We start from the raw sequence: 57,671 nt of genomic DNA on the forward strand, positions 1-57,671 counted from the left end.
GACTGACAGTGAAAAATCACCACATCTTGTTCGCTAACGGCCTGCGGTTTGCCACCTTTCTCAATTTCAGGCAGCGACAGCAAGCTGGCTTGGGCAATATGCTCGTGGGCATACTCATCGACTCCGCGAATATCCAGCAGCCGCGCCCCCTGCATGATTAATGTTTGTGCTTGCTGGGCAGTTATCGTTTCTACGTTCATGGTGTCCTCAGGGGCAATAGATGGCTTTTAGCGTGCCGATGACCTGCTGTACGGCGCTATTTTTAATCGAGTAGTTGATGCGCTGCCGATCGCGGGTGCTTTCAATCAGCCCTTCCTCGCGCATTTTGGCCAGATGCTGTGAGGTGGCTGATGGGCTAAGCCCGGTAGCTAGTGCTAACTCACCGGCACTGGTGCCTGGAGCATCAACCAACATACAAAGGATCAGCAAGCGGCGGGGGTTGCTCATGGCTTTGAGCAACGTCGCGGCGGTATTGGCGCTGGCAAGCAGTGAGGCATTTTCGTCAGTCATTGGTTATTTTAGTTTTTGCTAATTTTAGCTAATGCTAAAGTTTTTGACGAAAAAAAGCACGCGTTTTTTTAGACGGCAAACAAAGCCCCAAACTTGAGCTTATTCACACAATTGGATAAGAGTCGTCAGCTGCACAAAAAATAGGAAGTAAATGAACAATAAATCGTCATCATCGCTGGATTACTTGGTGCTTTAATCAAGGCGGTTGTTACCGTGAATGGAGGCGTGGCTATTGCATAACGTATTCAATAACGATCCGCAGGCGATCAAGGGCTTTAGCGCGATCCAGCAGTCAAGATCGGAATATATTTTCCGCCGGTATTAAGCGTATCGAACAACAATATGGCTCGGTTGATCGCTATCTTGAGCAAGAAGTGGGCGTGACGGCGCAGGACATTGCCAGATTAAAACAGCTATATACCGAATAAGGCATGTCTGGCTGTTATCGGTGGCAGAAAAAGGCCACCGATAACAGGGGAGTCAGTTATAGGGAACAGCGCATTAATGGCGTTGCAGACAAGTTTGCTTACTGAGGTTGCGTGGAAACTCGTCTGAGCTAGTTTGATTAGCCTCTGCAAATAGTGTGATCAGTCTTTCGGTAATAAAGCACCAATCAGTGAGGTAAACACGCCACCAGTGGCAAAGGCATGTGCTGTTTTGTATTCCTCACCCTTGATGTTTTTAAATCTGGCAAGGGCAGCTTGCGGGGAGGTAGCTTGCAACTCTTCAAATTGTTGTGTATACCCTTGGTCCAACAGGTGTTTCTGATTGTCTGCGAAATCAGGCACAGAGTTGTCCAGTACCACAATCTGCTCGCCCTTCACGAAAAAACTGTAAATCACCATAGTATCTTCCTTAGGTTGGTGTCACGACGATCCCAAGATCGGATGAATGCTGTGCGCTGTCAAGGCGGGCTATCAGGAAACCACTTTTCGATTCGGCACCTTTGGTCAAGTTGTTCACGCCTTCGGTCTGTGCTACTGGGGTCACGGATGCCTGAATTTGGCTGGCCGTCCAAGGGCGAGCTGCATTTTTACGCAGAGAAACGTGCGCACCATCCTCTGGATTGTGCGCTTCTTTCTGTTACGTCCTTTGCAGACACCTTCTCGTCTTTGGCACTTCAAAAATGATGCGTGAAGGCCGCATCTAGTATCGAGACTTGCGATCATGAGAAGACGCCCATATCCCTATACTTTCATCAATTTGATCCATGAGATCGCCGTTCGCATCAACATCTGCAACGAGGGCTACGCTGACGAAACCCGGTTCATTCGTAACGGCCGGCAGTCGCCACGCTTCGTACCGCGTAACACCTGCTTTTGTTCCTGGCGGTGGCGTGGGATTAGCCCCCCAAGATGCTGCGAGCTCAGGATTGGTTCTCTGCAATTCGTCGAAATCAATTGTCCAGCGATGATCAGATACCGTGCCGAACTCAGGAATAATGCGGGGAAGAAGATAGTCTCGAACAATATTGTCGAGGTCATGAAGTACAGCCGGTGGTGTCGTCGGATCGGGGCGAATAACAACTTCAAGAGCCACTGCGATGACAAGGGGATTGATGAGCCAATCCCAGCGTTTCTTGAAGGCCTTAATTTCGTTCAACACTTTCTGCTTGAACATGGTTGAACTACCGCTAGTAATCGGCAGTTCTCCGACTTGGAGGCGGAGTTTCGACTTGCCTAAAAGCTCCGCCCATATTTCTTTCCCAAGGCCAGTCGCGGTGGCTTGAGGGCGGCCATACATCGAGCCCAGTACAGGAATTGTGGCGCCGCTGCTCTTGAGCAAGGCGTGTTGTGCGTACCATCTCGTCATCTTCAGGTAGGCATTGTATAGATCATTGCCAAGATTCTGACGTTTGTATGCCTCGTTGTCTTTGAGATCGCGGAATGTCTTGATCCAGTCTGCTTCGTGGTCTTGCTCATAGAGATAATCGATGTTCGTTTCAATTGAGTACCTTGCCTCGGTCGCAAGTTCAAGATCATCAAGCATTGCAGTGAATGGTCGTGCTTCAATTCGGATAGACGGGTAAGGTTCTCCGTGCCGACAAGAAACGGAAAGTGCCTGGATTTGCCGATCGTCTTTATACAAGAGATGCTGGCGTTGCCATGACACACTCGGGCGTCGCGTTCCGAGAAGGTCTAGCAGGTTTTTGGCTATTGTGTGTGCTTGGGGAGCGTTTTTGCTTGTCGTCCCCAGCTCAATTTTTAGAGCAACGCCACCTGTAAAGGTCGATCGTTTCACTAAGGTTAGCTGTTCGGCTATAGCCTGCTGGAATTTATCCCGATCAGCCTCAGGCATTCTTTTCGATTGAGGTTCAATATCATCAATATAAATATGTACGCGTCGTTTCTTCCTCGACTGATAGCGGGCGTGAGCGCCAGCATCACTGCTCATGAAATCCTTGAATCTGCGCATGATACCTCTAATCACGTTTCTTCGTTCAACTTTGCCATGTTCAAATAGTTGTTTCGATGTTCTCTATGGCCGGAAATTGTCACTTTACGATCGGTACGGCAGGGTGGCAAGATGCCTGAGATTTTTGGACTTAATCAGGATATTTCAGACTTCCCAGGGCAATAATTTGACTAGTCCTGGTATCACTGGCGACCTATTTGGTGAAGCTGGGTCTTATCGCCACCCAATCCTAACTGACTGATTGTTTAGGTAACATGACTAGAAGGTATGGCTCACGGTATGGCACAGTGGTTGCAATGGTTTAGGATTTACAGTAACCATGAAGTTTTTTCGGACGACAGTTCAGTTTCCATTTCAGGAGCTGAATTGAAATACCATGATTGGGATGGAGTGTTAAGCTAGCGGTGCGTGCTATAAAAACGTCTCCAGCCGAAACAAAGGGCAACTGCAAGCATGGTTATGCTACCTCGTTTGTATCCGGTGGTGACTCACCGGGACTGTGTGGACTCGTGTGGTAGCGCCCTATTATGTGAATATTTTTCATGATGGCAACAAGGGCTTGTTGTGTGGTGGTGAGCTATAACTGATTGTAAAACAGACAATTTTATCTATTGGCTTATATTGCCCATTATTGCCTTCTATTGACCCACATAGCCAAAATTACTTATTACAAAAATCAGAATAACTATTATCTGATAGATAAAAATGTGATTAACAGCGGGTTAGATGGCTAGCCAGAAAAAGGTCGATTTTGGGCAGGGTGAACAGTAGTGAACAGTGAGTGATGAGTTTTACAGTAACTGTTCACTACTTTACTTATTGATTTAACTCTATTTTTTATTAAAGTGAACAGTAGTGAATAGTTTATATAAAAACTAAAATCTCGGTGGTGGTTTTCTGGGCAATTTCACGGGGTGTTGTCCTGCCGGTGATCCAACGGGGATTGATAGCGATGTTGTGCGGTTATCAACAGAATGGCGACACATTGACGAACACCGGAGACACCACAATGAGTACCACGCTACCCAAGTCCATCACCCAAAAGCTGCAAGCGCTGCGTGATGCCCGCGCCGCCCACGACAAAAACGCCCAGGAGTTAACGGAGGTCGTAACAGGCATCGCCCGTTGCCATCAACAGAAGAAAGACACCGAGGTGGAAAGTCATGAAGCGGAAAGCCAATGGCGTACCCTGTTCCGCAAACTGCGTGGGGAAATGACCCCGGAGTTGCAAGCGCAGCACCACAGCCGGATCTCCAAGCGGGAGCTGACCAAAGAGTTCGACGGCCTGATAGAAGAAATGGAGGTGGATAAAATGTATCTCCACCTCTGTTGTGGAACGACAGCCCCCAAGCTGGTTGACGCGCACCGAGAGGCTTTGAACGCCTTTGCCGGGCACGCAATGAGCCAGGCCGTGGACGCCCTGGGGAAAGCGCTCTTGAGCGCCGATGTTGTCAATGCCTGCTCCCTGGCAAAGAAAGCCTACAGTGTTTACCACGATAACCCGATGAGAGTGATTGAACAGAGTGTATTGGGGGCGCTGACTGCTCATGTTATTACGGCTACGGCGCAAAAGAACATTGAGCACCCGGTGCTGAGTGAAATCGGACTGACACAGCCCGAGGAAACGGGGGTATTACCGGCGCTGCGCGACAGCCCAGTCAAACGCTGGCAGTTGGCAACGGAAATAGCGGAAAAACGCAAGAAATTTAAGGAACGGGGGATTAAATCATGATGCGTTGTCCCTTTTGCCGCAGTGGTTCACATACCCGCACCAGCCGGTATTTAACCGAACAGACCAAAGAGGCGTATTACCAGTGCCAGAATATCGACTGTTCCAGCACCTTTAAAACGCGGGAAAGTATTGAGCATGTTATCCGACGGCCCTCGCCACCGGAAACTATTCCGGCACCGCCCCCACCGGAACGCCGAACGTTAAACCGTTACGGCAACAATAATCACCTGCACTGATTAACCATCCCCGCATCTTTTACCAAGATGCGGTTTTTTGCCTTCCACCGTTCTCCCGAAACCCGCCTTTTCTCTGGCTAGCCTGCCTCAAACTGCGCGTGCATGCATAGAGTGCATGATTTTGCATGAATCCCCTTGTCCTCAAAACAGACGAAACTCCGCGCCACAAGGGCTTACATTGCCTCTACATCATGCATGAAATGTGCATGATAAAGTCAGAGCGCGTAGGCGAGGGAGTATTGCGCGCGCGCAGCATTGGAGGATGTTTTATCATTACTTTTGATCAATAATCGGTCCATAGAGAACATTAACTTTTTGTCAACGAGGATGGAAACTGTGCAAAATCATGTTGAGCCATTTTTAGCAGATATTTTAGATAAGCTTTGGTCAAATCATGCCGCCGTACTTGTCGGGGCTGGATTTAGTAAAAATGCCAAACCAAATAGCGCAAATTGTTTAACGTTCCCTTCTTGGGAGGAATTAGGTGATGTCTTCTACAGGAAAATTCATTGTAATGATAATAATGGAAAGTATTTAAATGTTCTGAAGTTAGCTGATGAAGTTGAAGCTGCATTTGGTCGAGGTAGTCTGGAGCAAATTTTAATTAACAATATACCAGATAAAGATTACGAGCCTTCAGATCTTCATGTTAAATTACTAAACCTTCCATGGGTGGATGTATTTACAACGAATTATGACACTTTACTTGAACGTGCATGTACATCGGTAATATCACATAAGTATGATGTGGTTTTAACTAAAGCTGACCTTATTAACGCCGAACGGCCTAGGATAATTAAGCTTCATGGTAGTTTTCCCTCAGAACGGCCTTTTATCATAACTGAAGAGGATTATAGAAAATACCCATTTGATTTCTCCCCTTTCGTGAATACAGTACAGCAATCTTTAATAGAAAATACGTTGTGTCTAATTGGTTTTTCTGGTGACGACCCTAATTTTCTAAAATGGATTGGTTGGATTAGAGATAATTTAGGTGCTCATAATTCCCCGAAAATATATTTAATAGGTGTTTTTAACTTAAGTAACGCACAAAGTAAATTACTGGAAAAAAGAAATGTCACAGTTATAGATCTAGGAGGATGTGATGGTGTAAACCATAATCATTATTTAGGGATGGAGTTTTTCATCAAGAGTATGATGAAAGGTAAAATGAAAAGAGATAATTTAAGTTGGCCTTCAAGTGAAACTGTTGAGCGTTACTCTATTCGTGATGATAGTTCAATTTCCATTTCAAAAATTTCGAAATTAGATAATGTCTGGAGGGGGTCACGGTTAAGATATCCAGGTTGGTGTATTCTTCCAGAGGAGAATAGGAACACTCTTTGGAGTTTTACAAATGGTTGGGTTAATTTTCTAGCATCACCTATTGAGATTGAGGACGAGTTGGAGTTCTCTATCATATTTGAAGTTCTGTGGCGCTTAGATAAAGCTTTGTGTCCGCTTATAGATGGGTTATCTCTTCGAGTTGAAAATATAATCAATAGAAATTGGGGTTTATTAAGTGGTGAGATGAAATTTATAACTGGAAATAGAATTGGTACATTTAATGAAGCAAGGGAAAAACTGATATTTCTATGTAATATGTTATTGCGATTTTATAGGCAAGAGGATAATCGAGTTGGCTGGGAGCGACTGAGTCAAGATATAACCGTTCATTATGAGTTGCTTTCACCAGAGGAAAAGGCGCTATATAATTACGAGAGATCTCTCTTTTCTTTATTTAAACTTGACATTAAGAGTGTGAATTATTGCTTAAGTAATTGGGAACGAAATGAGGCTCTCCCATTCTATGAGGCAAAAAGGGCTGGTATATTGGCTGAGTTAGGGAAAGTTGATGAGGCCATATCTATTGTTGAAAAATCATTAAACACCATTAGGAAGAGGCTTTCCCTTAAACCTATTACTATTAATTATGCTGATGTGTCGCAAGAGGCATATGTGATGCTTCTTGTTCAATATTTTAAAAGTTCCTCATTACGTGATAAGCCTATTGAAGATACTGAAGTGAATATTAATGAATTCTCTGAGCGGTGGGGGCAATTGGCACAGTATCGAAGTGACCCGTGGAATGAACTTAAAACCTTTAGAATTAGATTGGAAAGAGATGATGAGTATAGTAAAAAGGAATATGGTGACTTCGATCTAGGGGTCAGAAAGAGATCTCGAAGCTTTGATGTTTATCACACTGAGTTGATTAGTTCGGTTAATTTTTTGTTGTTTTGTGAAGCTGCCGGAATTCCGTTTAAAATACCACATGCAAGAATTGCTAGTGAAAGTGCTGTAGGTGCTCTGAAGCGTATTTATGCATTTTGTCCTTATTGGTCTATGGCTTCAATGTTCCGTCTTGGTGATAAAAAATATGTAGAAAGCATTTTGAATAGAGTTACCATAAACTCAATGGATAGAAAAGAAATCGATAAGATTATTGAAAGTAATTTGGAGGTGTTTTATTCTATTTTTGATATCCATAGCGAAAGAATTGATAGTTTGGATGGTCTACCTTCAGGATTGATAAGTGTTATTCCTGAGATTGTTTCTAGGTTGGTCGCCAAATGTTCTTTGGAGGTAAAGTTCAAAGTTATAGAACTCCTTGAAAAAATTTATCGTATTGAGAATAAACCTAAGTTTTTAGGCATCAGTAATCTAACAAAGCGAGTTTTGTCTAGTCTTTCGGTTAAGGATAAAATATCAGTTATACCAGTTTTGCTAAACTTTCCTATAGTGACATCATCTTCACCATATATTTCAAGAGAGTATCAAAATCCATTAGTTGTTATTCTTGATTTAAATAATATAAACCTTAGTAGAAATTATTTAAAGATAAACAAAGAGATAATAGATAAAAATATAAAAATGGTTAGCAGTAGTTCAACAGAGGAAAGGGAGTGGGCATCCACAACTTTAATATTTTTGAATGAGAATGGCTTGTTAACCAGAGGAGAAGAAAAGAGATTAACCAAAGCATTATGGAGTGATGTTTGTGAATTTGGATTCCCTAAAAATATATCATATTATAAATTCATTTTCCTTAATAAGCTTGCACCAGACAGTGTTAATGTGCGTTCATTATTTGTCAAATATATATCAACCTACTCATTTCCAATACAGAGTTTGTTGAAAGAAAAAGGAGTTATGATAACTAATGGAGATGACAATTTTTGTACAGAGATTATTGGTGGCCTACGTTTTATTGAACTTGATGAAAATGATATTGCTGCACTAATCAGTAAACTTGATTTCTGGTTTGAATCGGATATGAGATATTTATCTGAGCAACAGGAACGTATGCAAGGCGAGTTCTTTGCGAGATTCAATAACATTACTAGAATTTTAATCGCTTTGTGTGAAGGTAGCTTTAAAAATATCACTGACAAAAATATTAATAACATTTGTGATCTCGTGAGAAAGATGAAAGAACATGGCTGTATGACTCTGGAGTTAGAATGCGTTTTATTGTACGGAGATACAGCTGAACGTTCTAAAATTGCTAATGATATCGACGAAAATCTATCCTCGATAAATAAATCAAAAGTTCTGAGTGCTCTTAAAGCAGTTCATCATTTGATTAAGAATTATGATATTAAAGAAATGCTACCAATAATTGAATCAATGGCAGGGAAAATAAAATGGAGATCGGAAATATATCTCTACTTTACAGTTGACATTGTAAAGATTATGTATGATGAAAACCCTGAAGGTTTGCCTCAAAACTTTCATGAAGTTGTATTTAGTTTTTTGAATACACTAGCAGATGAAAGTTACAAAAATACAATTTCAGACGATAATGCATTTTTGGAGTATCTAGAGTTGCGGGTTCATATCGCATCTTTAGCATCTAGTATGTACGAATATTTCTCAAGTAAAGATATCCCATCTATCCTTCGTTGGAAGGAAATATGTAGTTCCAATGATGAATTTGATGAGGTTAAGAATGCCTGGAACAGTATGATAGTTTGATGATTTACATGATGGTTTTATTAAATTTAAAGTAATAGAATATAATATTTGGTTTTTATTATTACCTAATAAAAACCAAATTTATTTTTCGTGGTGAATTATTAGTTGGAGTTTTTAATTATATTTAAAGAGTAGACTAAACTTCCCCACCAAACCATCAAATCACGTCGTTGCTCAAGATAAGTAGAGCGATTATATGCCTTCCTTACCTCATTTTTATCACTATGGGCAAGTGCAGCTTCAATCACATCAGCATTAAACTCCGCCTCGTTCATAGCTGTACTAGCGATAGATCGTAACCCATGAGCCACAAGCTTGCCGCCATAGCCAATACGCTTTAAGGCCGCGTTTGCCGTCTGGCTGTTCATCGGCTTGCGTGGATCATTGCGGCTAGGGAATACATGCTCACGCCTGCCACTGATAGGGCGCATGATTTCGAGTATCTCTACTGCCTGGTCTGAGAGCGGAACGATATGATCGCGCTTTGCCTTCATCCGTTCTGCCGGTATGCACCATTCCTTTTTCTCTATATCGATCTCGGCCCAGGCGGTTGCCGAGGCTTCTGCAGGTCTTATCAGCGTCAATAATTGCCATTCCAGCAAACAGCGCGTTGGTATCGATAGATTGCTCATTGCGATAGTGCGCATCAGCTTAGGCAGCTCTTCGGGGCGTATAGTCGGCATATGCTGCTTTTTAGGGCGTTCAAACGCATTACCAATACCAGAGGCAGGGTTAGCCTCAATCAAGCCAGTGTTGACGGCGTAAATCATGATTTCGTTTATGCGCTGCACCAATCGGCGAACTGTCTCCAAAGCTCCACGCGCTTTGATAGGCTCCAGCACCTGGATTAGCAAACGGGCCTTAATTTCCTGAACAGGGACATTCTCCAGGGAAGGCAAAATATCTTTCTCGATAGAACGCCAGATATCTTTCGCGTGATCCGCGCTCACGTGGGCTTGCTTTAATGCGAACCACTGCTTTGCCACGTTAAGGAAAATGCTTTCCTGTGCGATCTGCTTCTGTTCGGTTTCTTCGGCGTCTTTGGCTTGAGGGTCGATGCCGCGAACAAGCAGCGAAAGCTTTTCATCGCGGATCTGTCGGGCATCGGCTAACGAGAGGGCAGGGTAGGCACCTAGGCTCACGTTGGTTCGCTTGTCAGTACCTGGGCGTTGGTAGCGTAACCGCCACAGCTTTTTGCCGCTGGTCTTGACCAGGAGGAACAGACCGTCGCCATCGTGCAGCGTGTAGTCTTTGTCTTGAGGCTTGGCTTTGAGGATTTCATTGTGGGACAGGGGGCGTGTTAGGCGCGCCATAGCTAGCTTTCTTCCATAATTGGTACACGATTATTGGTACACATTATAGCGTGTACCTAAACGTGTACCAATTATCTCTGGATTCAGGCGGATACTCTCGGACTACTACAGACACAAAAAAGCCCGCAAACCTAGGTGGGATGCGGGCTTTCCGTACTTCTCCGGACTTATCTGGTAATACCCGGATCATTATTTGGTGGAGCTGGGGGGATTTGAACCCCCGTCCGAAATTACTACACCGTCGGCACTACATGCTTAGTCCAATCTTTACATTCGCCGGTCAGCTGCGGATGGACACGCCACTAACAAACTAGCCTGATTAGATTTAGCACTTTAGCCCCAGGCAGGACTTCCATGCGATCTCTTTTGGGTTTGACCTCTCTTGATCCCCGTCTTAAGAGCGGAAGCTAGGGAGAGAGGGCTCTAAGCAGGGTATTAAGCTGCTAGTGCGTAGTTTTCGTCGTTTGCGACTATTTTTTTGCGGCTTTTTACGAGGCAAACCGCCCCTCGGCATGCTCCTAGGGCTTCGCAAATCCCGTCGAATCCAGAATCAGCCCCAAGTACTTTGTGCAGTATAACAGAAGATTACCCTGTTAAGCCAGCGGCTTAACGATTGGCATGCTTCATGATACGGGCTTTCGCCGTCTGCCATTCACGATCTTTGATGTCATCGCGCTTATCGTGTTCTTTCTTACCTTTAGCTATGCCGATCTTCACCTTGCTCCAGGCATTTTTCCAATACATGGAGAGAGCGACGACGGTGTAACCATCGCGGGTAACGCGGCCAATCAGTGAGTCTAGCTCACGTTTTTTCAGCAGTAGTTTACGGGAACGTGTTGGATCGCATACCACATGAGTTGAAGCGACGTTCAGTGGCGAAATGGTGGCGCCAAACAGATAGGCTTCACCGTCGCGGAACATCACATAACTGTCGCTGATGTTAGCTTTGCCAGCACGCAGTGATTTTACTTCCCAACCTTGCAGGGCCAAACCCGCCTCGATCTCCTCTTCAATGGAGTATTCGAAACGTGCTCGCTTGTTTTGTGCAATGGTCGCGGAACCGGGTTTGTATGCTTTTTTCTTTGTCATAGTGCGTTCATTATACTGGATGGCGCAGCGAAAGAAATCCTTTCCCACTCAGCACCTGCGCAATTTCTTGCATTTTGGATCGGCACCGCGCGTAGCAGATTTTTTGTTTGACGCCAGATAAATGGTATTATCTGTACGTTTTTTGCCTCTCAGGAAATGATATGCCCCAGATCAGTCGTTCTGCATTAGTGCCATTCAGCGCTGAGCAGATGTATCAGTTGGTTAACGATGTTCATTCTTACCCCGATTTCCTGCCAGGATGCACCGGCAGCCGGGTGATTGCCGCTTCCCCTAATGAAATAACCGCCGCAGTAGAGGTAGCAAAAGCCGGTATCAGCAAAACCTTCACCACGCGCAATACGCTGTTAGACAACCAAAGCATCAATATGCAGTTGGTCGATGGCCCGTTCCGCAAGCTGATGGGCGGCTGGCAGTTCACTGCGTTAAGCCCCGAGGCATGCAAGGTGGAGCTGCACCTGGACTTTGAGTTCACCAACAAGCTGATCGAGCTGGCCTTCGGTAAAGTGTTTAAAGAATTGGCCGGTAGCATGGTGCAAGCGTTCACTCAGCGCGCCAAAGAGGTCTACAGTGTCTGAGATACGCGTTGAGGTGGTCTATGCGTTACCAGAACGCCAGTATGTGCGCCAGGTTAAGTTGGCTGCAGGCAGCAGCGTTGAGCAGGCCATCTTGGCTTCTGGGCTGTTAGAGCTACGTGGCGATATCGATTTGGCCAGCAACAAGGTGGGCATTTACAGCCGACCGGCCAAGTTAGGCGATGTACTCAGCGATGGTGACAGGGTAGAGATTTACCGGCCATTGATTGCCGATCCGAAAGAACTGCGCCGCCAGCGGGCGGAAAAGGCAAAAAAATAAGGCGCTGAATGCGCCTTATCTTCATCAGAACGTTGTCTTCCGAGTTGCAGCCTGCGACTGTCATAAAGGATATCACTCTTCCCTCATGGGCCGGATGACAGCTCCGGCTCGGCTTACTCGGCCAATGCCGGTTTATTCTGCAGATCCGTCAACACGCCTGCGCTGTCGAACGTCAACGTCAGCGTTTGCTGCGTGATCTTCTCATGGCCTGGCTCTTGGCGGAACACGTAGAACCACGTCTGGGTACCAAACGGATCCTGCATCATTGGCGTGCCCAATGTGTAAGCAACCTGTTGTTGCGTCATTCCCTTGTGGATTTTTGCCACGTCGGTTGGTGTCAGGTAGTTACCCTGGTTGATATCAGGCCGGTAAACCACCTTCTCAAAAGTAGAACAGCCTGCGGTCAGCATCACAAGAACCACAGCGGCAGCTGTCAGCATTTTACAGCGCATAATAATCACATTCCTTTAGGGCATAGGATGCCGATGATAATAGACCTTGCAGCAGTTGGGAACCTTTACAGGGCCTCATTATGACCTCAGGAAAGTAAAAAAGTTATGCGGCCAGCAATTCTTTTGCGTTTGCCAGCGTATTTTTAGTGACTTCACTGCCGCCGAGCAGGCGCGCCAACTCTTGCAGACGGGCGCGTTTGTCCAAGGGGGACATCTGGGTTTCGGTTACCGTGCCATCGGTTTGCTTGCTGACAAATAAATGCTGATGACCGCAACCGGCTACCTGCGGCAGGTGGGTCACACACATAACCTGAGTTGATTCACCCAACTGACGCAGCAGGCGGCCAACAATGGCGGCCGTTGGGCCACTGATGCCTACGTCCACCTCATCGAAGATCAGCGCCGGGGTTTCCATTTTACGGGCGGTTATGACCTGGATGGCCAACGCGATGCGGGAAAGCTCACCGCCGGAGGCCACTTTTGCCAACGGTTGCAGCGGTTGCCCCGGGTTGGTGGAGACGCAGAACTCAACGCGGCTGGCCCCCTCACTGCTCAGGTATTCCGGTTCAAAGCGGACGTCGATATTAAATTTGCCGTGCGGCATCGAGAGCGCATTCATGCTCTCGGTGATCAGGGTGGTTAGCTCCGCCGCGTAGTGCTGCCGCTTTTGATGCAATTGCTCAGCCAGCGCCAGCGCCTGTTGATGATGCAGGTTGACTGCTTCGCTCAGGTGTTGCTGATCGCTGGCCTGTTGGGAAAGCAGCTGTTGCTCATCCAGCAGTTGTTGATGCAGGCCGGGTAATTCTTCAGGTGAAACATGGTGCTTACGTGCCAGGCTGATTTGGCGCGACAGGCGCTGTTCCAGCTCATGCAGGCGGTTGGGATCGAGATCCATGCGGTCTGCGTAATGGCGCAGTTCATCGCTGGCTTCGCTGATTTGGATCGAGGCCTCTTCTAGCATATCCAGCAGGCCGCTTAGCTTCTCATCCATGCCAATCAGATCCAGCAGTAAATGCTTGGTGGTGTAGAGCTGGCTGAGCATGTTGTGTTGCTCGTCATCGGCCAGCAATTGCAGCGCCTGCTGGCTAAGGGTCAGCAATTGGCCGCTGTTAGCCAGGCGCTTGTACTCGCTGTCGATCTGCTCAAATTCACCGGTCTGTGGGGCGAACTCGTTCAGCTCTTTCAACTGGTATTGCAGCAGTTGCTTGCGGGCATCGCGTTCGAGAGATTGCTGCTGATGATGCGCCAGCTCGCGGCAGCTTTGATGCCATTGGTGGTAAGCCTGGTGCATGGCTGCCAGCAAAGCAGGTTCGCCAGCATAGGCATCCAGCAACTGTTTTTGGTGTTCGGGCTTTAGCAGCAGCTGGTGAGCATGCTGGCCGTGGATCTGGATCAGGCGCTGGCCAAGCTCCCGTAATTGGGATAGAGGAACGGCGGTGCCGTTAATAAAGCCACGGGAACGGCCATCTGTCCCGATCACGCGGCGTAGCAGGCACTCGTTGCTGTCATCCAGCTGGTTTTGCTCCAGCCATTGGCGGGCGGATGGGGTATCTGCCAGTGAGAAGCGGGCACAGATATCGGCACGGGAGGCCCCCAGACGTACCACGTTGCCGTCGGCGCGGTTGCCGAGGCACAGGCCCAACGCATCAATAGCAATTGACTTACCGGCACCGGTCTCACCGGTGATTGCCGTCATACCCGCTTGAAAGTCGATCTCCAACTCACGAACGATAGCAAAATTGCTGATGGTTAATTGCGCCAACATAGGGACCTTCCTGTGTATAAACACATAACTGTGATTTCATACAGTATAAACTGGTTTTATATACAGTAAAGCGGTTGACGCCATTTTTAGAATAATTTTTTTGACCAGCCCAGTTTGGTACTCAACGTGTTGAAATAGCTGTAATCCTTGGGGTGGATCAGGTTTAAGTGGAAGTCGCTGCGGCGGATCAGTACTTCTTCGCCTTCCTGGATAGGTAGGGCGATCTGGCTGTCGCAGCTGATTTCCAGATCGCTGCCGGTATGGGAAAATTTCAGGCGAATGGTGCTGTCGCCGTTGATCACCAGTGGCCGGGCGGAAAGCGTATGCGGGAACATCGGCACCAGCGCGATGGCTTCCAGTGACGGGGTCAAAATGGGCCCGCCTGCGGAAAGCGAGTAGGCGGTTGAACCGGTTGGCGTGGCGATGATCAGGCCATCGGAACGCTGCGAGAAGGCGAAGCGATCGTCAATGTAGACTTCGAACTCGATCATATGCGCCACCTTGCCAGGGTGTAACACCACCTCGTTAATTGCGGTGCTGACGCGGCATTGCTGGTGCTCTTTATGGACGATGGTTTCCAACAGGAAGCGCTTCTCGTCGATATATTCCCCTTCCAGCACGTCCGATAACTGCTGGAGCGCGTTGTCAGGGTCGAGATCGGTCAGGAAGCCGAGATTGCCACGGTTAACCCCGATCACCTTGATGTCATAACGCGCCAATACGCGTGCCGCGCCCAGCATATTGCCATCACCGCCCACCACGACCGCCAGATCGGCCCGTTGACCAATCTCCGCCAGGCTGCCGGTATCTACGTCTTTCATGCCTAAATCGTGGGCAATCTGGCGTTCAAGGATCACCTTGTAGCCACGGGCAACCAACCATTCAAACAGCATCTCATGAGTAGCCAATGCGGAAGGGTGACGCGGGTGCCCAACAATGCCAATACATGTAAATTTTTTCTTCATCGCTGCCATTTTCCTCACCAGGGACGGTTTATGCCCCACATTGTGACCGGTTGACTTGAAACCCCGGTTTTGATCCCCATAATAAGCCAAGTTGCGAGATTAATGCTAAAACGCGGAGATATTCATGAGTAGTAAAGAACAGAAGACGCCAAACGAGCAAGCCTCGGAAGAAATGGAACAGCAAGCACAGCACGAGGAAGCCATGGCGGCAGGCGCCGATCTGCGCGATGATCGCATTGCCGAGTTGGAAGCCCAACTGGCTGAAGCTCAGCAACGCGAGCGTGATAGTGTGCTGCGTGCCAAAGCCGAAATGGAAAACGTTCGCCGCCGTAGCGAGCTGGATGTCGAGAAGGCTCACAAATTCGCGCTGGAAAAATTCTCCGGTGATTTGCTGCCGGTGATCGACAACCTCGAGCGTGCACTGGATCTGGCGGACAAGAACAACCCTGAACTGGTCGCGATGATCGAAGGGATTGAACTGACGCTGAAATCACTGCTGGACGCGGTACGCAAGTACGGCATCGAAGTGGTAGGCGAGCTCAACGTGCCATTCAACCCGGACGTTCACCAGGCGATGAGCCTAATGGAATCAGCCGACCATCAGCCGAACCATGTGATGATGGTGATGCAGAAAGGCTACACGCTGAATGGCCGCCTGCTGCGCCCTGCGATGGTAGCGGTATCCAAAGCCAAGTCTTAATAAGACCTGCTGAGGATAAAGGCACCCGCGCGGTGCCTTTTTTGTGCCTGGATCATTCCTGCGGCAGGTGCGGCACCCAGTCAATCGGTGCCAGGCCTTGTTGTTCCAGTAACTGATTGGTTTGCGAAAAGTGGTGGCAACCCAGGAAACCGCGATGGGCAGAAAGCGGGGAGGGATGCGGCGCTTTCAACACATGATGGCGCTGGCGATCGATAAAACTCCCTTTCTTTTGTGCGTGTGAACCCCACAGCAGGAACACGACACCCTCGCGATTTTCGTTTAGCGCGGCAATGACCTTGTCGGTAAAGGTTTCCCAGCCCAGATTGGCGTGAGAATGCGCCCGGCCACCTTCAACGGTTAATACGGTATTGAGCAGCAGTACGCCTTGCTCGGCCCAGCTTTGCAGGCAGCCGTGTGTCGGGCGTTCAAAGCCGGGGATATCCGTCACCAGCTCTTTATACATATTGACCAGTGAAGGCGGCGCAGGGATGCCTGGGCGCACGGAAAACGACAGGCCATGGGCCTGGTTCGGGCCGTGATAGGGATCTTGCCCCAGGATCACCACTTTGACGTCCGCCAACTCAGTAAAGCGGAAAGCGTTAAACACATCTTTCTGCGGTGGATAAATGGTCTTACCAGCCTGACGTTCGTTAGCAACAAAGGCGAGTGTATCCAGAAAGTAGGGTTGCTCTTTCTCTTTGCCAATGACGTCGTGCCAGGTGAGGGAGGTAGACATAAGCACTCTCCTTTGTTTTTGTTAGCAATTCATGGTGCATAGCTTACCGTTAACCTCTGCTCGGCGAAACCCGCTTTTTCAATGGGTATGGCGAGCGAGATATACAAATATTTTTGAAAATTTACAAAAATAATTTTAACGAGCAAAAAGGTAAAATTGATATAAAACATAAATTTGCCTCTGCCGCTCATTTCAGCACCCCGTAAAAATTGATTTTAGTCAAAGAATTGACCCGGTTTGACTGGTATACAGAACAACAAGACAACATTGGTTTTACCAAATGGCCGGGAACCACAACCGAGTTTTCGGCGACGTAGAAATTTTTCTCCCTATTACGGAGGCAACAAAATGATTACTGGTATTCAAATCACTAAAGCGAACAATCAAGCACTGGTGAACTCTTTCTGGCTGCTGGATGAAGAGAAATCAGAAGCGCGCTGTGTTTGTGCCAAAGCGGATTATGCGGAAGATCAGATCGTGCCTATTAGCGAACTGGGTCAGATCGAGTACCGCGAAGTGCCGATGGAAATGCAACCTACCGTGCGCGTAGAAGGTGGTCAGCACCTGAACGTGAACGTGCTGCGTCGTGAAACGCTGGAAGATGCGGTTAAGAACCCAGAAAAATACCCGCAGCTGACCATTCGTGTTTCTGGCTATGCGGTGCGTTTCAACTCACTGACGCCTGAACAACAGCGTGACGTTATCGCACGTACCTTTACCGAAAGCCTGTAATTTCCGGCAAGGTAAACAAAAGGGAGCTTCGGCTCCCTTTTCTATTGCCGCTAAATGCAAAAACCGCCCAACAGGCGGTTTTTTAGCAACATACGGCTGATTATGCCTCTGGCTTGGCTTTTGGCTGACGGCGCTTACCGACGTTTTTCGCGTCGCGATGGCGTACCTTCACCTTGGCCTTTTCTTTGTTCTTCAGCTTGTCTTCGACGCGCTTGGCCAGCACTTTCTTCGAAGGTTTACCGTTGCTTTTCTCGCTTGGAACCTTAGTGGTTGGACGCAGTTCGTCGATCACGCGGGCTTTCAATGGCTCATTGAGGTAACGCCCCACTTTGCCCAGCAGCAGATGGTCATGCGCCTCTACCAGCGAAATGGCGGTGCCTTTACGCCCGGCACGGCCTGTACGGCCAATACGGTGCAGATAGGTATCGGCAGTGCGTGGCATATCGAAGTTGAACACGTGGGTGATATCCAGGATATCCAGCCCGCGCGCCGCAACGTCGGTGGCGACCAGCACGTTGACGCGGCCATCCATCATGCGTTTTACCGCTTCGTTACGTTTGGCTTGCACCATTTCCCCTTCGAGATAGCAGGTATTGATGCCCGCTTCACGCAGCCAGGTGGCCAGCTCATGCACGCGCTCACGCTTACGCACAAAGATCACGGATTTCTGCACGTCCGGCTGTTGCAGCAGATGCACCAGCAGGGCGGTTTTATGCTTCACGTCATCGGCGCGGTAATACCATTGCAGGATCTTTTTACGTTCGCGACGGGACGGATCGGCTTCAACCTCAACCGGTTCCTTCAGGATGCGCTCGGCGAACTCGCGGATGGCTTCGCCTTCCAGCGTTGCGGAAAACAGCAACGTCTGGGTTCGCCAGCGGGTTTCGGCTGAGATGGTTTCGATGTCTTGCGCAAAGCCCATATCGAGCATGCGGTCGGCTTCGTCCAGGATCAGCGTTTCTACCGCGCGGCAGTCAAAGTTTTCTTCTTTGATGTATTGCAGCAGGCGGCCGGTGGTGGCAACTACCACGTCCTGGTTTTCACTAAAGACTTCGGCGTGGTTCATATACGCCACGCCGCCAGTGATGGTGGCGATGTCCAGCGAGGTATGCGCAGCCAATTCACGAGCCTGATCGGCCACCTGCATTGCCAGCTCACGCGTCGGGGTCAAGATCAGTACGCGTAGTGGGCCAGACTTCTTACGTGGGAAATCCAGCAGATGTTGCAGAACCGGCAGCAAGAATGCGGCGGTTTTGCCCGTGCCGGTCGGCGCCGAACCTAATACGTCGCGCCCGTCCATGGCTGGCGGGATCGCCTCGGCCTGGATAGCGGTGGGGCGATCGTAGCCTTTATCACGCAAAGCGAGGATCAGGCGCTCATCGAGTTCGAGTTCGGAAAAATTGGTTGCTGTCATTATCTACCTCTACTTGGGGCGCCGATTATAGACGGGATGGCCGCAGGGTTCACCCTTTTTAACTTTTACCCTAAATCAGATTGTCTTATGCTACGCCAGTTTTGTCTGCTGGTGGCCATTGTGAGTAATCAAATTAAAACTAAATCGACCCCGCGGCGCGGCGGTTTTACCTTTAAGCAGTTTTTTGTCGCCCACGATCGTTGCGCGATGAAGGTGGGTACCGATGCGGTATTGCTCGGTGCCTGGACTGCCGTGGATAATGTGCGGCGGGTGCTGGATATTGGCTGCGGCAGTGGGCTGATTGCCCTGATGTTGGCGCAACGAACGGCCAGCGGGGTCACCATTGATGCGGTTGAGCTGGATAACGCTGCTGCCTTGCAGGCGCGTGATAACGTGTTGGAGTCACCTTGGCCGCAGAAGATCCAGGTGCACAGCCAGGATATTCATCATTTTGCCCAACGGCATGCCCATTGTTACGATCTGATCGTCAGTAACCCACCGTATTTTGAGCCTTCTGTTGCCTGTCGCGATCTGGCCCGCACCAACGCCCGCTATACGGAAACCCTGACTCACGACGCTTTGCTGGATAGCGCTGAACGGCTGATAACGGCGGAGGGCCATTTCTGCGTGGTGCTGCCTTATGAGATTGGCGAAGCTTTTCAAGTGAATGCCCACCAACGTGGCTGGCACACCGCACAGCGGCTGAACATCAGTGACCGGGCCGATACGCCAAAGCACCGCATGATGCTGGCATTAGCACGTAAACCGGGGGCGAAAGAGGAAGCGGAGTTGGCAATAAAACTGGCGGATGGCAGCTACACCCCCGACTTCCGCCAGTTGATTACCGATTTCTATCTGAACTACTGAAGCCTCAGGGTTGCAGAATAGTGGGTTTTGGCTCTGACAACATAGCCGGGTAATCCAGCGTGTAATGCAGCCCACGGCTTTCCTTGCGCTCCATTGCGCTACGCACAATCAGTTCCGCCACCTGCACCAGATTACGTAGCTCTAGCAGGTTGTTGGAGATGCGGAAATTGGCGTAATACTCGTCGATCTCCTGCTGTAAGGTATTGATGCGGCGTAGCGCTCGCTCCAGCCGTTTGGTGGTGCGCACGATCCCGACGTAGTCCCACATAAACAACCGCAGTTCGTGCCAGTTGTGCTGGATCACCACGCGTTCATCCGAGTCATCCACCCGGCTTTCATCCCACAGCGGTAACTGTTTGGCCAGCTTGATAGCGGGCAAACGCGTCAGAATATCTTCAGCGGCGGACCAGCCATAAACCAGGCATTCCAGCAGCGAGTTGGATGCCATGCGGTTGGCCCCGTGCAGGCCGGTATAGCTTACTTCGCCAATCGCATACAGGCCGTCTAGATCGGTACGGCCATGCTGATCCACCATCACGCCGCCACAGGTATAATGCGCCGCAGGGACGATTGGGATCGGCTGCTGCGTCAGGTCAAAGCCCAGCGTCATCAACTTTTCGTGGATCATCGGGAAGTGCTGGGTGATGAATTCCGCCGGTTTGTGGCTGATATCCAGATACATACAGTCGGCACCCAGGCGTTTCATCTCATGGTCAATCGCGCGGGCAACGATATCGCGCGGTGCCAGTTCGCCACGGGGATCAAAGTCTGGCATAAAGCGACTGCCGTCTGGGCGTTTCAGGTGGGCACCTTCACCGCGCAGCGCTTCGGTCAACAGGAAGTTACGTGCCTGCGGGTGGAACAGGCAGGTTGGATGGAACTGGTTGAACTCCAGGTTGGCCACCCGGCACCCGGCGCGCCAGGCCATGGCGATGCCATCGCCCGAAGAGATATCCGGGTTGGTGGTATATTGATAAACCTTGGCTGCACCGCCGGTGGCTAATACCACGGTTTTGGCACGGTAGGTTTCCACCTGCTCCCGCTCACGGTTCCAGACGTAAGCACCCACTACGCGCTTGGTGCCTGGCAAGCCGATCTTGTTGGAGGTGATCAGATCGACCGCATTGCGTCGTTCCATCACGCAAATATTGGGGTGAGCGCTTGCTTTCGCTACCAGGGTAGTCTCTACTTCTTTGCCGGTGGCGTCGGCGGCGTGCAGGATGCGCCGATGGCTGTGTCCTCCTTCCCGCGTCAGGTGATAGCGTTCTTCACCTTGGGAATTGGTTTCGGTGTCGAACAGCACGCCCTGATCGATCAACCACTGTACGCAGTGGCGCGCATTGCTGGCAATAAACTCGACGGTGTCTTTATCACACAGGCCGGCTCCGGCGATCAGCGTGTCATCAACGTGTGAGGCGATGCTGTCCGTTTCATCAAACACCGCGGCGATCCCGCCTTGGGCATAAAAGGTGGCGCCTTCATTGAGCGGACCTTTGCTGAGTACAGTAACCTTGCAATGTTGCGCTAATCGCAACGCCAGGGAGAGGCCAGCAGCACCGCTGCCGACGATCAATACATCGCTAACATGTTCAGATGATGGTTGCATAACGTTAGATGAGTGCGGAAGAAGAGTGAAATTCATGTTAGCCTACTTATCCGGGCAAAAGCCACGGACAAGGTGACATCAACAAAAAAACAATGGCGATATGGAACTTAGCGTTCCGTATGAACTCCAAGCGAGTGCTTGCTCAGGAAAATAATGTATGGCTGGCGGTACAATTTCACGCGTGGAGATAGATTTGGGGAGAATTTACCTCGGATGAGCGAGCAGTTAACGGATCAGGTTCTGGTTGAACGGGTTCAGAAGGGCGATCAGAAATCGTTTAACTTACTGGTAATTCGTTACCAGCATAAAGTGGCGAGTCTCGTTTCGCGTTACGTACCACAGGGCGACGTGCCGGATGTGGTGCAGGAGTCGTTTATTAAAGCTTATCGCGCACTGGAGTCATTCCGTGGCGATAGCGCCTTTTACACCTGGTTGTATCGAATTGCTGTCAATACAGCAAAAAATTATCTGGTTGCTCAGGGGCGGCGCCCACCATCAAGCGATGTGGATGCCAATGATGCCGAAAATTACGAAAGTGCGGGTGCACTAAAAGAAATTTCGAACCCTGAGAACTTAATGTTGTCAGAAGAGCTGAGACAGATAGTTTTCCATACCATTGAGTCACTCCCAGAGGATCTTCGCATGGCGATTACCCTGCGGGAGTTGGATGGTCTAAGCTACGAAGAGATAGCCGCCATCATGGATTGCCCGGTCGGAACCGTACGTTCACGTATTTTCCGTGCTCGGGAGGCTATCGATAATAAAGTTCAACCGCTGATCCAACGTTAGCGATAGCGGACACTGGAAGGGTACTTAGGCATGCAGAAAGAAAAGCTTTCCGCTCTGATGGATGGTGAAATGCTCGACAATGAGCTGCTGAGTTCATTGAGTAAAGATCGGGCGCTTCAACAAAGCTGGCAGAGCTATCACCTAATCCGTGACACGTTACGGGGTGATATCGGGCAAGTCATGCATTTCGATATCGCAGACCGTGTTGCTGCCGCATTGGAAAAAGAGCCCGCTCGTCTGGTTCCTTCGGCAATCCCTGAATCTCAACCGCAACCTCACACCTGGGGTAAACTGCCGTTCTGGCACAAGGTTCGTCCTTGGGCTAGTCAGCTAACTCAAGTCGGCGTTGCCGCTTGTGTCTCTCTGGCAGTGATCGTGGGTGTGCAACAGTACAATCAGCCAACTGCCCAATCAGGCGCGGCTGATACACCAGCGTTCAATACGTTACCAATCATGGGGCAAGCTTCCCCGGTCAGCCTGGGTGTCCCGGCAGACAGTTTCTCAACTGGCAGCGGTCAACAGCAGCAGGTGCAGGAACAGCGTAAGCGTATCAATGCCATGCTGCAGGATTATGAGTTGCAACGCCGTTTGCACTCTGATCGGCTGCAACTTGAACAAAGCAGGCCACAGCAGGCGGCAGTTCAGGTTCCTGGAACTCAGTCTTTAGGAATGCAACAGCAGTAATGAAGCAAATCTGGTTTTCCGTTTGTCTTTTAACGGGCAGCCTGCTCAATTCAAATATCGCCTCGGCGCAGCAACCTGCGTCCGGGGCGTTATTGCAACAAATGAGCAGTGCCAGCCGTTCACTTAGCTATGAACTCGCCTATATCAGCATCAGCAAGCAGGGGATAGAGTCGTTACGCTATCGCCATGCAGTGATCGATAAACAGCCCCTTGGGCAGTTGATGCATATGGACGGCCCTCGTCGGGAAGTGCTGCAACGTGGTGGTGGGATCAGCTATTTTGAGCCTGGTCTGGAACCGTTTACGCTGTCTGGCGATCATATCGTCGACGCCTTACCCGCCATCGTGTTTGCCGACTTCGGCTATCTGGCGAAATACTACGACTTCATCTCAGTTGGCCGCACCCGCATTTCCGATCGGCCTTGTGACGTCTACCGCGTCGTGGCCCGTGACGGTTCCCGTTACAGCTACGTGGTCTGGATGGATATGGAGACCAAGTTGCCGCTGCGGGTCGATCTGCTCGATCGCGATGGCGAAACGCTGGAACAGTATCGGGTCATCTCGGTCGTGGTGGGCGATCAGGTGAAAAGCGTCATGCAACCTTTGCTCACGGCCAATCTGCCGCCGCTATTAACCTTACCCGCTGCTGAAGACGTTAAGCTGGCCTGGAATGCCGGTTGGTTGCCCGCAGGCGTTAACGAGGTGGCGCGTAATCGCCGCAAGTTACCGAATGTGGCGGTGCCGGTTGAATCGCGGCTTTATAGCGATGGTCTGTTTAGCTTCTCGGTTAATATCAGCCCTTCGGGCAGTAATGCCAGCCAACAGTTTTATCGTCAGGGCCGCCGCACCATCCAAGCCGAAATTCGTAATGGCAATGAAATTACCGTGGTTGGGGAATTACCTCCTTCAACGGCGAAACGCATTGCCGACAGCATTACTTTCAAGGTAACGCCGAAATGATGAAAGAGTGGGCCACGGTGATCTCGTGGCAACAGGGTGTGGCGCAGCTGCGTTGTGAGCCTAAAGCTGGCTGTGGCAGCTGTACCGCGCGCTCAGGTTGTGGTGCTCGCGCATTCGACGAACTGGTGCCTGAAAGTGAACATCACTTGCAGGTGGCCATCGCCCAGCCTCTTGAACCCGGTCAGCGCGTCGAAGTCGGTATCGCCGAAGGCAGCCTGTTGCGCTCGGCGATGCTGGTCTATCTGACCCCGCTATTTGGCATGATGCTAGGCGGTGGCCTGCTGCAATGGTGGTTGGGCAGTGACGCTGCGGCGGCACTCGGTGGGATTTTAGGGGGCGGTCTTGCTTTCCTGATCGCACGTGCATTGGCGAAACGCCTCGGCGAACAGGCCAATTATCAACCCGTGGTGCTGCAAATCGGCTTGTCACCCGGTACCTTGCGTTTGCACACTGAAGCCGAATCTCCGATTTAATACGGCGGCCGCGTTATCGCCGGGTTGTTATAGGCGGGGATGCGGTTGTTGATCATATGCTCCATCAGTGCAATAAACAGGTCGGCGCTGAACAGCGAGCAATAGCCCAGTGAAAACAGCTCATTGTCTTGTAAATCCAGCAGGCGAATGGTGTCTCGCTGCATATTATTCTCCAGCCGGTGGATCTTTTCGATCTGAACCTGCGCTTGAGAGATACTCAACGTCGTAGCGCTAAGCCGTAATGTTTGCGTCGGTTTCTCTTGCCACGAACCAAACCAACCCCTGCTGCTGTTGAGATAACCGAACGTCAATTTTTCTCCCTGATAAAGCGAATTTAATGCCTGCGGTCCACGCTGCTGGATCTGTTGCTGGATCAGGGTTTCGATCAACTGCCGGGAGTGAGAAATATTGCTCTTAATGCTGTACCAGAACGCGGCCTCCGAGGTGCGAAACGCCATATTGTCGTTCAGCCCGCCAAGCAACCTGCTACCGCGAGAATGGTAGATATCGGTAATCTTTTCAAACGCAATAAATCGCTCTTTATGACTGCGGTGATCCAGCACGCGCACGCCGTGCTCATACAGGCGATAGGTCAGCATTGGCCGCAGATAATGGCGCAATACCAACAAAATAGTGCCTAACAGAATAGTAGCCGCGCCGGCTTGCAGTAAGGCCAGAACGTGAGGATCTTCCATGTTGCTCAATAACGGCATTAACAACAGCGCCGCACCGAGTGTGAACAGCAGCGTTACCACTGCTAAAATGCCCCAGTTGACCTTGGAAAAATCGTGCCGGCTCAGCATTTGCCCTTTATCGATCATGGTAAACCTTCCAATCAATGTTCAGAGGAGATGCTGGCGAACTCTGGTAGGGTTGCCGATGTTGTAGCGCCCTGAAATCTGTTTTTATCCAAAGTTCCTGCCACTTGTAACCGAGGGGGCAAGGGAGCGTATATGGGGTTTATCCGAAATCGTAGGTGCTGTTATTTAACTGTAAGTTATTGATAAAAATATTATTTATAAAATAATTAAGATTGGGTTTATTGCGTAATCGCCTAATATGTATTACCACCAGGTAAACATTGTCTGACCAAGAGGATTAGCACATTTAACCCATAATCTTTATCAGGATTACACCGCGTTAATATCTGCTTTTATCAACTGCGGCGCTCTGTAACACTAAACTACGTATAATCGAATAGTTTCCCTACACCGATTGCTAGGTTTTCAGTGTTGTGGCATGTAGAATGCTGCGATTCAGGCGAAAAATAGCCGACCCATTCACCGTCGCTTTATGTCCATGCGGGTTCCATAGGCGAGTAATTCAGAAATACCAAGGCAGAAAAACTAATTAAATGAAATACATAAGAAATTTTTCTATCATTGCCCATATTGACCACGGTAAGTCGACGCTGTCTGACCGTATTATCCAAATCTGCGGCGGCCTGACCGAACGTGAAATGGCTGCACAGGTGCTGGATTCTATGGATCTGGAGCGTGAGCGTGGTATTACCATCAAAGCGCAGAGCGTGACGCTCGACTATAAAGCCACTGATGGCCAAGTTTACCACCTCAACTTTATCGACACCCCTGGGCACGTTGACTTCTCCTATGAAGTTTCCCGCTCACTGGCCGCCTGTGAAGGCGCATTGCTGGTGGTGGATGCCGGGCAGGGCGTAGAAGCCCAGACCTTGGCCAACTGCTATACCGCGCTGGACATGGATCTGGAAGTGGTGCCGGTGTTGAACAAGATTGACCTGCCTGCTGCCGATCCGGATCGTGCCGCACAGGAAATCGAAGATATTGTGGGCATTGATGCTACTGACGCGGTGCGCTGCTCGGCAAAAACCGGTGTTGGCGTGCCAGAAGTGCTGGAGCGTCTGGTGCGTGATATCCCGCCACCAGAAGGCGATGCGGATGCTCCGCTGCAGGCGCTGATCATCGATTCCTGGTTTGATAACTACCTGGGCGTTGTCTCCCTGATCCGGGTGAAAAACGGCACCCTGCGCAAGGGCGATAAAGTTAAGGTCATGAGTACCGGCCAAACTTATAACGCCGACCGTCTGGGGATCTTCACCCCGAAACGCGTTGATCGCGACGTGCTGAACTGTGGCGAAGTGGGTTGGTTGGTCTGCGCCATTAAAGATATCCTCGGTGCACCGGTAGGTGATACCTTGACGCTGGCTCGCCAGCCGGCAGACAAAATGCTGCCGGGCTTCAAAAAAGTGAAGCCACAGGTGTATGCCGGCCTGTTCCCGATCAGTTCCGACGATTATGAAGCCTTCCGCGATGCGCTGGGCAAGCTGAGCCTGAACGACGCCTCCCTGTTCTATGAACCAGAGAGCTCCACCGCGTTGGGCTTTGGCTTCCGCTGTGGCTTCCTGGGTCTGCTGCACATGGAGATCATTCAGGAGCGTCTGGAGCGTGAATACGATCTGGAACTGATCACTACGGCACCAACGGTAGTGTATGAAGTTGAAACCACCGGCAATGAAACCATCTACGTCGACAGCCCTTCCAAGCTGCCGCCGTTGAATAACATCGCTGAACTGCGTGAGCCGATTGCAGAGTGTCACATGCTGATGCCGCAGGAATATCTGGGCAACGTGATCACGCTGTGTATTGAGAAGCGTGGCGTACAGACCAACATGGTTTACCACGGTAACCAGGTGGCGCTGACCTACGAAATTCCAATGGCCGAAGTGGTGTTAGACTTCTTTGACCGTTTGAAATCCACCTCGCGCGGTTACGCGTCGCTGGATTATAACTTCAAACGTTTCCAAACCTCGGACATGGTGCGCGTTGACGTGTTGATCAACAACGAACGCGTAGATGCGCTGGCGCTGATCACTCACCGTGATAACGCGCAGTATCGTGGCCGTGAACTGGTCGAGAAAATGAAAGATCTGATCCCACGCCAGCAATTCGATATTGCGATCCAGGCGGCGATCGGCACGCATATCATCGCTCGCTCTACGGTGAAACAGCTGCGTAAAAACGTGTTGGCCAAGTGCTACGGCGGCGACGTCAGCCGTAAGAAGAAGCTGTTGCAGAAGCAGAAAGACGGTAAAAAACGCATGAAGCAGGTGGGTAACGTTGAGTTGCCGCAGGAAGCGTTCCTGGCCATTCTGCACGTGGGTAAAGACGGTAAGTAAGAGCGAAAGCTCGCGTAACTAGGGAGTTTGCATGGCGAATATGTTTGCCTTGATCCTGGCAATTGCCACATTGGTGACCGGGATCATCTGGTGCTTTGAGCGCTTTAAATGGGCGCCGGCACGCCGGGCGAAAATCGCGGCGGTCAATGCACAGGCGGCCGGTACGGTCGACGAAGCAGCCTTGGCGAAAGTGGCCAGGCAGCCGGGTTGGGTTGAAACCGGGGCTTCGGTGTTCCCGGTATTACTGTTGGTGTTTGTGGTGCGTTCGTTTATTTATGAGCCGTTCCAGATCCCTTCAGGCTCAATGATGCCGACGCTGTTGATTGGTGATTTCATTCTGGTGGAAAAATTTGCCTACGGCATAAAGGATCCGATTACCCAGACCACGCTAATTGAAACCGGTCATCCCAAGCGCGGTGATATTGCGGTATTTAAATATCCGCGTGACACCAAACTGGATTATATCAAACGCGTGATTGGCGTTCCGGGCGATCGAGTGACCTATGATCCGGTGAATAAGCGTGTGACGGTGCAAGAGTCCTGTAATCGTGGCCAGACGTGCAAGACCGCACTGGCGGTCACCTACAGCGATATGCAACCGAGTGATTTTGTGCAGATGTTTATCCGTAGCGGCATGGGCGAAGCCAGCAACGGTTTCTTCCAGATCCCATTGAACGAAAACGTGCCACAGGGCGGTATTCGCTTGGGTGAACGTAAGGAAACGCTGGGTAACGTGACTCACCGCATTCTGACCGTGCCTGGTGCACAGGATCAGGTTGGTGCTTACTATCAGCAGCCAGGTCAGCAGTTGGCCGAGTGGATAGTGCCAGCCGGCCATTACTTCATGATGGGCGATAACCGCGATAATAGCGCAGACAGTCGTTATTGGGGATTCGTACCTGAGAAGAATCTGGTAGGTAAAGCCACGGCAATTTGGATGAGTTTTGAAAAGCAGGAAGGTGAATGGCCTACGGGCGTCAGATTGAGCCGTATCGGTGGTATTCACTAATAGCGTTTCGCAAACTGCAGCCAATTAGGCTGCAGTTTATATGGTGAAGATCCCTATGGATTTCGAGTTGGCCGCTCTAACGCATCCATGCGCTTGCGGCATTTGTACATCCCTGTACGGCACAGCTCAGGCGACAAGCTATTTAATCCCCAGGGAGCTTACTTTTGGATAAGTGACTGGGGGGAAATAGGAAATAGTGCAGGTAATAACGCTGCAGCTTGAAAGACGACGGGAAAAACGCAGCAATATATTTCCACTCGTTGTAGAATAGCCCCTCGAGCGATAAAAGTTGGCCCCTTTGGGCGCCACTGCAAACGAAACAGCTTTGGATTGGCTTTTGGCAAAGCAGGCCTGTTCCGTATGCTGCAAGTTTTTGACGCATTCTTGATCTATTGGTAACTCATGAACCCCATCGTAATAAACAGGCTGCAGCGGAAGCTGGGCTACACTTTTCAACAGCAGGAGCTCTTACTGCAAGCGTTAACTCACCGTAGCGCCAGCAGTAAACACAATGAACGTCTTGAGTTTCTGGGTGATTCGATCCTAAGTTTTGTCATCGCCAATGCGCTCTACCAACGTTTTCCTCGCGTAGACGAGGGAGACATGAGCCGCATGCGTGCCACGCTGGTGCGGGGCAATACGCTGGCAGAGATGGCGCGCGAATTCGATCTGGGCGAGTGTTTGCGCCTTGGGCCGGGCGAGCTGAAAAGTGGTGGATTCCGCCGCGAGTCGATCCTGGCGGATACGGTGGAGGCACTGATTGGCGGTGTGTTCCTGGATAGCGATATTCAAAACGTCGAGCGCCTGATTTTGGACTGGTATCGTAGCCGGTTGGACGAAATCAGCCCCGGTGATAAGCAGAAAGACCCGAAAACCCGCTTGCAGGAGTTTTTACAAGGTCGTCATCTGCCGTTGCCAACATATCTGGTGGTGCAGGTTCGCGGTGAGGCGCACGATCAGGAGTTTACTATCCACTGTCAGGTGAGTGGTTTGAGCGAGCCCGTCGTGGGCACCGGCTCAAGCCGCCGTAAAGCCGAGCAGGCGGCAGCGGAACAAGCGCTGAAAAAGCTGGAGCTTGAATGAGCGAAGAAAAACAATACTGCGGTTTTATTGCGATCGTAGGTCGTCCCAACGTGGGCAAATCCACGTTGTTGAACCAACTGTTGGGGCAAAAAGTCTCCATCACCTCGCGTAAACCACAGACGACCCGTCACCGCATTATGGGTATCGATACCGATGGCGCTTATCAGGCCATTTACGTCGACACCCCGGGTCTGCATATCGAAGAAAAGCGCGCCATCAACCGTTTGATGAACCGTGCGGCCAGCAGCTCAATCGGCGACGTCGAGCTGGTGATCTTCGTCGTAGAAGGCACGAACTGGACTGCCGATGATGAAATGGTGGTCAACAAGCTGCGCAGCCTGAAAAGCCCGGTTCTACTGGCGATCAACAAGGTCGACAACGTTACCGACAAATCCAAGCTGTTGCCGCACATTGCGTTCCTCAGCCAGCAGATGAACTTCCTCGATGTGGTGCCGATCTCTGCCGAAAAAGGCATGAACGTAGACACTATCGCGGCTATCGCACGCAAAGTGTTGCCGGAAGCTGAACACCACTTCCCGGACGATTACATCACTGACCGTTCCCAGCGCTTTATGGCGTCGGAAATCATCCGTGAAAAGCTGATGCGTTTCCTGGGTGAGGAACTGCCTTACTCGGTGACGGTTGAGATCGAACAGTTTGTACCGAATGAGCGCGGTGGTTACGACGTGCACGGTCTGATCCTGGTTGAGCGTGAAGGCCAGAAGAAGATGGTTATCGGCAACAAAGGTTCGAAGATCAAGACCATCGGTATTGAAGCCCGTCAGGACATGGAACAGATGTTTGAGGCCAAAGTTCATCTGGAACTGTGGGTGAAAGTGAAATCGGGTTGGGCGGACGACGAACGTGCGCTGCGCAGCCTGGGCTATACCGACGACCTGAAGTAATACCTCCTATGGATGGCTGGGAGCGCGCTTTCGTCCTGCATGGGCGGCCCTTTAGTGAAACCAGCCTGATGCTGGATTTGTTCACGGAAGGTCATGGGCGGGTGCGCTTGCTGGCTAAAGGCGCACGCAGTCGCCGTTCCAATCTAAAGGGTTGCTTGCAACCCTTTACTCCTCTGTTAGTACGCTGGGGCGGTCGTGGCGAAGTCAAAACGTTGCGCGGCGCTGAAGCGGTCTCCCTTGGTTTACCCCTCAGTGGCATGATGCTTTACAGCGGCCTTTACGTGAATGAACTGTTGTCACGGGTGCTGGAGCAGGAAGGCAACTATTCGGTGTTGTTCTTCGATTATCTGCAATGCTTACAGGCCCTGGCGGCGGAAGACAGCTCCCCGGAGCATGCTCTGCGGCAGTTCGAGTTGGCACTGTTGGGGCACCTGGGTTACGGGCTGGATTTCCTCCATTGCGCTGGCAGCGGCGAGCCGGTGGATGATGGCATGACCTATCGCTATCGCGAAGAAAAAGGCTTTATCGCCAGCCTGGTGGTGGATCACTACAGTTTTACCGGCCGTGAACTCCGCGCTCTGGATGAACGCCAATTCCCGGATGCAGAAACCCTGCGCGCAGCCAAACGCTTTACGCGCATGGCACTAAAACCCTACCTTGGCGGTAAGCCGCTGAAGAGCCGAGAACTGTTTCGCCAGTTCGTGCGCAAACAACCTGATACCCCCGTCGACGAAGCCTAAGCGGTTTCTGCTTTTTCCGTTTTGCTCGCCCGTGTAAACTGCTGCTACTGAAAATGACTTAGTAGAGGGTTGTCATGGCTGATTTACTGCTGGGCGTCAATATCGATCATATTGCCACGTTACGTAACGCGCGCGGCACCAACTACCCGGACCCGGTGCAGGCGGCATTTATTGCCGAGCAGGCGGGGGCCGATGGCATCACCGTTCACCTGCGTGAAGATCGCCGTCATATCACCGACCGCGACGTGCGTATCCTGCGTCAAACCATTCAGACACGTATGAACCTGGAAATGGCCGTCACCGATGAAATGCTGGATATCGCCATTGAGCTGAAACCCCACTTTTGTTGCCTGGTGCCGGAAAAACGTCAGGAAGTGACCACCGAAGGCGGGTTGGACGTGGCCGGGCAGCAGGACAAAATGGCCGTGGCGGTTGAACGCCTGGCACAGGCTGGCATTTTGGTTTCGTTGTTTATCGATGCCGATCACCGTCAGATCGACGCGGCGGTGGCCGTCGGTGCACCTTATATCGAGATCCATACTGGTGCTTATGCTGAAGCGCAGGGCGATCTGGCCATTCAAGCCGAGCTCAAGCGCATTGCCAAAGCGGCCACCTATGCGGCCAGCAAAGGCCTGAAGGTGAATGCGGGCCACGGTTTGACCTACCATAACGTACAGCCGATCGCCGCGCTGCCAGAGATGCATGAGCTGAATATCGGCCATGCCATCATTGGCCAGGCGGTGATGAGCGGTTTACCGGCCGCGGTGGCGGACATGAAACTGCTGATGCGGGAAGCGCGTCGCTAATGGCGGTACTGGGCTTGGGAACCGACATCGTGGAGATGGCGCGTATCGAAGCTGTGGTGGAGCGCAGCGGTGATCGTCTGGCTCGCCGGGTGTTAAGCCCGGCCGAATGGGAAGTGTATCAGCAGCATCAGCAGCCGGTACGCTTCCTGGCGAAACGTTTTGCGGTCAAAGAGGCCGCCGCCAAAGCGTTCGGCACCGGCATCCGCAATGGCCTGGCGTTCAATCAGTTCGAAGTGTTCAATGATGGGCTGGGGAAACCTAACATCAGGTTGCATGAACGTGCTGCCGAGCTGGCGCAGGAGATGGGGGTCAAGTCGATCCACGTTTCTTTGGCGGATGAACGCCGTTATGCCTGTGCCACGGTGATCATCGAGGGGTGAGGGGCGTCACAGGCTGTCGGCGAGATGCAGCACGACAAACTTGTCCCACAGCTGTTCCTGGTTCTCTACGTGCTGCGGATCGGTAATGATAGTGTTATCGATCGGGCACACCTGCTGGCAGGTTGGGGTCTCGTAATGCCCCACGCATTCGGTGCAGCGGTTGGCATCGATCTGGTAAATCTCATCCCCCATCGAAATCGCCTGGTTCGGGCATTCCGGCTCGCACATATCGCAGTTGATACATTTGCGCGTGATTAGCAGGGCCATGGCAACTCTCTCATTATTTACAGGGGTATTTCACGGAGCGCAGATTATACGCCTTACACCAATTTTTTCACTAACTGTTCGCTGTGGCGGACGCGATCGCGGGCATGATCGAGATCGTGCTGGAGTAGCGCCATAAACAGCAGATCGGTCAGGGCGAACTGCGCGGTGCTGGAAGAGATCGCGGCGCTGCGGATATTGGGCTCTTGCGCAATGGTATAAAGGCAGTGATCGGCCCGCTGCTGTAGGCCATTAGGCGAGAAGCTGGTCAGTGCCAGCACCTTGGCTCCGGCAATACGTGCTTCTTCGGCGGCCAGGTTGATCTCACGCCGCTCGCCGCTAAACGAGATCGCCAGCAACAGATCCTCTCTGCTCAACGCCTTTACCGTCGCCAGTTGAACGTACATATCCGCTTCTGCCACCGCCATCACGCCAATCTTTAGCAGCTTGAACGACAGGTCTTTGGCCACTAGCCCAGAGGCACCGATGCCGACCAAGATCACCCGCCGCGCCGTACGCAGCATATCCAAGGCGATATACAGCCGCTGTTCGCTGTTGATATCCAGGGTTGCCCGCAATGCGGCCTGCTTTTCTAGCAGCAATTTCTCACCGACGGTTTTGAGCGGATCGCTGCTCAGAATGTGGTTATGGACGGTCACCACCGGTGCGACCTGTGGTTGAGCCAGCACCTCACTCAACGCCAGCTTCAGCGCTGGAAATCCCTTGTAGCCCAGTTTCTGGGCGAACTTGACCACGCTCGATTGGCTGACACCAGCCAACTGGGCCAGCTTTTGTGAGCTGAGGTGGCGGGCCTGTTCGGTGTTATCCAACAGAAAGTCCGCCAGTTTGCGATCGTTTTGCGCCAGCGTTGGGTACATCTGACGAATGCGAAGAAGGGTACTCATGGTTTTTTCCTTTGAGCCAGCCAGCATTCTGCCACGCGAGTGGGCAAAACGTGCAGTGATAAATTTTGTGAGCAGGCCGCTAAAGCGCTTGCAGCAACATCATAGCCATATGGCTACCTGCGTGCGGTATACACTTTGGGCGTTGACCAATGTCTGTTGTATCTGGTCGGTCTAGTGACTAGGATAATAGCCGGTTGTATTTTCACCTGCATAATGGGGGGCAACGATCCCGAGGAGTAACGCTTGACTGACAAACCGGTTGCACAGGCTCAGCGCGTGGTATTTTTCGATCTGGATGGCACCTTGCATCAGGAAGACATGTTTGGCAGTTTCCTGCGCTTTTTGCTACGGCATCTGCCGTTGAACCTGGTGTTGGTGGTGCCGCTACTGCCCCTTATCGGATTGGGTTTGTTGATCGGTGGGCGGGCGACGCGATGGCCCATGAGCCTGCTGTTGTGGGCAATGACCTTTGGCCGTTCAGAGGCCAGGCTGAAAGTATTGGAGGCGAAATTTGTCGACTACTTCCGCCGGAAGGTCACCGCCTTTCCGGTCGTACAGATGCGTTTGCGCCAATACCTGGATGCCCAGGATGCTCAAGTGTGGTTGATCACCGGTTCGCCGGAACGGTTGGTGGAGCAGGTTTATCGGGACTCTCCGTTCCTGCCATGGGTACGGCTGGTGGGGAGCCGCATTGAGCGTCGTTACGGGGGCTGGGTGTTACCCATGCGCTGCCTGGGTATACAAAAGGTGGTGCAACTGGAGCAGCGTCTGGGAACGCCATTGAAACTGTTTAGTGGCTACAGCGACAGCAAGCAGGATAACCCTCTGCTCTATTTTTGCGAACACCGCTGGCGGGTGGGAAAAGAAGGCGAGTTACAGCAGTTGGATTAAACCAATGAGGCTCCCCCAGCAAAATGAGGGAGCCTGGCAGGCGGTTACATAGCCGCTTTAAAGATTGCCACGATCTGTTCGTGGCTCGCCTGGATTGGATTGGTGAATCCACAGGCATCGTTCAGGGCGTTAGTGGCTAACGTAGCAAAGTCTTCTTCTTTGACCTGCAAATCGCGTAAGCCAGCAGGAATTCCCACATCTTTCGCCAGTTGGCGAATGGCGGCGATACAAGCAGCAGCTCCTTGCTCATCGTTAAGGCCTGCAACATCAACGCCCATCGCGGCGGCAATGTCTTTCAGACGGCCAGCGGCAACCTGAGTATTGAACTCTTGCACGTGCGGCAACAGTACGGCGTTACAGACGCCATGTGGCAGGTTGTAGAAGCCACCCAACTGGTGCGCCATCGCGTGCACATAACCCAATGAGGCGTTATTAAATGCCATACCGGCCAGGAACTGGGCATAGGCCATGTTCTCGCGTGCCTGCATGTTTTGCCCATCGTTGACCGCGTCACGTAAAGACTCGGCAATCATGGTGGCGGCTTTCAGCGCACAAGCATCGGTGATTGGGTTGGCGGCGCTGGAGACATAGGCTTCGATAGCGTGGGTCAGAGCATCCATACCGGTGGCGGCGGTCAGGCCTTTCGGCATGCCAGCCATCAGGTGAGGATCGTTGACCGACAGGATCGGGGTGACGTGCTTGTCGACAATCGCCATTTTGATGTGGCGTGCTTCGTCGGTGATGATACAAAAACGTGTCATTTCCGAAGCGGTACCCGCAGTGGTGTTGATCGCAACGACAGGTAGCTGCGGTTTAGCGGAGCGATCAACCCCTTCATAGTCTTTGATTTCCCCACCGTTAGCTGCGACCAGGGCAATGCCTTTCGCACAGTCATGCGGCGAACCGCCACCCAGAGAAACGACACAGTCACAGTGATGTTCGCGCAACAGTGTCAGGCCCTGTTTTACGTTTTCTGTGGTTGGGTTGGGATGCGTGCCGTCGTAGACGCAGCTTTCAATGTTTTGTGCCGCTAACAGCGCTTGCACCTGAGCTACGACGCCAATGCCGTTCAAAACCTTGTCGGTAACGATCAGTGCGTGATGCAGACCATGCTCTTTCATGGTTTTTGCCGCGTCTTCCAGGCAACCGGAACCAATCATGTTGACGGAAGGGATAAAGAATGTTGAGGCAGCCATAACCTACTCCTTATAAAAGCTTTTTGCGTGAAGTAAACATTACCGCGCTAATGCTTAAGAGAATATGATCTATCACAATTTAGCTAGGAAAAATTTGCTTAATTTTACAGCTTGATTTTCCACTCGTTTATAACGTTTTTCTGAAACTTCAAGAAATGAACAAAATTTAATCATCATTAAATATGATGTTATTGGTTTGTTGGTGGTGTTTTAAGCGATCGACAAACGTGGCAGGTTCAGGGTTTTTCAAGCTTATTTGCATCAACATAGCCGAGTGGCTGCGGCAAAAGGGTCTACTGTGTATAATGCCCGCCGCGATGCGCACGAGGATTGATGTAGTGAATGAATATAGTGATGAGTATTGGATGCGTCAGGCATTAAGCCTGGCTCAACGTGCGCAGGAAGAAGGTGAGGTGCCGGTGGGTGCGCTGCTGGTGCTGGATAATCAGGTGATTGGCGAAGGTTGGAACCGGCCAATTGGCCGCCACGATCCCACCGCTCATGCTGAAATTATGGCGCTGCGGCAAGGCGGGGCTGTATTGCAGAATTACCGCCTGCTGAATGCCACGCTGTATGTCACGTTGGAGCCTTGCGTGATGTGCGCGGGGGCAATGGTGCACAGCCGTATCCGTCGTCTGGTATACGGTGCCGCCGATGAGAAAACCGGTGCGGTGGGCTCGCTGGTGGATATTCTGCGCCATCCGGGTATGAATCATCAGGTAGAAATTGTCTCGGGCGTGCTGGCAGCAGAGTGTGCCGCCACCCTCAGCAACTTTTTCCGCATGCGGCGCGAGCAGAAAAAAGCGCTGAAACTGGCGCAACGGGCTGGAACAGACCCGCAATAACTACCTGCTGAGAATAATTACAGGGCCAGCGCCAGCTTGGCTTCGACTGCCGGATAGCCTTTGGCCAGTTCGGCCTGTTTCATGGCCTCTGCCGCCTTCTTCTCTTTTTCCAACAGATAGCCCACCAGGCTGACCTGATAACGGCGGATGTTTTCCACGTAGTTATAGGCTTCGCGGCCACGGGCATAGCCATAGGTGAGTGACGGGTAATAGCGCTTTTGGCTAAGCATTGGCAGGCGCTGTTTCACATCGACCCAACTGTCGGGGTTACCTTGCTGGTTTTTGGTGAGTTTACGCGCGTCCAGCATATGGCCCCAGCCCATGTTATAAGCGGCCAGTGCGAACCAGATCCGTTCATCTTCCGGCACCGTGTCGGGCACCTTATCCATCAGACGCTGCAGATAGAGCGCCCCGCCTTGAATACTCTGTTCCGGATCGAGCCTGTCGGTGACGCTCAGCCCGTCGGCGGTGGCTCTGGTCAGCATCATTAGCCCACGGACGCCGGTGGGGGAGGTTGCCTGCGGGTTCCAGTGCGATTCCTGATAGGCGATGGCGGCCAGCAGCTTCCAGTCAATTTCGCTGGCATACTTTTCAAACAGCGAACGGAAAGTGGGCAATACCGAGTCGATGGCTGATAGAAAGGTTTTGGTATCGACGTAGTCAAAACTGCCCACGTGCCCCAGATACTTCTCTTCCAACCGGGCCAGCGTACCGTCTTCTACCCGCTGGCTATAAAAATCCAGCAGCGCGGCGTACAGGCTATCGTCATCGCTGCGTTTCAGATACCAGGTCACAGGCTCTTCATCGGTAATGTCAAAAGCGACGGCCAACTGCGGATGGATGCGCTGTAGCAGGGCAATGGTTATGGAATCGCCGATGGTGTAATCCAGCTTGCCATCGGCCACCTGTTCCAGCAGCTCTTTCGATGTCAGATCGCTTGACGCTTCCCAACTGAGGTCGGGGTATTTACTTTGCTTGAGCTGCTTTAGCGCGCTGACGTGTGCTGAACCGGAGGCTACCGCTAGCTTGCCTTTGATATCGGCAAAGGTTTTTGGCCGCGTGGTTCCCAGCCGGTAAACCAACTGTTGGGAAACGGAATAATACGCCGGGCCGGTACTGGCTCGGCTGAGGCGATCCCGGTTGTAGATCAGCCCGGCGGCGAGCAGATCGGCATTGCCATCATCAAGATCGTCAAACAGGTCATTGATGTTTTGGTGTGGGATCACCACCAGCTTGACCCCCAGGTAGTTGGCAAAGCTTTTGGCCAACTCGTAGTCAAGGCCACTCGGCCCCTGTGGGGTAGTGAAATAGGTAAGCGGTGAGTTTAACGTGCTGATATGCAGCTCTCCCCGCGATTTGATCGCCTCGAGTTGGCCTCCCTGACCGCCACGCCAGGCGATTTTGGGCCACAGGGCAAGCGCCAGTAGCAGGGCCACAACACCGATTAGAATGTAATTTACTTTTAGGCGTTTCAAATAGTTATCTCAAAATAGATGCACGCTTTATGTTGACCGGAATCCGGTTTTTTTCATGGTTAAATCACCAGTGTTGGGGCATTTTGCGTAACATTACGTCAACGCGCAACTTTATTGATACGTTATGAGAATTCGACGGAGGGAATAGCTTTTATCAATAATAGCTACGCAAACGGTTTCGTCGGCGGCGTGGATTATCTATAATGGCGCGCGTTTTCCCCCTGTTGCGCCCAATGAAGTGCTGAACCCAGTTGCTTCGAAGACGAGAGAACTTTGATTATGGAAATACTGCGTGGTTCGCCCGCTTTGTCGGCTTTTCGTATTACCAAACTACTGTCCCGCTGCCAGGATGCTCAACTCCCGATCGGTGATATCTATGCCGAGTACGTTCACTTTGCCGATGTCAGCGCACCGCTAAGCGCCGAAGAGCAGGCCAAGCTGCAACGGTTGCTCAAGTACGGCCCTTCTCTCGCTGAACATGCTCCGCAAGGCCGCCTGTTGTTGGTGACGCCGCGTCCGGGCACCATTTCGCCGTGGTCTTCCAAAGCCACTGATATCGCCCACAACTGTGGTCTGACGCAGGTGGTTCGTCTTGAGCGCGGCCTGGCATTTTATGTTACAGCGCCGACGTTGACCGATGCCCAGTGGCAACAGCTTGCCACCCTGCTGCATGATCGCATGATGGAAACGGTATTCGGTGAGCTGCAACAGGCGGAAACACTGTTCTCTCATCATCAGCCCGCTCCGTATCAGACGGTGGATATCCTGGCGCAAGGCCGCAGCGCGCTGGAACAAGCCAACACCAAGCTGGGGCTGGCCTTGGCGCAAGACGAGATCGACTACCTACTGGCCGCCTTTACCGAGTTGGGGCGCAACCCAACGGATATTGAGCTGTACATGTTCGCACAGGCCAACTCCGAACATTGCCGCCACAAGATTTTCAATGCCGACTGGGTCATCGACGGCGAACAGCAACCGAAGTCGCTGTTCAAAATGATCAAAAACACCTTTGAGCAGACGCCGGATTACGTGCTTTCTGCTTATAAAGACAACGCAGCGGTGATGGAAGGCTCACAGGTAGGGCGCTTCTTTGCCGAGCCGCAAAGCGGCCTGTATGACTATCATCAGGAAGAAGCACACATCCTGATGAAGGTGGAAACCCACAACCACCCAACGGCGATCTCGCCTTGGCCAGGAGCTGCGACCGGTTCTGGCGGTGAGATCCGCGACGAAGGCGCAACGGGCCGTGGCGCAAAGCCGAAAGCTGGCCTGGTGGGGTTCTCGGTTTCCAACCTGCGTATTCCTGGATTTGAACAGCCTTGGGAACAGGATTTTGGCAAGCCGGATCGCATTGTCACCGCGCTGGATATCATGACCGAAGGCCCATTGGGCGGTGCGGCGTTCAATAACGAGTTTGGACGCCCGGCGTTGGTCGGTTACTTCCGGACTTATGAGGAGCGCGTCAATAGCCACAACGGCGTTGAGCTGCGTGGCTACCACAAACCGATCATGCTGGCAGGCGGCCTGGGCAACATCCGCGCCGATCATGTGCAAAAAGGTGAGATCACCGTTGGCGCCAAATTGGTGGTGTTGGGTGGCCCGGCGATGAATATCGGTTTGGGCGGCGGGGCGGCTTCGTCGATGGCCTCTGGCCAGTCTGATGCCGATCTGGATTTTGCTTCGGTACAGCGTGATAACCCGGAAATGGAACGCCGCTGCCAGGAAGTGATCGACCGCTGCTGGCAGATGGGCGATAGCAACCCGATCCTGTTTATCCACGATGTGGGTGCTGGTGGCCTGTCGAACGCGATGCCGGAACTGGTCAGCGACGGTGGCCGTGGTGGCCGTTTCGAACTGCGTGACATTCTCAACGACGAGCCGGGCATGAGCCCGCTGGAAGTGTGGTGTAACGAATCCCAAGAGCGTTATGTGATGGCGGTAGCGCCTGAGCAGATGGCAACCTTTGAGGAAATCTGCCGCCGTGAGCGCGCACCTTTCGCGGTGATTGGTGAAGCGACGGAAGAACGCCATCTGACGCTCAACGATCGCCACTTCGACAATCAGCCGATCGACATGCCGCTGGATGTCCTGCTGGGCAAAACGCCAAAAATGACCCGCGACGTGAAACGTCAACAGGCGAGCGGCGAAGCGTTGCAGCGTGCTGGTATCACCATTGCCGATGCGGTAAAACGGGTGCTGCACCTGCCTGCCGTCGCGGAGAAAACCTTCCTGATCACCATTGGCGACCGTACCGTCACCGGTATGGTGGCGCGTGACCAGATGATTGGCCCGTGGCAGATCCCGGTAGCCGACTGTGCGGTAACCACGGCTAGCCTGGACAGCTATTACGGGGAAGCGATGTCGATCGGTGAGCGTGCTCCCGTCGCATTGCTGGACTTTGCCGCCTCTGGTCGCCTGGCAGTAGGGGAAGCGCTGACTAACCTGGCCGCGGTGGAAATCGGTTCGCTCAAGCGAGTGAAACTTTCCGCCAACTGGATGGCCGCAGCGGGCCACCCTGGCGAAGATGCCGGTCTGTATGAGGCGGTGAAGGCGGTGGGTGAAGAACTTTGCCCGGCGCTGGGTATCACCATTCCGGTGGGCAAAGACTCGATGTCGATGAAAACCCGCTGGCAGGAAGGCAATGAACAACGGGAAATGACGTCACCACTGTCGCTGGTGATCACTGCATTTGCCCGCGTGGAAGATGTGCGCCACACCGTGACGCCGCAACTGCGTACCGACAAGGGTGATAGCGCGCTGTTACTGATCGATCTGGGTAATGGCCACAATGCCCTGGGGGCAACGGCGTTGGCGCAGGTCTATCGCCAACTGGGCGACAAGCCAGCCGATGTACGCAACGTGGAGCAACTGGCCGGTTTCTTCAACGCGATGCAGCAGCTAGTGGCGGATCGTACACTGTTGGCCTATCACGACCGTTCCGATGGCGGCCTGCTGGTCACCTTGGCCGAGATGGCGTTTGCCGGGCATTGCGGCGTGGAAGTGGATATTCAGGCTCTGGGTTCTGACGCCTTGGCAGCCTTGTTCAACGAAGAGCTGGGTGGGGTGATCCAGGTGCCTGCCGCGCAGCTGGCAGCCGTACAGCAAGTGTTTGCCCAATATGGTCTGACGGATAACGTGCATCATCTTGGCCAGGTGCTGAGTGGTGATCGATTCGTCATCACCAGCGCTGGGAAACCGGTGTACAGCGAAAGCCGTAGCACCCTGCGTACCTGGTGGGCTGAAACTACCTGGCAGATGCAGCGTCTGCGTGACAACCCGGAATGTGCCGATCAGGAGCACCAGGCCAAGCAGGATGAACGCGATCCTGGCCTGAACGTCAAGCTGACTTTCGCGACCGATGACGACATCGCGGCACCTTACATCGCCAAGGGTGCACGCCCTAAGGTTGCGGTATTGCGTGAGCAAGGGGTTAACTCCCACGTTGAGATGGCGGCGGCGTTCCACCGTGCTGGTTTTGATGCGGTTGATGTACACATGAGCGATCTGCTGGCAGGTCGCCGCGATCTGCAAGAGTTCCACACGCTGGTGGCCTGTGGCGGCTTCTCTTATGGCGACGTGCTGGGTGCAGGGGAAGGCTGGGCGAAATCGATACTGTTCAACGAGCGTGTACGTGATGAGTTTGCCGACTTCTTCCATCGCCCGCAGACCTTGGCATTGGGCGTTTGTAACGGTTGCCAGATGATGTCCAACCTGCGTGAGCTGATCCCGGGGGCTGAACATTGGCCGCGCTTTGTGCGCAACCTGTCGGATCGTTTCGAAGCGCGCTTCAGCCTGGTAGAAGTGGCCAGCAGCCCGTCGTTGTTTATGCAAGGTATGGCAGGTTCACGTATGCCGATTGCGGTTTCCCATGGTGAAGGCCATGTGGAAGTGCGCGATGCGGCGCATCTGGCGGCGTTGGAGCATCATGGCCTGGTGGCGTTGCGCTTTGTCGACAATCACGGCCAAGTGACCGAAGCTTACCCTGCCAACCCGAACGGTTCACCGAATGGGATTACGGCAGTCACCAGCAGCAATGGCCGCGCTACCGTAATGATGCCGCATCCTGAACGCGTGTTCCGCACCGTCAGCAACTCTTGGCATCCAGAGGAGTGGGGGGAAGATAGCCCTTGGGTGCGCATGTTCCGCAACGCTCGCAAGCAACTGGGGTGATTTAGCCTGAGGTTTACCTGAAAACTTACTGAGGCGCCGCGTTGGCGCCTTTTTATTTCTTTATTTTTTAAATGGTTAGCCTTTTTGTCTGTTTTTTGAGACAAATGCCATATTGCGTGTCTCTAAAAAGAGACATTTAACTCATTGATTTTAATCGGGGTTAAACCGTTTGATTTTAGTTGTCGTGTTTTGGCGACGGTATGTCGGATTATTACTCAAACTCGACCACGTTGGTAGCGGTGATAAACCGCGGGTAAAATAATTTATCCTTAATAAACATTGAATTATTAATTATTTTATAAAGTTGGCACGGATGGTGCATTATAACAATCAGTTGCTCATTCACCTTTTTATGATCGGCCCCGTCTAGTACGGAACAGCGCCTCATAAGCCTCCGAATGATGCCTAAGAAATGGTGCCTATCGTCCAACCAAACCGATAACAGACGCGCAAGCGACTTTATCAAGCATCGGGCGACACGTGGAGTGAGGCACCGCCTAGTATCCAACTGTGATGAAATGTTCATCAATCCCGGATACTTTTTGGATGCTATTCGTCCTGATCAGATGCCAGCCTAGTGCTACATCACCTGGGGACGAGGAGTAAGGGCATCCACATATTCCTTGCGATGGGGCATCATGCCCCAGCGTCAAAAGCAAAACCGCGTTTCCTTCGTTATTTCCCTCGATACGTTTTCAAACCACATCAGTTTCCTCTTTTGGGGATAACGCGTTTTTGCTTGTCTGAACGCCATTAATCCTCTGCCGGGCTTTTCTCTCCCCGGATAGTCGGTTAGCATCGGAGCAGACTAGTGATAATGAGATGATTTCTTTGAAAAGATGGCGTCTATTCCCGCGCTCGTTGCGCCAATTGGTCGTAATGGCGTTCCTGCTGGTACTGTTACCGCTGCTGGTATTGGCTTATCAGGCCTACCAAAGCCTGGATCATCTCAGCGCTCAGGCGGCGGATATCAACCGTACGACGCTGGTCGATGCCCGGCGCAGTGAGGCAATGACCAGCGTGGCGCTGGAAATGGAGCGCAGCTATCGCCAGTACTGCGTACTGGTCGATCCGACCTTGGAGCGGCTGTACCAGAACCAGCGTAAACAGTATTCACAGATGCTGGACGCTCACGTACCGATCCTGCCGGATGAACGTTATTACCAGACTCTGCGCGGCCTGCTGACACAGCTCGCCACCATCAAGTGCCAGAGCAGCGGGCCGGACAAGGACGCTTCACTGCTGTTAGAGTCCTTTTCACGTTCCAACGCCGAAATGGTCCAGGCCACCCGCACCGTAGTTTATTCCCGTGGGCAGCAGTTGCAGCAGGCGATCGCCGAGCGCGGCCAATATTTTGGCTGGCAGGCGTTGTTGCTGTTCCTGGTCAGTGTGCTGTTGGTGGTGCTGTTTACCCGCATGATTATCGGGCCCGTCAAGGCCGTTGAGCGTATGATTAACCGCTTGGGGGAAGGGCGGCCCATCGGCATGACGGCGTCCTTTAAAGGCCCACGTGAACTGCGTTCTTTGGCCCAGCGCATTATCTGGTTGAGCGAACGTCTGGCCTGGCTGGAATCGCAGCGCCATGAGTTCCTGCGCCATATCTCCCATGAACTGAAAACGCCGTTGGCCAGCATGCGTGAAGGCACCGAGCTATTGGCAGATGGTGTGGCAGGCCCGCTCACCTCCGATCAGAAAGAGGTGGTGGCGATCCTCGATCAGAGCAGCCGTCATCTGCAATTGCTGATTGAGCAACTGCTGGATTACAACCGCAAACTGGCAGATGGCCCGTCGGAACATGAAAACGTTGAGTTGGAAGAACTGGTGGATATGGTGGTCGCCGCCCACAGTTTGCCGGCGCGCGCCAAGATGATCCGCACGGAAGTCAAACTTGAAGCGGAAATCTGCTGGGCAGAGCCTACGTTATTAATGCGCGTACTGGATAATCTCTACTCCAATGCGGTGCACTACGGCAAGGAATCCGGTAACATTTGGATCCGCAGCCGCCAGGTCGGCCAACAGGTACAGATTGACGTCGCCAATACCGGCAGCGCGATCCCGCAAGCGGAACGAACCATGATTTTTGAGCCTTTTTTCCAGGGGAGTCACCAGAGAAAAGGGGCCGTTAAAGGAAGTGGACTGGGGCTGAGCATTGCACAGGACTGTATTCGCCGTATGCGTGGCGAATTAAAATTGGTGGATCTCGCCGATGCCGATGTCTGCTTCCGTATTGAATTGCCATTAACCGCCGAGAATGAATAAATAATGTACACAGGGTCTAATCGCGCTTATCAATCGCAGACCGAAGGTTCACCGCGTGTTTCTCTACGCGCACCGCTCGGCAAACATTCGCTTTCTTTTTTGGGCTCGATACTTTTTGCCCCGTTTCTGCTGATCGGCTGTGTCGATCGTGTCGCCAGTAGCGGCCCGGCTCAGGAGCAACAGGAGGCGATCCCAGATACCAAGGTAGTGGATTACCGCATTGCGCCTTGCGATACGCTATGGCAGCTTGATGAAAAAGAAGCCTTGGAAAACTCACTCTTTTGGCTGCGGGCGATGGACTGTGCCGATCGTATCGGCTCCACGCAGGCCAGAGCGTTGGCGAAAACCCTGCCGGGTAACGATTGGCAGAACGTGTTCAAACAAAGTATTTTGCTGGGCAGCGCCGAGCCGAGCTCGAACGAGCGCCGTCAGATCGTCGATCGTCTGAACAGCTATCGCCTCGAATTCCCAAACTCGCTACGCCCATTGCTGCAATTGTGGCGTCAGCAGCAGGCGCTGCAAATTTCCCTGTTTGACGAGCGGGCGCGTTACCAGCATCTGCAGGAAAGCTCAGACAGCCAGATCGATTCGCTGCGCCAAAGTCAGAGCTATTTACAGGGCCAATTGCAGGAGACCTCTCGCAAACTGGAGAACCTGACCGATATCGAACGCCAGCTCTCGTCACGCAAGCAGCTGCAGGGGGAAATCCCAGAAAGCAGCGTGGCGCAGCCTAAAGCAGATGCCGCAGGCAAGCCCGCAGCGCCCGCCAAAGCGGCCGAGCCTGCAGAGGTGACTGAAACCGGTACCGCTTTGCCGGTAGAGCCGGAAGATACCTACACGCCGCCCGCGGCTAACAAGGAGTCCCCAGCGCAATGACAGCTCGCAAACCGGCCAATCTTTTGTTGGTTGACGACGATCCCAGCCTGCTTAAGCTGTTGGGAATGCGCCTGACCAGCGAAGGTTTTCACGTTACTACGGCGGAAAGCGGCCAAGAGGCTTTGCGCCTGCTGGCCCGCGAAAAGATCGACCTGGTGATCAGCGACCTGCGGATGGATGAAATGGATGGTATGGCGCTGTTTGCCGAGATCCAGAAACACCAGCCGGGGATGCCTGTGATTATCCTGACCGCACACGGCTCTATCCCGGATGCGGTGGCGGCGACCCAACAGGGGGTATTCAGCTTCCTGACCAAGCCGGTCGATCGCGATGCGTTGTATAAGGCGATCGATGAAGCGTTGTCACTGTCGTCGATCCCAGCCGGTGATGACAGCTGGCGTGAGGATTTTGTCACCCGTAGCCCGATTATGCTGCGGCTGCTTGAACAGGCGAAGATGGTCGCCCAGTCGGACGTCAGCGTGCTGATCAACGGCCAGAGCGGCACTGGCAAAGAGGTGCTGGCACAGGCCATCCATGCGGCCAGCCCACGGGCCAAGAAAGCCTTTATCGCCATCAACTGCGGCGCGTTGCCGGAGCAACTGCTGGAGTCAGAGCTGTTTGGTCATGCCAAGGGGGCATTCACCGGTGCCGTCAGCAGCCGTGAAGGTTTGTTCCAGGCGGCAGAGGGAGGCACGCTGTTCCTTGATGAGATTGGCGATATGCCGCTCTCGCTACAGGTGAAATTGCTACGTGTGTTGCAGGAACGCAAGGTGCGCCCATTGGGCAGCAACCGCGATCTGGATATTGACGTACGCATCATTTCCGCCACCCACCGCGATCTGCCTAAGGCGATGGTAAAAAACGAGTTCCGTGAAGATCTCTATTACCGTCTGAACGTGGTTAACCTGAAAATACCGGCGCTCAACGAGCGGGCCGAAGATATCCCGCTGCTGGCCAACCATCTGCTACGTGCTTCGGCACTGCGTCACAAACCCTTTGTACGCAGCTTCTCTTCCGATGCCATGAAACGCCTGATGACCGCCAGTTGGCCCGGCAACGTGCGCCAGTTGGTGAACGTGATCGAGCAGTGTGTGGCATTGACCACGGCACCGGTGATCAGTGAAGCACTGGTTGAGCAGGCGCTGGAAGGGGAAAACACGGCGCTGCCGACCTTTGTCGAAGCGCGCAACCAGTTTGAATTACACTATTTACGTAAACTGTTGCAGATCACCAAGGGTAACGTCACCCAGGCCGCGCGCATGGCGGGCCGTAACCGTACTGAGTTCTATAAATTGTTGTCGCGTCATGAACTGGATGCCAACGATTTCAAAGAATGATGTTTTCTTTTCTGAACCTGCATGTGCAGGTTCTCAACAAATTAGCCGGAATGATTTACACTCCGTTTTCTTTGTTGTGGCATGGCAGACCATAGAAATATGAGCAGATCACTTTCCATTGCGTTGGCCCAGCTTAATTTGCTGGTGGGCGATATTGAAGGCAACAGCGAGCGCATGTTGCAAACCGTGCAGGAGCAGCAGAAGGCGGGAGCCGATCTGGTCATGTTCACCGAACTGGCGCTGTCTGGCTATCCGCCGGAAGACTTGCTGTACCGTGATGATTTTTATCAGCGCTGCGATACCCAGCTAAGCCGTTTGCAGCAGGCCTCTGCCGATGTGGCGATCCTGGTCGGTCACCCGTGGCGTGAAGACGGCAAACTGTATAACGCGCTGTCTCTGTTCTCAGAAGGTGCTTTGCAGGCTCGTTACTTCAAGCAACAGCTGCCTAACTACGGCGTATTCGATGAGAAGCGCTATTTCCATGCGGGCGATAAAAACTGCGTGGTGGAGCTGAAGGGTTACCGCCTGGGGCTGCTGATCTGTGAAGACCTGTGGTTCCCGGAACCGGTCGATGCGGCGAAAGCGGCGGGGGCAGAGATCCTACTGTCGATCAACGCTTCCCCGTATAACCGTGAAAAGCCGTATATCCGCAAGACCCTGATGGCGGGCCACTGCCAGCGTACCGGTCTGCCGTTGGTCTATCTGAATCAGATCGGTGGGCAGGATGAGCTGATTTTCGACGGCTGTTCAAAAGTCTTTGATGCCGCTGGCAATATGACCCATCGCCTGGCGGCTTTCGCCGAGCAGGTGACTCTGCTTGAGTTCAACGGCCTGCAAGTGGTGCCGATGACGGCCCCGGCGGCAGAGTTGCCGCAGCTGGCGCAGGTGTATGAAGCGCTGGTGCTGGCCGTACGCGACTATGTGACCAAGAACGGTTTCAAAGGTGCGGTGCTGGGCTTGTCCGGCGGGATCGACTCGGCGCTGACTTTGGCAATCGCCGTGGATGCGTTGGGTAAAGACAAGGTTCAGGCCTTGATGATGCCATTCCGCTACACGGCGGATATCAGCATCGCCGATGCCAAGGAAGAGGCCGAAATCCTCGGCATCGAATTTGACGTCGTCTCGATTGAACCGATGTTCGACGCCTTTATGGGCCAGCTCGCCCCGATGTTTGCTGATAGCGCACGGGATACCACCGAAGAAAACCTGCAAGCCCGCTGCCGTGGCGTGGTGCTGATGGCGCTGTCTAACAAACGCGGCAGCATCGTGTTAACCACGGGTAACAAAAGCGAAGTGGCTGTTGGTTATTGCACGCTATATGGTGATATGGCTGGTGGTTTCGACGTATTGAAAGATGTGCCGAAAACGCTGGTGTTCAAGCTTTCCGAATACCGTAATACCGTCTCCTACGTGATCCCTCAGCGGGTGATTGATCGTCCACCGTCTGCCGAACTGGCGCCGGATCAGCTCGATCAGGACAGCCTGCCGCCGTATGACATTCTGGATGCTATTCTGGAAGGTTATGTCGAGCGTGATAAATCGGTAGCCGATCTGGTTGCTGAGGGCTTTGAAGAAGCCGTGGTGCGCAAGGTGATCCGCCTGGTGGACATCAACGAGTACAAACGCCGTCAGGCCGCCGTCGGGCCGCGCATTACCGCTCGTAACTTTGGCAAAGACCGCCGCTACCCGATCACCTCCGGCTTTGGCCGTAAAAATTGGTAATTAAGGAATAAAAATGAAAAAAATTGACGCGATTATCAAGCCCTTCAAACTGGATGACGTGCGTGAAGCACTGGCCGAAGTGGGCATCACCGGCATGACCGTGACCGAAGTGAAAGGCTTTGGACGCCAGAAGGGCCATACCGAGCTGTACCGTGGTGCCGAGTATATGGTCGACTTCCTGCCAAAGGTTAAAATCGAGATCGTAGTGGCTGACGATATCGTGGATACCTGTGTGGAAACCATCATGCAGACGGCGCAGACCGGTAAAATTGGCGACGGTAAAATCTTTGTCTTCGACGTGGCCCGTGTGGTGCGTATCCGTACCGGTGAGCAAGACGAAGAAGCGATTTAATCATTTGGCTGACAAGCCCCAACAAGTTCACAACAAAGGCGTGGCTTAGCTGCGCCTTTGTTGTTTTTGTGCACTCCCTCCCCCTTTGCGTTCTAAAAAAGCGAACGATATCGCGTTTTTCACACATTTCCTGATGGCTTGCCGGTGAGCATCTACACTCAAACCAACTGTTTTGTTTGAGGTTGCTACCATGATGACGTTACGCCAAATCCGCCATTTTATTGCTGTGGCCGAAACCGGGTCGATCTCTGCGGCGGCGCAGGCGGTGTTTGTGTCACAGTCTTCGCTCACGCTGGCAATCCAGCAGTTGGAAACCGACATTGGCGTCCGGCTGTTTGAGCGTCACGCCAAGGGGATGAACCTAACCCACCAGGGGCACCAGTTCCTGCGCCAGTCGTACCTGATCCTGGCGACGGTGGATAATGCCAAGCGCAGCCTGCAACTGGGCACCGAAAGCCTGAGTGGCAAATTGACCATCGGCGTCACCAGCCTGGTGGCGGGGTATTTCCTGGTGGAGCTGCTCAAGCGCTTCAAGTCTGCCTATCCCAACGTGACCATCCAGGTGATTGAGGACGAACGGCCCTATATCGAGCATTTGCTGGTGAGCGGTGAAATCGATATAGGGGTACTGATCCTGTCGAACATTGAAGATCGCGATGCCCTACAGACCGAAGTGCTGATGCATTCCCCATATCGCCTGTGGCTGCCGCCGTTGCACCCGCTGCTGGAGCACGAAAGCATCGGTTTGGCAGACGTGGCCAAACAGCCACTGATCCAGCTCAACGTCGATGAAATGGACGTTCATGCCCGGCGCATCTGGGGACGAGCGGGCCTGAAGCCGGAGATCGCCATGAAAACCGCCTCTACCGAAGCGGTGCGCAGCCTGGTGGCGGCGGGCATGGGCATTGCCATCCTGCCGGATATGGCTTACCGCGCCTGGTCGTTGGAGGGCAATATGATTGAAGCGCGCAAGCTGGTGGATTTGTTGGAACCGCTGGATATCGGCCTGGCCTGGCGGCGTGGCAGCGCACGGCCTGAATTGGTGACGCCATTCCTCACTATTGCGCGTGAGAACAGTAAAACGAACATGACCGGCCTTAAGCCTTCGATTTAATCGAACGCTGCCTTCAGTATTTAGAATTTGTTGTCCGCAGTGCGCTCGCTTAGTCTGATTAAAACTAACTTATCACATTTAGTTAACGTTTTTGTCACATAAGGCGGCGCAATGGCAGAGCTACAGTTGGTTTCAGGTTTGTCCTGTCGGCAATTCATTAACGGCGAGTCGATTGAAGGTGAAGGCCATCAGGAGCCCATTGTTAATCCTGCCAATGGTGAAACACTGGTTTCTATTGCTGAGGCAACGCCAACCCAGGTCGGTAACGCAGTTGCCGCCGCGCAGCAGGCATTTTCCCACTGGTCACGTACCACTCCCGCTTTCCGGGCAGCAGTCCTGCTGCGCATTGCCGATGCCATTGAGCGGCAGGCAGAACATCTGGCACGCCTTGAAGCGCTGAACTGCGGCAAACCTTTCCATCAGGCACTGAACGACGATCTCCCTGCGGCCATTGACGTATTCCGTTTCTTCGCCGGGGCGGTGCGTACCCAGCAGGGTCAGTTGGCCGGTGAATATATTGAGGGGCACACCTCAATGATCCGGCGTGACCCGATCGGCGTGGTGGCTTCCATCGCGCCTTGGAACTATCCGCTGATGATGGCGGCCTGGAAGATTGCTCCGGCGCTGGCCGCGGGCAACACCGTAGTATTCAAACCCTCCGAACATACGCCATTGACTATCTTGGCCTTGGTGCCTGCGTTGCAGGAAATCCTGCCGCCAGGCGTGTTGAACATCGTCTATGGCGGTGGTGAAGGGGTGGGCAGCCATCTGGTTGGTCATCCGCAGGTTCGCTTGGTTTCCGTTACCGGCGATATTGTTACCGGGCAAAAAATCTTGCAGGCGGCAGTCAAAAGCGTCAAGCGCACCCATCTGGAACTGGGCGGTAAAGCCCCAGTGATCGTCTGTGACGATGCCGATCTGGATGAGGTCGTCAGCAGTATCCGCACCTTCGGTTACTACAATGCCGGGCAGGATTGCACCGCAGCCTGTCGCATTTACGCCCAGGCAGGCATCTATCCGAAGCTGGTGGAAGCCTTGGGGGACGCGGTCTCCAGCCTGCGCTTTGCCCGCAAGCGTGACGAAGATAATGAAATCGGCCCGCTGATCAGTAGCCGCCAGCGTGACCGGGTCGCCAGCTTTGTCGAACGGGCTCTCAGCCAGCCACATATCGAATTGATTACTGGTGCCGCAGCGCACTCCGGCCCCGGCTTTTACTACCAGCCCACGCTATTGGCTGGCTGCCTGCAAACCGATGAAATCGTCCAGCGTGAAGTGTTTGGCCCGGTGGTCAGCGTGACGCGTTTCGACACCCTGGAGCAGGCGGTGACCTGGGCCAACGACTCCGAATACGGTCTGGCCTCCTCGGTGTGGACACAGAATATCGACCGTGCGTTGCATATCGCGGCGCATCTGCAATATGGCAGTACCTGGATCAATACCCACTTTACGCTGGCGAGCGAAATGCCCCACGGCGGCTTAAAGCGCTCCGGCTACGGCAAAGATCTCTCCAGCGATTCATTACAGGATTACAGCGTTGTCCGGCATGTGATGGCGAAGTTCAAAGCTAGCTTCTAGCTAGCCACACGGCCGATTAATAATCGGCGGCAACCGTTCCTTGCCGCACTTTAAACTACGCAACACAGGGGTAATTACGATGGGAAAAACACACGCAATCACCACAGTCACCGCACTCTGTATGACGATCCTTTGCGGTATGGCTCAGGCCGCCGATACGCCGCAGCCGTTGGGTAAAGGGGAAGGGCGCTTGGATATCATCGCCTGGCCCGGTTACATCGAACGTGGTCAGTCCGACAAGAACTACGACTGGGTGACCCAGTTTGAGAAACAGACCGGTTGTGCGGTGAATGTGAAAACCGCCGCGACCTCGGATGAAATGGTCAGCCTGATGGCGAAAGGCGGTTACGATCTGGTGACTGCTTCCGGCGATGCCTCGTTGCGCCTGATCTTCGGCAAACGCGTGCAGCCAATCAATACCGCGCTGATCCCTAACTGGAAGAATATCGACCCACGTCTGTTAAACGGCCCTTGGTACAACGTGGCGGGTAAAACCTACGGTACGCCGTATCAGTGGGGGCCAAACCTGCTGATGTATAACACCAAAACCTTCCCGACGCCGCCAGACAGCTGGGCCGTAGTGTTCCAGCAACAAAACCTGCCGGACGGCAAGACCAACCAGGGTCGGGTGCAGGCTTACGACGGTCCAATCTATATCGCCGATGCGGCACTGTTCCTGAAGGCCACTCAACCCCAGCTTGGCATCACCGATCCTTACCAACTGAACGAAGAGCAGTATCAGGCGGCGCTGAAACTGTTGCGCAGCCAGCACGCGCTGATCCACCGCTACTGGCATGACACCTCGGTTCAGATGAGCGATTTCAAAAACGAAGGCGTGGTGGCCTCCAGCGCCTGGCCGTACCAGGCCAATGCCCTGAAAGGCGAAGGCCAGCCTATCGCTACCGTATTCCCGAAAGAAGGGGTTACCGGTTGGGCAGATACCACCATGTTGCACGCTGAGGCTAAGCATCCAAGCTGTGCCTACCAGTGGATGAACTGGTCGCTGGAGCCGAAGGTGCAAGGTGACGTGGCTGCCTGGTTTGGTTCGTTACCAGCGGTTCCAGCAGGTTGCAAAGCCAGCACCTTACTCGGTGACAAAGGGTGTGAAACCAACGGCTTCAACCAGTTCGACAAAATTGCCTTCTGGAAAACGCCACAGGCAGAGGGCGGCAAGTTCGTCCCTTATAGCCGCTGGACCCAGGATTACATCGCCATTATGGGCGGTAGATAACCATCCTTGTTCTCCCCTGCGAGCGCCAGACGGCTCCCTCTCCCTTTGGGAGAGGGTTGGGGTGAGGGGATCTTTTTGGAGCGTACATCATGACCATTGCTGTGCAGTTTATCGATGTCTCGCGCATTTTCGGCGATGTTCGCGCCGTGGATCGGGTTTCTGTTGAAATACAGGACGGCGAGTTTTTCTCCATGCTTGGGCCTTCTGGCTCGGGTAAAACCACCTGCCTGCGGCTGATCGCCGGTTTTGAGCAACTGAGCTCGGGCTCCATCCGTATTCATGGGCAGGAGGCGAGCAATCTGCCGCCTTATCAGCGCGATGTGAATACCGTGTTCCAGGACTATGCGCTGTTCCCGCACATGTCGGTGCTGGAGAACGTGGCCTACGGCCTGATGGTGAAAGGCGTTGCCAAGCGTGAGCGGCTGGCGCGGGCGAATCAGGCGCTGGAAAGCGTGGCGTTAGGATTTGCTGCCGAGCGTAAACCGGCGCACCTGTCTGGTGGTCAACGTCAGCGTGTGGCTTTGGCTCGTGCATTGGTCAATCGCCCACGCGTCCTGCTGCTGGACGAGCCGCTCGGGGCATTGGATCTGAAACTGCGCGAGCAGATGCAGGGGGAGTTGAAGAAGCTGCAACGCCAACTGGGCATCACCTTTATCTTCGTCACGCACGATCAAAGCGAAGCTCTGTCGATGTCCGATCGGGTGGCGGTATTTAACAATGGCCGTATTGAGCAGGTAGATGCGCCACGCGAACTGTATATGCGGCCAAGAACGCCGTTTGTTGCCGAGTTTGTCGGCACGTCTAACGTGGTACGCAGCGAACTGGCGGAGCGGTTGCTGGGGCAATCGGCCACCTTCTCGATCCGCCCGGAACATATCCGCCTGTTGGATCAAAGCGGGGCAGCGCAGGGGGAAGTTCAGGTTCAGGGTACCTTGCAGGATATCCATTACCAAGGGGCGGCGACACGCTATGAAATCGCCCTGAGCAGCGGTGAGAAACTGCTGGTCAGCCAGGCTAACCCGCAGTGGCAGGCCGTGGCACAGCAGCGCCTGATCGGTCAGCCGGTCACCGCCTGTTGGGCCAGAGAGGCAATGGTACCGCTGCTGGAGGAGAGGTGAGATGGACGTGAGCATCGAGCAGCCGGCAGCGCCCGGCGGTAAAATTCGCGCGATTTCAACCTACCTGTACCGCAAGCCAACGCTGTATCTGCTGTTGTTGCTGGTGCCACCGTTGCTGTGGTTTGGGGCAGTGTATCTTGGCTCGCTGCTGACCTTGCTGTGGCAGGGATTTTACACCTTCGACGATTTCACCATGACGGTGACGCCGGATCTGACCTTCGCCAACCTGAGCGCGCTGTTCAACCCGGCCAACTACGACATCATCGTGCGTACGCTGACCATGGCGGTGGTGGTTTCGCTGGCCAGTGCGGTGTTGGCATTTCCAATCGCCTATTACATGGCCCGTTACACCAGCGGCAAGGTAAAGGCGTTCTTTTATATCGCCGTGATGATGCCGATGTGGGCCAGCTACATCGTTAAAGCCTATGCCTGGACGCTGCTGCTGGCGAAAGACGGCGTGGCGCAGTGGTTCCTGCAACATATGGGGCTGGAGCCGGTGTTGGCGAGCATCCTGAGTATTCCCGGTGTGGGCGGTAATACGCTATCTACGTCTGGTCTTGGGCGCTTCCTGGTGTTTGTCTATATTTGGCTGCCGTTCATGATCTTACCGATCCAGGCGGCGTTAGAGCGCTTGCCACCTTCGTTACTGCACGCTTCTGCGGATCTGGGCGCGCGCCCGTCCCAAACGTTCCGCTATGTGATCCTGCCGCTGGCGGTACCGGGTATCGCAGCCGGTTCCATCTTCACCTTTTCACTGACGCTGGGCGACTTTATCGTGCCACAGCTGGTGGGGCCGCCGGGGTACTTTATCGGCAGCATGGTGTATGCCCAACAGGGGGCGATCGGCAATATGCCGATGGCGGCCGCCTTTACGCTGGTGCCGATCGTCCTGATCGCCATTTATCTTTCGATTGTGAAACGCCTGGGGGCCTTCGATGCACTCTGAACGCGCGCCGTTAGGGCTGAAACTGGCTGCCTGGGGTGGCCTGATCTTCCTGCACTTCCCGATAGTGATTATCGCCATGTACGCCTTCAATACCGAAGACGCGGCATTCAGCTTCCCACCGCGGGGCTTTACCCTGCATTGGTTCAGCGTGGCGGCGGGGCGGCAGGACATTATTGATGCGGTACTGCTTTCAGTGCAGATCGCCTGCCTGGCCACGGCGATTGCGCTGGTGCTCGGCACGTTGGCAGCAGCGGCCCTGTATCGCCGGGACTTCTTCGGCAAGGACAGCATTTCGTTGCTGCTGCTGTTACCTATTGCCTTGCCGGGGATCGTCACCGGTCTGGCGCTGCTGGCGGCCTTCAAGGCGTTGAATATCGAACCGGGGATCATGACGATCGTCATCGGTCATGCCACCTTCTGCGTGGTGATCGTGTTCAACAACGTGATCGCCCGTTTCCGCCGTACCTCACACAGCCTGATCGAAGCCTCGATGGATTTGGGGGCCGATGGCTGGCAGACCTTCCGTTACGTGATCTTGCCTAACCTTGGCTCGGCACTGTTGGCGGGGGGCATGCTGGCCTTTGCCCTGTCATTCGACGAAATCATCGTGACCACCTTCACCGCCGGGCACGAACGTACGCTGCCGCTGTGGCTGCTGAACCAGTTGGGCCGCCCACGTGATGTGCCGATCACCAACGTGGTCGCGCTGTCGGTGATGGTATTGACGATGTTCCCGATCCTGGGCGCGTACTACCTGACCAAGGGCGGAGAAAGCGTCACAGGCAGCGGTAAATAACATCCACTTCGTCTTTCAAGCCATATGCGTTGTTGGCTGCGAGCGTAGCTATGACGTGAAATCCATTGGGGATGGGAACTGTATCTCTAAGAATGAATAACGAGGTATTTGCCATAAAGGCAGGCACCGAATTACGCCAATATTTCAAAGGATAACCCTATGCAAAGCCAACTGCTGATTAATGGTCAACTGGTTACCGGCCAGGGCGAAAAGTTGCCGGTCTACAACCCGGCGACGGGAGAAGTGATTGTGCAGGTGGCCGAGGCCAGCGCACAGCAGGTTGAAGAGGCCGTGCAGGCCGCCGATGCGGCGTTTGAACAGTGGGGGCAAACCACCCCGAAAGAGCGTGCCGAACACTTACTGGCGCTGGCGGACGTGATTGACCAGCATGCTAAAACCTTCGCCAAACTGGAGTCCCTGAACTGCGGCAAGCCTTATCACTGCGCGCTGAATGACGAACTGCCTGCGGTAGCCGATGTCTTCCGCTTCTTCGCCGGTGCCAGCCGTTGCCTGAGTGGTATGGCGGCCGGTGAATATCTGGCGGGACACACTTCGATGATCCGTCGCGATCCGCTGGGTGTGGTGGCTTCGATTGCTCCCTGGAACTACCCGCTGATGATGGCCGCCTGGAAGTTGGCACCCGCGTTGGCGGCAGGGAACTGCGTAGTGATCAAACCTTCTGAACAGACGCCGCTGACCACCTTCAAGCTGGCCGAATTGGCCGCTGCCGTGTTCCCGCCGGGCGTGCTTAACGTGCTGTTTGGCCGTGGTGCCAGCGTGGGCGATGTGCTGACCGGCCACGACAAGGTGCGGATGGTGTCTCTTACCGGCTCTATTGCTACTGGCGAGCATATCATTGCCCATACCGCACCTGGGATTAAACGCACCCATATGGAGCTGGGGGGGAAAGCACCGGTAATCGTCTTTGATGATGCCGATATTCAGCAGGTCGTTGACGGCATCCGCACCTTCGGTTTTTACAATGCCGGGCAGGATTGCACCGCCGCCTGCCGGATCTATGCGCAAAAAGGCATTTACCCGCAACTGGTGAAAGCGCTGGGTGAAGCGGTGGCCAGCTTGAAGATCGGGCCACCGGAAGACAGCAGTACCGAACTGGGGCCGTTGATCACTTCCCAGCATCTGGAGCGGGTGATTGGCTTTGTTGAGCGGGCCAAAGCACTGCCTCATATCCAGGTGGTCACCGGGGGCGAAAAAGTCGCTGGCCCTGGCTTCTATTTCCAACCAACGCTGTTGGCAGGCGCGCGCCAGGAAGATGAGATCGTCCAGCGTGAAGTGTTTGGCCCGGTCGTGACGGTGACAGAATTCGACGACGAAGCGCAGGTGCTGGCCTGGGCCAACGCCTCCAATTACGGTCTGGCTTCCTCCTTGTGGACGCGTGACGTAGGGCGTGCTCATCGCCTGAGCGCGCGTTTGCAGTACGGCTGCACCTGGGTGAATACCCACTTTATGCTGGTGAGCGAAATGCCGCACGGCGGGCAGAAGCTGTCTGGCTATGGTAAAGACATGTCGATGTACGGGCTGGAGGATTACACCGCCATTCGCCACGTCATGTTCAAACACTAATCTGCTTGATCTGACAGGATTTATACGCACAATAACGCGGCTCTCAGGCTGGCTTCGGCCGTCTTATATTAAAATCCCCTATGGATTTCAAGCTGCAGCTAGGCGACAAGCTATCTCACCCCCAGGAGCTTACGTTTAGTAAGTGACTGGGGTGTGATAGTGCAGATAGCAGCTTGAAAGACGACGGGGATAAATGAAGGAAGCTTTATGGCTATTACCCGTCGCGATTTTCTTAATGGGGTGGCGATCACCATCGCCGCTGGGCTAACGCCGATGCAGATCCTGCGTGCATCGCCACAAGCTGCCCATCGAACCCTGTATTACCCACCCGCGTTAACTGGTCTGCGTGGCAATCATCCAGGCTCATTCGAACATGCCCACCAACTGGGGCGTGATGGCAAAACCTTTGATTTTGGCAGCCTGCCGATCGAGGAAGAGTTCGATCTGGTGGTGGTCGGCGCTGGCATCAGCGGCCTGGCGGCAGCCTGTTTCTGGCAGCAGATGAAGGGCAAACAGCAACGTATTTTGCTGATTGATAACCATGATGACTTTGGCGGCCACGCCAAGCGTAACGAATTCAGCAGCGAGAACGGCACCCTCCTCGGCTACGGGGGCAGCGAATCGTTACAATCGCCGCGTTCCAACTTCAG

General features: G+C 53.0%; 54 protein-coding genes and 1 other RNA gene (2 of these 55 only partly in view). 36 read left to right on the forward strand and 19 right to left on the reverse strand.

The window, feature by feature from the left end:
• Nucleotides 1-200, reverse strand: the beginning of a protein-coding gene (locus tag KAJ71_RS14365; RefSeq protein WP_248946360.1) for a rhodanese family protein. 328 nt of this gene lie to the left of the window's left edge; only the first 200 of its 528 coding nucleotides appear in the window; it begins with the start codon at nt 198-200; the stop codon falls past the left edge of the window.
• Nucleotides 201-207: 7 nt separating this feature from the next.
• On the reverse strand, nt 208-510 hold the full coding sequence (locus KAJ71_RS14370; RefSeq protein WP_248946361.1) for an ArsR/SmtB family transcription factor: 303 nt from the start codon (nt 508-510) through the stop codon (nt 208-210).
• Nucleotides 511-764: 254 nt separating this feature from the next.
• Between KAJ71_RS14370 and KAJ71_RS23655 the strand changes: the two genes are divergently transcribed.
• A complete protein-coding gene (locus KAJ71_RS23655; RefSeq protein ID WP_375540739.1) occupies nt 765-938 on the forward strand; it encodes a tyrosine-protein phosphatase in 174 nt (57 codons plus the stop codon).
• Between the two features lie 159 nt (nt 939-1,097).
• Here the strand turns inward: KAJ71_RS23655 and KAJ71_RS14375 are convergent, their stop codons facing one another.
• From KAJ71_RS14375 to KAJ71_RS14380, 3 genes are all read right to left on the reverse strand, one after another.
• Nucleotides 1,098-1,355 (reverse strand): hypothetical protein, encoded by a 258-nt coding sequence (locus KAJ71_RS14375; protein ID WP_248946362.1) that lies wholly within the window; start codon nt 1,353-1,355, stop codon nt 1,098-1,100.
• Between the two features lie 10 nt (nt 1,356-1,365).
• On the reverse strand, nt 1,366-1,500 hold the full coding sequence (locus KAJ71_RS23460) for a hypothetical protein (protein ID WP_283106776.1): 135 nt from the start codon (nt 1,498-1,500) through the stop codon (nt 1,366-1,368).
• A 156-nt stretch (nt 1,501-1,656) separates the two neighbouring features.
• Nucleotides 1,657-2,904: a RusA family crossover junction endodeoxyribonuclease gene (locus KAJ71_RS14380; RefSeq protein WP_248946363.1), complete on the reverse strand. Its 1,248-nt coding sequence runs from the start codon at nt 2,902-2,904 to the stop codon at nt 1,657-1,659.
• Between the two features lie 1,030 nt (nt 2,905-3,934).
• Between KAJ71_RS14380 and sid the strand changes: the two genes are divergently transcribed.
• The 3 genes from sid to KAJ71_RS14395 all read left to right on the forward strand — a co-directional run bounded on the left by sid (nt 3,935) and on the right by KAJ71_RS14395 (nt 8,871).
• Nucleotides 3,935-4,657 (forward strand): capsid size-determining scaffold Sid, encoded by a 723-nt coding sequence (sid, locus tag KAJ71_RS14385; RefSeq protein WP_248946364.1) that lies wholly within the window; start codon nt 3,935-3,937, stop codon nt 4,655-4,657.
• Nucleotides 4,654-4,893 carry an ogr/Delta-like zinc finger family protein gene (locus KAJ71_RS14390; RefSeq protein WP_071998200.1) on the forward strand — a complete coding sequence of 80 codons (240 nt, stop codon included), beginning with the start codon at nt 4,654-4,656 and terminating at the stop codon, nt 4,891-4,893. The genes sid and KAJ71_RS14390 overlap by 4 nt, the downstream gene beginning before the upstream one ends.
• Nucleotides 4,894-5,229: 336 nt before the next feature.
• Nucleotides 5,230-8,871 carry an SIR2 family NAD-dependent protein deacylase gene (locus tag KAJ71_RS14395; protein WP_248946365.1) on the forward strand — a complete coding sequence of 1,214 codons (3,642 nt, stop codon included), beginning with the start codon at nt 5,230-5,232 and terminating at the stop codon, nt 8,869-8,871.
• Between the two features lie 101 nt (nt 8,872-8,972).
• Here the strand turns inward: KAJ71_RS14395 and KAJ71_RS14400 are convergent, their stop codons facing one another.
• The 3 genes from KAJ71_RS14400 to smpB form a co-directional block, all read right to left on the reverse strand.
• Complete coding sequence (locus KAJ71_RS14400; RefSeq protein WP_248946366.1) at nt 8,973-10,184, reverse strand: integrase domain-containing protein; 1,212 nt, start codon at nt 10,182-10,184, stop codon at nt 8,973-8,975.
• Between the two features lie 194 nt (nt 10,185-10,378).
• Nucleotides 10,379-10,742, reverse strand: a transfer-messenger RNA (tmRNA) gene (gene ssrA / locus KAJ71_RS14405).
• A 48-nt stretch (nt 10,743-10,790) separates the two neighbouring features.
• Nucleotides 10,791-11,273 (reverse strand): SsrA-binding protein SmpB, encoded by a 483-nt coding sequence (gene smpB / locus KAJ71_RS14410; RefSeq protein ID WP_248946367.1) that lies wholly within the window; start codon nt 11,271-11,273, stop codon nt 10,791-10,793.
• A gap of 161 nt (nt 11,274-11,434) precedes the next feature.
• Between smpB and KAJ71_RS14415 the strand changes: the two genes are divergently transcribed.
• Complete coding sequence (locus tag KAJ71_RS14415; RefSeq protein ID WP_248946368.1) at nt 11,435-11,869, forward strand: type II toxin-antitoxin system RatA family toxin; 435 nt, start codon at nt 11,435-11,437, stop codon at nt 11,867-11,869.
• On the forward strand, nt 11,862-12,146 hold the full coding sequence (locus KAJ71_RS14420; RefSeq protein ID WP_248946369.1) for an RnfH family protein: 285 nt from the start codon (nt 11,862-11,864) through the stop codon (nt 12,144-12,146). Before KAJ71_RS14415 ends, KAJ71_RS14420 begins: the two co-directional genes overlap by 8 nt.
• A gap of 113 nt (nt 12,147-12,259) precedes the next feature.
• Here the strand turns inward: KAJ71_RS14420 and bamE are convergent, their stop codons facing one another.
• The 3 genes from bamE to nadK all read right to left on the reverse strand — a co-directional run bounded on the left by bamE (nt 12,260) and on the right by nadK (nt 15,328).
• Nucleotides 12,260-12,598, reverse strand: coding sequence for an outer membrane protein assembly factor BamE (gene bamE, locus KAJ71_RS14425; protein WP_248946370.1), 339 nt, complete (start codon nt 12,596-12,598; stop codon nt 12,260-12,262).
• Between the two features lie 103 nt (nt 12,599-12,701).
• Nucleotides 12,702-14,363, reverse strand: a complete 1,662-nt coding sequence (recN, locus tag KAJ71_RS14430; protein ID WP_248946371.1) for a DNA repair protein RecN — start codon at nt 14,361-14,363, stop codon at nt 12,702-12,704.
• A gap of 86 nt (nt 14,364-14,449) precedes the next feature.
• The gene (gene nadK, locus KAJ71_RS14435; protein ID WP_248946372.1) at nt 14,450-15,328 is read right to left on the reverse strand and encodes an NAD(+) kinase; all 879 of its coding nucleotides are present in this window, start codon (nt 15,326-15,328) and stop codon (nt 14,450-14,452) included.
• A gap of 124 nt (nt 15,329-15,452) precedes the next feature.
• Between nadK and grpE the strand changes: the two genes are divergently transcribed.
• A complete protein-coding gene (gene grpE / locus KAJ71_RS14440) occupies nt 15,453-16,028 on the forward strand; it encodes a nucleotide exchange factor GrpE (protein ID WP_121607591.1) in 576 nt (191 codons plus the stop codon).
• A 52-nt stretch (nt 16,029-16,080) separates the two neighbouring features.
• On the opposite strand, the gene ung is transcribed toward grpE, so the two are convergent.
• Nucleotides 16,081-16,764, reverse strand: a complete 684-nt coding sequence (gene ung / locus KAJ71_RS14445) for a uracil-DNA glycosylase (protein ID WP_021178914.1) — start codon at nt 16,762-16,764, stop codon at nt 16,081-16,083.
• 348 nt (nt 16,765-17,112) lie between these two features.
• On the opposite strand from ung, the gene grcA reads away from it, so the two are divergent.
• Nucleotides 17,113-17,496, forward strand: a complete 384-nt coding sequence (grcA, locus tag KAJ71_RS14450; RefSeq protein ID WP_248946373.1) for an autonomous glycyl radical cofactor GrcA — start codon at nt 17,113-17,115, stop codon at nt 17,494-17,496.
• Between the two features lie 100 nt (nt 17,497-17,596).
• Here the strand turns inward: grcA and srmB are convergent, their stop codons facing one another.
• The gene (gene srmB, locus KAJ71_RS14455) at nt 17,597-18,910 is read right to left on the reverse strand and encodes an ATP-dependent RNA helicase SrmB (protein WP_248946374.1); all 1,314 of its coding nucleotides are present in this window, start codon (nt 18,908-18,910) and stop codon (nt 17,597-17,599) included.
• 87 nt (nt 18,911-18,997) lie between these two features.
• Between srmB and trmN the strand changes: the two genes are divergently transcribed.
• The gene (gene trmN / locus KAJ71_RS14460) at nt 18,998-19,777 is read left to right on the forward strand and encodes a tRNA(1)(Val) (adenine(37)-N(6))-methyltransferase TrmN (protein WP_248946375.1); all 780 of its coding nucleotides are present in this window, start codon (nt 18,998-19,000) and stop codon (nt 19,775-19,777) included.
• Between the two features lie 4 nt (nt 19,778-19,781).
• On the opposite strand, the gene nadB is transcribed toward trmN, so the two are convergent.
• A complete protein-coding gene (gene nadB, locus KAJ71_RS14465) occupies nt 19,782-21,383 on the reverse strand; it encodes an L-aspartate oxidase (protein WP_248946376.1) in 1,602 nt (533 codons plus the stop codon).
• Between the two features lie 213 nt (nt 21,384-21,596).
• Between nadB and rpoE the strand changes: the two genes are divergently transcribed.
• From rpoE to rseC, 4 genes are read left to right on the forward strand one after another with little or no spacing between them, the layout of a single operon-like run.
• Nucleotides 21,597-22,172, forward strand: coding sequence for an RNA polymerase sigma factor RpoE (rpoE, locus tag KAJ71_RS14470; protein ID WP_248946379.1), 576 nt, complete (start codon nt 21,597-21,599; stop codon nt 22,170-22,172).
• Between the two features lie 30 nt (nt 22,173-22,202).
• A complete protein-coding gene (rseA, locus tag KAJ71_RS14475) occupies nt 22,203-22,856 on the forward strand; it encodes an anti-sigma-E factor RseA (RefSeq protein WP_248946380.1) in 654 nt (217 codons plus the stop codon).
• Complete coding sequence (gene rseB, locus KAJ71_RS14480; protein ID WP_248946381.1) at nt 22,856-23,815, forward strand: sigma-E factor regulatory protein RseB; 960 nt, start codon at nt 22,856-22,858, stop codon at nt 23,813-23,815. The genes rseA and rseB overlap by 1 nt, the downstream gene beginning before the upstream one ends.
• Nucleotides 23,812-24,288, forward strand: coding sequence for a SoxR-reducing system protein RseC (rseC, locus tag KAJ71_RS14485; protein WP_248946382.1), 477 nt, complete (start codon nt 23,812-23,814; stop codon nt 24,286-24,288). Before rseB ends, rseC begins: the two co-directional genes overlap by 4 nt.
• Here rseC and KAJ71_RS14490 read toward each other — a convergent pair.
• Nucleotides 24,285-25,109 (reverse strand): DUF6585 family protein, encoded by an 825-nt coding sequence (locus KAJ71_RS14490; RefSeq protein WP_248946383.1) that lies wholly within the window; start codon nt 25,107-25,109, stop codon nt 24,285-24,287. The genes rseC and KAJ71_RS14490 overlap by 4 nt on opposite strands.
• A gap of 533 nt (nt 25,110-25,642) precedes the next feature.
• Here KAJ71_RS14490 and lepA point away from each other — a divergent pair.
• The 7 genes from lepA to acpS all read left to right on the forward strand — a co-directional run bounded on the left by lepA (nt 25,643) and on the right by acpS (nt 32,365).
• A complete protein-coding gene (gene lepA, locus KAJ71_RS14495; protein ID WP_248946384.1) occupies nt 25,643-27,442 on the forward strand; it encodes a translation elongation factor 4 in 1,800 nt (599 codons plus the stop codon).
• A gap of 31 nt (nt 27,443-27,473) precedes the next feature.
• Nucleotides 27,474-28,451, forward strand: a complete 978-nt coding sequence (lepB, locus tag KAJ71_RS14500) for a signal peptidase I (RefSeq protein WP_248946385.1) — start codon at nt 27,474-27,476, stop codon at nt 28,449-28,451.
• Nucleotides 28,452-28,853: 402 nt separating this feature from the next.
• Complete coding sequence (gene rnc, locus KAJ71_RS14505; protein ID WP_021178901.1) at nt 28,854-29,534, forward strand: ribonuclease III; 681 nt, start codon at nt 28,854-28,856, stop codon at nt 29,532-29,534.
• The gene (gene era / locus KAJ71_RS14510) at nt 29,531-30,439 is read left to right on the forward strand and encodes a GTPase Era (RefSeq protein WP_024529374.1); all 909 of its coding nucleotides are present in this window, start codon (nt 29,531-29,533) and stop codon (nt 30,437-30,439) included. The genes rnc and era overlap by 4 nt, the downstream gene beginning before the upstream one ends.
• Before the next feature lie 8 nt (nt 30,440-30,447).
• Nucleotides 30,448-31,179, forward strand: coding sequence for a DNA repair protein RecO (gene recO / locus KAJ71_RS14515; RefSeq protein WP_021178899.1), 732 nt, complete (start codon nt 30,448-30,450; stop codon nt 31,177-31,179).
• Between the two features lie 74 nt (nt 31,180-31,253).
• The gene (gene pdxJ / locus KAJ71_RS14520; protein WP_248946386.1) at nt 31,254-31,985 is read left to right on the forward strand and encodes a pyridoxine 5'-phosphate synthase; all 732 of its coding nucleotides are present in this window, start codon (nt 31,254-31,256) and stop codon (nt 31,983-31,985) included.
• Complete coding sequence (gene acpS / locus KAJ71_RS14525) at nt 31,985-32,365, forward strand: holo-ACP synthase (protein WP_024486233.1); 381 nt, start codon at nt 31,985-31,987, stop codon at nt 32,363-32,365. Before pdxJ ends, acpS begins: the two co-directional genes overlap by 1 nt.
• Before the next feature lie 6 nt (nt 32,366-32,371).
• On the opposite strand, the gene KAJ71_RS14530 is transcribed toward acpS, so the two are convergent.
• Nucleotides 32,372-32,632: a YfhL family 4Fe-4S dicluster ferredoxin gene (locus KAJ71_RS14530; RefSeq protein WP_248946387.1), complete on the reverse strand. Its 261-nt coding sequence runs from the start codon at nt 32,630-32,632 to the stop codon at nt 32,372-32,374.
• Between the two features lie 53 nt (nt 32,633-32,685).
• Nucleotides 32,686-33,534: a MurR/RpiR family transcriptional regulator gene (locus KAJ71_RS14535; protein WP_248946389.1), complete on the reverse strand. Its 849-nt coding sequence runs from the start codon at nt 33,532-33,534 to the stop codon at nt 32,686-32,688.
• A gap of 243 nt (nt 33,535-33,777) precedes the next feature.
• Between KAJ71_RS14535 and yfhb the strand changes: the two genes are divergently transcribed.
• The gene (gene yfhb, locus KAJ71_RS14540) at nt 33,778-34,425 is read left to right on the forward strand and encodes a phosphatidylglycerophosphatase C (protein ID WP_248946391.1); all 648 of its coding nucleotides are present in this window, start codon (nt 33,778-33,780) and stop codon (nt 34,423-34,425) included.
• Nucleotides 34,426-34,469: 44 nt separating this feature from the next.
• Here yfhb and yiaY read toward each other — a convergent pair whose 3' ends face one another.
• Nucleotides 34,470-35,621 (reverse strand): L-threonine dehydrogenase, encoded by a 1,152-nt coding sequence (gene yiaY, locus KAJ71_RS14545; RefSeq protein ID WP_248946392.1) that lies wholly within the window; start codon nt 35,619-35,621, stop codon nt 34,470-34,472.
• 338 nt (nt 35,622-35,959) lie between these two features.
• On the opposite strand from yiaY, the gene tadA reads away from it, so the two are divergent.
• Nucleotides 35,960-36,466 (forward strand): tRNA adenosine(34) deaminase TadA, encoded by a 507-nt coding sequence (gene tadA / locus KAJ71_RS14550; RefSeq protein WP_248946393.1) that lies wholly within the window; start codon nt 35,960-35,962, stop codon nt 36,464-36,466.
• A 17-nt stretch (nt 36,467-36,483) separates the two neighbouring features.
• Here tadA and mltF read toward each other — a convergent pair whose 3' ends face one another.
• Complete coding sequence (gene mltF / locus KAJ71_RS14555; RefSeq protein ID WP_248946394.1) at nt 36,484-37,941, reverse strand: membrane-bound lytic murein transglycosylase MltF; 1,458 nt, start codon at nt 37,939-37,941, stop codon at nt 36,484-36,486.
• A 276-nt stretch (nt 37,942-38,217) separates the two neighbouring features.
• Between mltF and purL the strand changes: the two genes are divergently transcribed.
• From purL to KAJ71_RS14625, 14 genes are all read left to right on the forward strand, one after another.
• The gene (purL, locus tag KAJ71_RS14560) at nt 38,218-42,111 is read left to right on the forward strand and encodes a phosphoribosylformylglycinamidine synthase (RefSeq protein WP_248946449.1); all 3,894 of its coding nucleotides are present in this window, start codon (nt 38,218-38,220) and stop codon (nt 42,109-42,111) included.
• A gap of 822 nt (nt 42,112-42,933) precedes the next feature.
• The gene (locus KAJ71_RS14565) at nt 42,934-44,370 is read left to right on the forward strand and encodes a sensor histidine kinase (RefSeq protein WP_248946395.1); all 1,437 of its coding nucleotides are present in this window, start codon (nt 42,934-42,936) and stop codon (nt 44,368-44,370) included.
• 3 nt (nt 44,371-44,373) lie between these two features.
• Complete coding sequence (gene qseG / locus KAJ71_RS14570; RefSeq protein WP_248946396.1) at nt 44,374-45,246, forward strand: two-component system QseEF-associated lipoprotein QseG; 873 nt, start codon at nt 44,374-44,376, stop codon at nt 45,244-45,246.
• Nucleotides 45,243-46,583, forward strand: a complete 1,341-nt coding sequence (glrR, locus tag KAJ71_RS14575; protein ID WP_248946397.1) for a two-component system response regulator GlrR — start codon at nt 45,243-45,245, stop codon at nt 46,581-46,583. The genes qseG and glrR overlap by 4 nt, the downstream gene beginning before the upstream one ends.
• Nucleotides 46,584-46,682: 99 nt before the next feature.
• Nucleotides 46,683-48,305, forward strand: coding sequence for an NAD+ synthase (locus KAJ71_RS14580; RefSeq protein ID WP_248946398.1), 1,623 nt, complete (start codon nt 46,683-46,685; stop codon nt 48,303-48,305).
• A gap of 13 nt (nt 48,306-48,318) precedes the next feature.
• Nucleotides 48,319-48,657: a nitrogen regulatory protein P-II gene (glnB, locus tag KAJ71_RS14585; RefSeq protein ID WP_004847623.1), complete on the forward strand. Its 339-nt coding sequence runs from the start codon at nt 48,319-48,321 to the stop codon at nt 48,655-48,657.
• Between the two features lie 190 nt (nt 48,658-48,847).
• Nucleotides 48,848-49,771 carry a LysR substrate-binding domain-containing protein gene (locus KAJ71_RS14590; protein WP_021178886.1) on the forward strand — a complete coding sequence of 308 codons (924 nt, stop codon included), beginning with the start codon at nt 48,848-48,850 and terminating at the stop codon, nt 49,769-49,771.
• A gap of 111 nt (nt 49,772-49,882) precedes the next feature.
• On the forward strand, nt 49,883-51,346 hold the full coding sequence (locus KAJ71_RS14595; RefSeq protein WP_248946399.1) for a gamma-aminobutyraldehyde dehydrogenase: 1,464 nt from the start codon (nt 49,883-49,885) through the stop codon (nt 51,344-51,346).
• A gap of 79 nt (nt 51,347-51,425) precedes the next feature.
• The gene (gene ydcS / locus KAJ71_RS14600; protein WP_248946400.1) at nt 51,426-52,577 is read left to right on the forward strand and encodes a putative ABC transporter substrate-binding protein YdcS; all 1,152 of its coding nucleotides are present in this window, start codon (nt 51,426-51,428) and stop codon (nt 52,575-52,577) included.
• Between the two features lie 89 nt (nt 52,578-52,666).
• A complete protein-coding gene (locus KAJ71_RS14605; RefSeq protein WP_121607577.1) occupies nt 52,667-53,695 on the forward strand; it encodes an ABC transporter ATP-binding protein in 1,029 nt (342 codons plus the stop codon).
• Nucleotide 53,696: 1 nt separating this feature from the next.
• On the forward strand, nt 53,697-54,641 hold the full coding sequence (locus KAJ71_RS14610) for an ABC transporter permease (RefSeq protein ID WP_248946401.1): 945 nt from the start codon (nt 53,697-53,699) through the stop codon (nt 54,639-54,641).
• Nucleotides 54,631-55,437, forward strand: a complete 807-nt coding sequence (locus KAJ71_RS14615) for an ABC transporter permease (protein WP_248946402.1) — start codon at nt 54,631-54,633, stop codon at nt 55,435-55,437. The genes KAJ71_RS14610 and KAJ71_RS14615 overlap by 11 nt, the downstream gene beginning before the upstream one ends.
• A gap of 159 nt (nt 55,438-55,596) precedes the next feature.
• The gene (patD, locus tag KAJ71_RS14620; RefSeq protein ID WP_248946403.1) at nt 55,597-57,021 is read left to right on the forward strand and encodes an aminobutyraldehyde dehydrogenase; all 1,425 of its coding nucleotides are present in this window, start codon (nt 55,597-55,599) and stop codon (nt 57,019-57,021) included.
• A 207-nt stretch (nt 57,022-57,228) separates the two neighbouring features.
• On the forward strand, nt 57,229-57,671 hold the 5' portion of the coding sequence (locus tag KAJ71_RS14625; RefSeq protein ID WP_248946404.1) for an NAD(P)-binding protein. The gene runs 1,468 nt beyond the window's last position; 443 of the gene's 1,911 nt are visible here — the first part of the coding sequence; it begins with the start codon at nt 57,229-57,231; its stop codon lies off the right edge, out of view.

The organism is Serratia silvae, from assembly GCF_023282985.1.
Classification (GTDB): domain Bacteria; phylum Pseudomonadota; class Gammaproteobacteria; order Enterobacterales; family Enterobacteriaceae; genus Chania; species Chania silvae.

Coding starts and splice junctions, on each gene's coding strand:
- KAJ71_RS14370 (WP_248946361.1), bottom strand. CDS start 510: ATGACTGACGAAAATGCCTCACTGCTTGCCAGCGCCAATACCGCCGCG.
- KAJ71_RS14375 (WP_248946362.1), bottom strand. CDS start 1,355: ATGGTGATTTACAGTTTTTTCGTGAAGGGCGAGCAGATTGTGGTACTG.
- KAJ71_RS14380 (WP_248946363.1), bottom strand. CDS start 2,904: ATGAGCAGTGATGCTGGCGCTCACGCCCGCTATCAGTCGAGGAAGAAA.
- sid (WP_248946364.1), top strand. CDS start 3,935: ATGAGTACCACGCTACCCAAGTCCATCACCCAAAAGCTGCAAGCGCTG.
- KAJ71_RS14390 (WP_071998200.1), top strand. CDS start 4,654: ATGATGCGTTGTCCCTTTTGCCGCAGTGGTTCACATACCCGCACCAGC.
- KAJ71_RS14400 (WP_248946366.1), bottom strand. CDS start 10,184: ATGGCGCGCCTAACACGCCCCCTGTCCCACAATGAAATCCTCAAAGCC.
- smpB (WP_248946367.1), bottom strand. CDS start 11,273: ATGACAAAGAAAAAAGCATACAAACCCGGTTCCGCGACCATTGCACAA.
- KAJ71_RS14415 (WP_248946368.1), top strand. CDS start 11,435: ATGCCCCAGATCAGTCGTTCTGCATTAGTGCCATTCAGCGCTGAGCAG.
- bamE (WP_248946370.1), bottom strand. CDS start 12,598: ATGCGCTGTAAAATGCTGACAGCTGCCGCTGTGGTTCTTGTGATGCTG.
- recN (WP_248946371.1), bottom strand. CDS start 14,363: ATGTTGGCGCAATTAACCATCAGCAATTTTGCTATCGTTCGTGAGTTG.
- nadK (WP_248946372.1), bottom strand. CDS start 15,328: ATGAAGAAAAAATTTACATGTATTGGCATTGTTGGGCACCCGCGTCAC.
- grpE (WP_121607591.1), top strand. CDS start 15,453: ATGAGTAGTAAAGAACAGAAGACGCCAAACGAGCAAGCCTCGGAAGAA.
- ung (WP_021178914.1), bottom strand. CDS start 16,764: ATGTCTACCTCCCTCACCTGGCACGACGTCATTGGCAAAGAGAAAGAG.
- grcA (WP_248946373.1), top strand. CDS start 17,113: ATGATTACTGGTATTCAAATCACTAAAGCGAACAATCAAGCACTGGTG.
- srmB (WP_248946374.1), bottom strand. CDS start 18,910: ATGACAGCAACCAATTTTTCCGAACTCGAACTCGATGAGCGCCTGATC.
- trmN (WP_248946375.1), top strand. CDS start 18,998: ATGCTACGCCAGTTTTGTCTGCTGGTGGCCATTGTGAGTAATCAAATT.
- nadB (WP_248946376.1), bottom strand. CDS start 21,383: ATGCAACCATCATCTGAACATGTTAGCGATGTATTGATCGTCGGCAGC.
- rpoE (WP_248946379.1), top strand. CDS start 21,597: ATGAGCGAGCAGTTAACGGATCAGGTTCTGGTTGAACGGGTTCAGAAG.
- rseA (WP_248946380.1), top strand. CDS start 22,203: ATGCAGAAAGAAAAGCTTTCCGCTCTGATGGATGGTGAAATGCTCGAC.
- rseB (WP_248946381.1), top strand. CDS start 22,856: ATGAAGCAAATCTGGTTTTCCGTTTGTCTTTTAACGGGCAGCCTGCTC.
- rseC (WP_248946382.1), top strand. CDS start 23,812: ATGATGAAAGAGTGGGCCACGGTGATCTCGTGGCAACAGGGTGTGGCG.
- KAJ71_RS14490 (WP_248946383.1), bottom strand. CDS start 25,109: ATGATCGATAAAGGGCAAATGCTGAGCCGGCACGATTTTTCCAAGGTC.
- lepA (WP_248946384.1), top strand. CDS start 25,643: ATGAAATACATAAGAAATTTTTCTATCATTGCCCATATTGACCACGGT.
- lepB (WP_248946385.1), top strand. CDS start 27,474: ATGGCGAATATGTTTGCCTTGATCCTGGCAATTGCCACATTGGTGACC.
- rnc (WP_021178901.1), top strand. CDS start 28,854: ATGAACCCCATCGTAATAAACAGGCTGCAGCGGAAGCTGGGCTACACT.
- era (WP_024529374.1), top strand. CDS start 29,531: ATGAGCGAAGAAAAACAATACTGCGGTTTTATTGCGATCGTAGGTCGT.
- recO (WP_021178899.1), top strand. CDS start 30,448: ATGGATGGCTGGGAGCGCGCTTTCGTCCTGCATGGGCGGCCCTTTAGT.
- pdxJ (WP_248946386.1), top strand. CDS start 31,254: ATGGCTGATTTACTGCTGGGCGTCAATATCGATCATATTGCCACGTTA.
- acpS (WP_024486233.1), top strand. CDS start 31,985: ATGGCGGTACTGGGCTTGGGAACCGACATCGTGGAGATGGCGCGTATC.
- KAJ71_RS14530 (WP_248946387.1), bottom strand. CDS start 32,632: ATGGCCCTGCTAATCACGCGCAAATGTATCAACTGCGATATGTGCGAG.
- KAJ71_RS14535 (WP_248946389.1), bottom strand. CDS start 33,534: ATGAGTACCCTTCTTCGCATTCGTCAGATGTACCCAACGCTGGCGCAA.
- yiaY (WP_248946392.1), bottom strand. CDS start 35,621: ATGGCTGCCTCAACATTCTTTATCCCTTCCGTCAACATGATTGGTTCC.
- KAJ71_RS14565 (WP_248946395.1), top strand. CDS start 42,934: ATGATTTCTTTGAAAAGATGGCGTCTATTCCCGCGCTCGTTGCGCCAA.
- qseG (WP_248946396.1), top strand. CDS start 44,374: ATGTACACAGGGTCTAATCGCGCTTATCAATCGCAGACCGAAGGTTCA.
- glrR (WP_248946397.1), top strand. CDS start 45,243: ATGACAGCTCGCAAACCGGCCAATCTTTTGTTGGTTGACGACGATCCC.
- KAJ71_RS14580 (WP_248946398.1), top strand. CDS start 46,683: ATGAGCAGATCACTTTCCATTGCGTTGGCCCAGCTTAATTTGCTGGTG.
- glnB (WP_004847623.1), top strand. CDS start 48,319: ATGAAAAAAATTGACGCGATTATCAAGCCCTTCAAACTGGATGACGTG.
- KAJ71_RS14590 (WP_021178886.1), top strand. CDS start 48,848: ATGATGACGTTACGCCAAATCCGCCATTTTATTGCTGTGGCCGAAACC.
- KAJ71_RS14595 (WP_248946399.1), top strand. CDS start 49,883: ATGGCAGAGCTACAGTTGGTTTCAGGTTTGTCCTGTCGGCAATTCATT.
- ydcS (WP_248946400.1), top strand. CDS start 51,426: ATGGGAAAAACACACGCAATCACCACAGTCACCGCACTCTGTATGACG.
- KAJ71_RS14605 (WP_121607577.1), top strand. CDS start 52,667: ATGACCATTGCTGTGCAGTTTATCGATGTCTCGCGCATTTTCGGCGAT.
- KAJ71_RS14610 (WP_248946401.1), top strand. CDS start 53,697: ATGGACGTGAGCATCGAGCAGCCGGCAGCGCCCGGCGGTAAAATTCGC.
- KAJ71_RS14615 (WP_248946402.1), top strand. CDS start 54,631: ATGCACTCTGAACGCGCGCCGTTAGGGCTGAAACTGGCTGCCTGGGGT.
- patD (WP_248946403.1), top strand. CDS start 55,597: ATGCAAAGCCAACTGCTGATTAATGGTCAACTGGTTACCGGCCAGGGC.